Annotated in this window: 16 protein-coding genes (2 of these 16 cut by a window edge); 6 read left to right on the top strand and 10 right to left on the bottom strand. The window is 73.0% G+C overall.

Annotated features, from left to right (window positions below; all coding sequences use genetic code 11):
- The 4 genes from QFZ64_RS31905 to QFZ64_RS31890 form a co-directional block, all read left to right on the top strand.
- A protein-coding gene (locus tag QFZ64_RS31905; RefSeq protein WP_307070943.1) for an AAWKG family protein crosses the window boundary here: on the top strand, positions 1–2,815 show its 3' portion. It extends 1,025 nt beyond the left edge of the window; the window shows 2,815 of its 3,840 coding nt (coding positions 1,026–3,840); the start codon falls outside the window, past its left edge; the stop codon is at positions 2,813–2,815.
- 146 nt (positions 2,816–2,961) lie between these two features.
- Positions 2,962–3,411: a YbaB/EbfC family nucleoid-associated protein gene (locus QFZ64_RS31900; protein WP_307070942.1), complete on the top strand. Its 450-nt coding sequence runs from the start codon at positions 2,962–2,964 to the stop codon at positions 3,409–3,411.
- Between the two features lie 7 nt (positions 3,412–3,418).
- A complete protein-coding gene (locus tag QFZ64_RS31895; protein WP_307070941.1) occupies positions 3,419–3,787 on the top strand; it encodes a hypothetical protein in 369 nt (122 codons plus the stop codon).
- An 18-nt stretch (positions 3,788–3,805) separates the two neighbouring features.
- Positions 3,806–41,263 carry a lonely Cys domain-containing protein gene (locus QFZ64_RS31890; RefSeq protein ID WP_307070940.1) on the top strand — a complete coding sequence of 12,486 codons (37,458 nt, stop codon included), beginning with the start codon at positions 3,806–3,808 and terminating at the stop codon, positions 41,261–41,263.
- A 72-nt stretch (positions 41,264–41,335) separates the two neighbouring features.
- On the opposite strand, the gene QFZ64_RS31885 is transcribed toward QFZ64_RS31890, so the two are convergent.
- On the bottom strand, positions 41,336–42,277 hold the full coding sequence (locus tag QFZ64_RS31885) for a glycoside hydrolase family 16 protein (protein WP_307070939.1): 942 nt from the start codon (positions 42,275–42,277) through the stop codon (positions 41,336–41,338).
- A gap of 97 nt (positions 42,278–42,374) precedes the next feature.
- Here QFZ64_RS31885 and QFZ64_RS31880 point away from each other — a divergent pair, with 97 nt between their 5' ends.
- Complete coding sequence (locus tag QFZ64_RS31880) at positions 42,375–42,737, top strand: DUF1304 domain-containing protein (protein ID WP_307070938.1); 363 nt, start codon at positions 42,375–42,377, stop codon at positions 42,735–42,737.
- Positions 42,738–42,796: 59 nt separating this feature from the next.
- On the opposite strand, the gene QFZ64_RS31875 is transcribed toward QFZ64_RS31880, so the two are convergent.
- The 3 genes from QFZ64_RS31875 to QFZ64_RS31865 form a co-directional block, all read right to left on the bottom strand.
- Positions 42,797–43,765 (bottom strand): threo-3-hydroxy-L-aspartate ammonia-lyase, encoded by a 969-nt coding sequence (locus QFZ64_RS31875; RefSeq protein WP_307070937.1) that lies wholly within the window; start codon positions 43,763–43,765, stop codon positions 42,797–42,799.
- 77 nt (positions 43,766–43,842) lie between these two features.
- On the bottom strand, positions 43,843–45,075 hold the full coding sequence (locus QFZ64_RS31870; protein WP_307070936.1) for an alanine racemase: 1,233 nt from the start codon (positions 45,073–45,075) through the stop codon (positions 43,843–43,845).
- Entirely contained in the window at positions 45,072–45,656 is a 585-nt protein-coding gene (locus QFZ64_RS31865) for a transcriptional regulator (RefSeq protein WP_307071936.1), read from the bottom strand. The genes QFZ64_RS31870 and QFZ64_RS31865 overlap by 4 nt, the downstream gene beginning before the upstream one ends.
- Positions 45,657–46,098: 442 nt before the next feature.
- Between QFZ64_RS31865 and QFZ64_RS31860 the strand changes: the two genes are divergently transcribed.
- The gene (locus tag QFZ64_RS31860) at positions 46,099–49,377 is read left to right on the top strand and encodes a LamG-like jellyroll fold domain-containing protein (protein ID WP_307070935.1); all 3,279 of its coding nucleotides are present in this window, start codon (positions 46,099–46,101) and stop codon (positions 49,375–49,377) included.
- 706 nt (positions 49,378–50,083) lie between these two features.
- Here QFZ64_RS31860 and QFZ64_RS31855 read toward each other — a convergent pair.
- From QFZ64_RS31855 to QFZ64_RS31830, 6 genes are all read right to left on the bottom strand, one after another.
- A complete protein-coding gene (locus QFZ64_RS31855) occupies positions 50,084–51,121 on the bottom strand; it encodes an ABC transporter permease (protein WP_307070934.1) in 1,038 nt (345 codons plus the stop codon).
- Positions 51,118–52,083, bottom strand: coding sequence for an ABC transporter permease (locus QFZ64_RS31850; protein WP_307070933.1), 966 nt, complete (start codon positions 52,081–52,083; stop codon positions 51,118–51,120). Before QFZ64_RS31850 ends, QFZ64_RS31855 begins: the two co-directional genes overlap by 4 nt.
- Positions 52,076–53,707, bottom strand: a complete 1,632-nt coding sequence (locus tag QFZ64_RS31845; RefSeq protein ID WP_307070932.1) for a sugar ABC transporter ATP-binding protein — start codon at positions 53,705–53,707, stop codon at positions 52,076–52,078. The genes QFZ64_RS31850 and QFZ64_RS31845 overlap by 8 nt, the downstream gene beginning before the upstream one ends.
- Positions 53,708–53,977: 270 nt before the next feature.
- A complete protein-coding gene (locus tag QFZ64_RS31840; protein WP_307070931.1) occupies positions 53,978–55,072 on the bottom strand; it encodes an ABC transporter substrate-binding protein in 1,095 nt (364 codons plus the stop codon).
- A gap of 881 nt (positions 55,073–55,953) precedes the next feature.
- Complete coding sequence (locus QFZ64_RS31835) at positions 55,954–56,985, bottom strand: LacI family DNA-binding transcriptional regulator (protein WP_307071935.1); 1,032 nt, start codon at positions 56,983–56,985, stop codon at positions 55,954–55,956.
- A gap of 368 nt (positions 56,986–57,353) precedes the next feature.
- Positions 57,354–57,671, bottom strand: the 3' end of a protein-coding gene (locus tag QFZ64_RS31830; protein WP_307070930.1) for a serine/threonine dehydratase. It continues 672 nt past the right edge of the window; 318 of the gene's 990 nt are visible here — the last part of the coding sequence; the start codon falls outside the window, past its right edge; it ends in the stop codon at positions 57,354–57,356.

The following is a 57,671-nucleotide window of genomic DNA, read 5'->3' as shown; positions in this document are numbered from 1 at the left end:
GACCACGTCGTACTCGACGGAGGCGGGGTTCAAGCAGGTCTCCGAGTACGGCGACCTCACTCAGAAGACCACCTGGCAGAAGATCGCCGACGCGGCCGTGGACGCCTGGGCGGATCACGCGGACAAGACGGTGGTGGCGACGTCCAAGACAGCACTCAGCCATTTGAAGAATGCCTGGTCCGAAGCGCTGGACACCATCAAGACGGAGATCAAGAACAAGAACACGGAGACGCTTCAGCAGGTTTACACCAAGGAACAGAACCAGATCACCCAGGACCAGAACAAGCAGAACAACGACAAGCTCAACAACTACCTGGACGACCTCGGCAACAACGTCAACAAGCTGGGGGACAACTTCAATGACCTCAACAAAGACCTGAACAAGAACCTCAACGGGCTCGGCGACAACTTCAAGGACCTCAACAAGGACCTCAACAAGAACCTCAACGGCCTGGGCGACAACTTCAAGGACATCAATAACGACCTGAACAAGAACCTCAACGGGCTCGGCGACAACTTCAAGGGCCTCGGAGACAATTTCAACAACCTCAACAAGGACCTGAACAACAATCTCAACGATCTCGGCAACGGGCTCGGCAACAACATCAAGACGTTCAGCGACGACCTCAACAACGGGTTGAACGACGCGTTCGGCAACAACGACCCCAACAATCCGTTGAACGATCCGAACAGCGTCACCGATTCGAACAATCCGTTGAACAGGATGGCGTTGACGTCGGTCAACCCCAATTCGCTCCTGGGTGACGGCAACGACAAGACCGGCACCAAGAAGCTGAACTCGCCCACCGGGGCCACCACTCAGCTCAATGACGACGGCACCCTGAAGTCCGACTTCCCGGACGGCTCCTCGTCGTCGTTCGATCCCGACACCGGTGACCTCACCACCACCGACGCCAACGGGAACACCAGCACGACCCACCTCAACCCGGGTGACACCTTCACCAACCCGGACGGCTCCACCACCAAGCTGAACGACGACGGCACCCTCACCACCACTTTCCCCGACGGCTCCCAGCAGACGCTGGACCCGTCGACCGGTCAGGTCACCACCCTCAACCCCGACGGAAGCATCGCGTCCCAGGGCACCCTGGACCCGACCGACGGCTCCTTCACGATGCCCGACGGGGGCAGCGCACATCTCAACGGGGACGGGTCACTCAGCTCCGACTTCGCGGACGGGTCGCACTCGACGTTCAACCCGGACACCGGCGACCTCACCGTCACCGACCCCTCCGGGCACACCACCACGAACCACCTCAACCCGGGCGACACCTTCACCAACCCCGACGGCTCCACCACCACCCTCAACAACGACGGCACCCTCACCACCAAGTTCCCCGACGGCTCCACGCAGCAGCTCAACCCCGACACCGGGCAACTCACCACCACGGACCCCTCCGGGCACAGCACCACGACCACCCTCAACCCGGACACGAGTTCGTTCACCACACCGGACGGCAGCACCGCGCATCTCAACGGGGACGGAAGCCTCAGCACCGACTTCACGGACGGGTCGCACTCGACGTTCAACCCGGACACCGGCGACCTCACCGTCACCGACCCCTCCGGGCACACCACCACGAACCACCTCAACCCGGGCGACACCTTCACCAACCCCGACGGCTCCACCACCAAGCTGAACGACGACGGCACCCTCACCACCAAGTTCCCCGACGGCTCCACGCAGCAGCTCAACCCCGACACCGGGCAACTCACCACCACGGACCCCTCCGGGCACAGCACCACGACCCATCTCGTGCCGGACTCCGGGTCGTTCACGACGCCGGACGGGAACAGCGCGCACCTGAACTCCGACGGCACGCTCCACACCGACTTCGCGGACGGGTCGCAGCAGGACATCAACCCGGACACCGGTGACGTCAAGGTCACCGACCCGTCCGGGCACACCACCACGACCCACCTCAACCCGGGCGACACCTTCACCAACCCGGACGGCTCCACCACCACCCTCAACAACGACGGCACCCTCACCACCAAGTTCCCCGACGGCTCCACGCAGCAGCTCAACCCCGACACCGGGCAACTCACCACCACGGACCCGTCCGGGCACAGCACGACCACCGACATCAACGGTGACGGCCCGTCGTCGCCCTCGTTGCGCACCAACGGCCTGAATACCGGCTCCTCCCTGGACACCAGCGGCCTGAACGGCAACGGTGATCTCCCCTCGCTGAACGGTGGTCCCACCTCACTCAACGGGGGCGGGGTGAGTGGCGGTTCACTCAATTCCTCGCATGGCCTGGACTCCGGTCTCGACGGTGAGTACGACGACTACGACAGCACCCCGTACAGTGGCGGCTCGCTGCGCACCGGCGGCGCGTCCGACGGTGTGGCCCTCAACGCCGGCTTCGGCACCGACGCACAGGACGCGCAGACCGGGCCGGGCGGCACACCCATGAACCCGATGGGCATGGGGGGGATGGGGGGCGGCACCCCCATGGGCGGCGGCGGCATGCCCATGGGCGGGATGGGAGGTGGCGGCGGCGGACAGGGCGGCAACAGCGAACGCACCCGCGCCGTGCTCACCGACCCCACCGGCGGCCGCCGCGGCCGGGTGACGGGCAGGCAGGCGGGCGTCGACGAGGACGAGGACGTCGTGTACACCCGTCCCACCACGTCCAGTTCCCCGTACCCGGTGGGCGGCCCCGGTGCGGCCGGTCAGAACGGCCGCTCCACGGAGAGCGGCGACCGGGCCCGGGAGGCCTGGCTCGCCGAGGACGAGGACGTCTGGGGCACGGACGAGGGCGGTGCGCCCGCGGTCCTCGGCCGCTGACGGACCTCTTCGCGCGGTGACGGGCGACACCTGGCCGTCCGTCACCGCGCCGTGGTGCACGGCCGGGCGGTGCGTGGCGGTCCGTCACCATGTAGGTGAGCGACGTGAGACAGGCAACAACGAAGGACGAGCGGGGAGGGTGCGCGATGGACAGTGAGTCGATCGAGCAGCGGCTGGCCAAGGCGATGGCCGAACTGGAGGCCACGGAGGCCGCGGTGGCGCAGGCCGAGGGTCAACTCGCGCACGCGGAGGCCACGGTGCGCTCCGCCGATCGCGCGGTCGAGGTGACGGTCACCGCCCAGGGTGATCTGACGTCGGTGACCTTTCTGGACGGCAAGTACCGTACTATGCCCGCAGGTCAGCTGGCGGCCAGTGTGCTCGAGGCGGTTCAGGAGGCGCGTGCCCGAATGGCGCGGAAGGTCATGGCGACGTTCGAACCGTTCACCCAACCGAACCCCGAGGCATCGGAGCTCAGCGGCTTCGACGTGGACTGGAACAAGATCTTCGGGCCCGGTGTACTGGAGGGCCCGAAGGGTGACAGGCGTCGCGGTTCCGGTCGGCTCCGCGACGAGATCAGCGAGGACCCGGAGGACTGAGGCAACGATGTCGGAAAACGCGTACTTCGCCAATCCCAGCGTTCTGGTGGCCGGAACCCGGCAGATCGAGCTGATCAGCCAGATGGCCAATGAGATGCTCAACGAGTTCATCGCCGATGTGTCGGCCACCTCCGACTGGCCCGGCAAGGACGACAGCTACGCCAAGCAGACGATTCCCAAGGAGCGGGAAGGACGCGAGGGTGCCATCGCGACCTGCACGGAGCTGGTGAACGCGCTGGTGGCCGTCGGCGACGGCACGCTCGCGAACACCAAGAACGTCCTGGGCACCCAGCGGGGTGTGCTCGACTCCATCCACGACTCCGGCATCAACAAGGGCAACGGCAACAACGACGGCGCGCACAGCGGCAAGCACTGACGGCGCGGTCCTCGTCCGATGAGCATCAAGGTCTCCCCGCAGCTGAACAATCTGCTGTTCGTGCTGATCGGCGAGCGCCTGCTGCAGGGGGACGAGGACAAGGCCTTCGCCAACGGCAAACCGTACGGACGGCTGAGCCGGCGTATGCGGGACCTGTCGGACGTGATCGGGGCGACCGCCGGGGGTGTGGGCCGGGCCCTGCCCCCGAGGGTCGGGAACAACTATGTGCGCGCGATGCACATGTTCCTCGACGACGGCGGCGTCAACTACCTCCAGGATTTCGCCAAGCAGCTCGACGACCTGGAGAAGTCCCGCACGAAGTCCTCCATGGACATCATGGAGTCCAAGTGGCAGATCATCGCCGAGCTGGTCCGGCTGCTCATCGAGCTCATGATCATCATGGCGCTGTCGATCTTCACCGGCGGCACCGCCTCCAGCCAGGCCGCCGTGGCCAAGGCGCGCAGCCGGGTCGCCATCCTCACCGTGATGGACGCGCTGTTCAAGCGCACCCACGTCCTGCCGAGCATCTCCGAGATGTTCGAGGAGGCCTTCCAGACCTTCGCCGTGCGCCTGGCGATGATGAAGAGCGCACCGCCCGGACGCAGGCCGGACGGCTTCGACTGGAACCAGATCGTCCAGGACGGCGTCTTCGGCGCGTTCACCGGTCTGTTCCACGGATTCCTCAACGACATCCTCAAGGGCCTGAAGAAGAACTTCAAGAACCTCACCAACAGCGGCCTGTTCAAGGACATCAGCGGCAACGGCAACAAGTTCAACAACAAGTTCGACAACAAGTTCAACAACCCGACGCCGAACCCCAAGCCGAACCCCCGCCCCAACCCCAACCCCGGCCCGCACGCCGGACCGAATCCGGTACCGAACCCGGTGCCGGAACCGAAGCCGCGTCCGAACCCCACTCCCCTGCCCAGGCCCAATCCCACGCCCACACCCACGCCGAAGCCGACGCCGATCGTGAAGATGAGTCCGATCGACCGGTTCAAGCACGAACTGGGCGAGGACGCCCATCACTTCCTCGCCGAGGGCGGCGCCGAGGCGCTGGGCGAACTGGCCACGGCGGCCATCTTCCATTTCCCGACCGACGGACTGAACACCTTCCTCGGCGGCGGCCTCAGCTCGGTCAGCGAGCGCCACCTGGGCCAGGGCGCGTCCGCGCTCGGCGGCAAGTTCAACATCCACACGCCGCCGAACGTCAACACCGTCGGAGCCGACGAGGTTCCCGGCTCCCAGGACGATGACACCTCCTCGTCCTCCCACGACTCCTCCGACAGCCCCGGTGCCGGCGGGAACGCCCCGTCCCCGGGCCCCGGCCCGTCCCTCACGGTGCCGAACACCACCTCCTCCTCGCCGGGCGGAGGCGGTCAGGGCCGTCCGGGCCCCGGTTCCGCGGGGTCCGACCGCCCGGATCTCGACGAAACCGGGATCGACGGCAAGGGCCCGGCCGACGCCGGCCTCGACGACATGGATCTGGGCGGGATCGAGCCGGGCGGAGGGCACCTGGACGGCGCTCACCTCGGCACGGTCGCCCCACCGACGCCGCACCACGCCAACGGGAAGGGACAGCAGCACGCCGGGAACGGACAGCAGCACGCCGGTGGCGAAGCTCCGTCGGCGGGGAACGGCGTACCCAAGGGCGGAGCGGGGACCCCGAACGGGGTCCGGCCGGGCTCGTCGACGTCGCAGGGGCCGGGCGAGGCCGAGGACCACAGCGGCCTGTTCGACGACAACGACAGCGACAGCCTGTTCGACGACAGCGACGCCGAGACCGACCTCGACAGCATCTTCGACGGTCACCCCGGCGGCGACAGCGATACCGACACCGAGAGTCTGTTCGGCGACGACGACACCGTCACGCACGCCGGAGCGCCGGACACCGACCACGCGAAGGGTGCCGCGGGCCCGGGGGACACCACGGGCACCCCCCTGCCCACGACCGGCACACCGCTGCCGCACGTGCCCTCGCCCACCGGCTCCCCCGCACCGGCTCCCGGCAACGCCTCGAACACCAACGGCACGGGGACGGGGACGGGGACAGGAACGGGGACAGGGACGGGCGGCCAGACGTCCGGTGCGCCGTCCACATCGCCGTCGTCCTCGCCCTCGTCCGCTCCCGGCGGCAGCGCGCGCCCGCCCGCCCCGGTGCGCACCGACGGCACAGCGCCGGGCACGGACGGCACGTCCGACTCCACCGGCACGGACGGCACCCCCGACCTCGACGACACGTCCGACACGTCGGACACATCAGATGTGTCCGACGTGCCCGACGTGCCCGACGTGAACACCACCTCCGGTGCCCACGGCCCCGGCACCGACGTCACGAGTGACCCGAGCGGCAGCACCCAGGGGGACCCGACCCGTACCGCGGGCGGCGACACCGGCTCCCCCGGCGACGCCACGCCCGCGCCCGCACCCGCACCCGTCGCGACGACCGGTCGCGGCGCTCCGACAGCCGCCACCGGCGGTGCCCCGCAGGACCCGCAGGGCAAGGGCAAGGGACCGGAGACGGCACCGGGCACCGACGCGGACGACCGCCCCGCCAACGGCACGGACACGACGGACACCACGAACACCACGAGCGGCGACATCAACACCGATGTCACCGACCTCGACGTCACCCACGCGTGGGACCGGCGCACCGACGCCGTACAAGAGCTCACGCACGCGACCGGCGACGTCGAGCGCATCCGGGCGCGGATCGACAGCGGCGAGGGCGGCAGCCGGGACCTCGACGCCCTCGACGCGGCGAACCAGCGGGTGGACCGGGCCGAGCAGCACCTGAGCGACAGCGAGGACCGGCTGCGGGACCTCGGCATCGACCCCCACGACCCGGTCGCCTCCCCGCACCCCGCCCCCGTCGTCCGGCGCGACGACGACCAGCGCCAGTGGATCTCGTCCCAGGTCACCGTCGACGACCTCCCGGACGGGCTGCCGACCGGACTGGACCCGCACACGCCGGTCACCCTGCGGGACCTGACCGCGGCGGGCGTGACCGTCGACCCCACCCTGCGCACACAGTTCACGCTGGGCGACGGGGAGGTGTCACTGGCCGACACCGGACTGAACCCCGTCGATCAGGTGAAGGTGCTGATGAACCGGCCGGGGCCGTGGCCGAATGCCCTGGACGACGTGGCCGCCGACACCTCCCGGCGCCTCTGGCAGGACTCCTACGACGACTTCACCGGCCTCGTGCCGCCCGGCACGGATCCCCGGGCCGCCCGGCAGGCGTGGGACACGGCCACCGGCCTCGTCCTGCCGCTGGAACTGCACCCCGTACGCGCCGACTCGCGCTACACCACGGGCCCGTTCCGGGACGCGGTACGCGAGGTCGCCGACCTCCTCGTGAACGGCGCCGGACGGCCCGCCGCGGTCGCCCGCGCCGATCAGCTCCGGCACGGGATGGGCCTGCCCGTCCGGGTCCGCGGCGGCGGCCCCGGGGTGACGACCACCACCGAGGGTCCGCAGCCGGTTCCGACCACGTCGGGCGATCCGAATCCGGTACCGGCGTCCACCACGCAGGTGCCCGGCACGGGCAGGCCCCTCACGCTCGGGGGCGACCCCATGGCCCCCGGTGACGTCGACGGAACGGACGAGGACGCGAGGTACGACGGCGTCTCCGAGGAGACGGCGACGTACGCCCACGGGCTGTTGAGGACGCTGGCCGGCCAGGAGCCCGATCTGCGCACTCTGGCGCAGCAGTTGCTGCATGACAGCACACAGTTCGGTTCGGCCCCGGTGCCCGTCGACAGGCTGTACGGACTGGTCGCGGCGGCGGACCAGGCGGGCCGGGCGGACAGTCTGGCCGCGATCGGCGCGTTCCACCTGGACCAGCGTGGAGCGCTGGACGACCGGTGGCTGGTGCGCGACAGCGGAGGGCGGCGGGCGGGCCGCGACTGGACGGGCACCGCGGGCCGGCCGCGGCTCGACCGGTACGAGGTGGTACGCCCCGACGGCACCACGAACAGTGCGGCCGCGCCCTGGCCGCAGCAGCGGCCGTGGATCGTCTCGGCGGACGGCGGCCCCGAGGGGCCGTACGTGGCCGACCGGGACGGGAACATACTCGTCGCCAACAGCTGGGACGAGTTCGCCGAGCTCCTGCGCCACGATCCTTCCTGGCGGCACCACGGTGATCTGGTGATCGCCGTGTCCCAGGCCGGGTCGCAGACGCTGGAGGGTCCCGCACGCGTCGCCGATCTCCTGCGTGTGCGCACCTGGTCCACCAACGGCGTGATCGACTGGCAGGGGCGGGCACGGGGCGGCACGCCGCGCCTGCGCGTGCACGACACGGCCGTGGTCTGGGTCCCCAACGCTCCGGACCAGCGCGCCGGCGCGGTCCCGGGCACGGTGACCGACATCTACGGCGAACAATTCGACGACAGTGACATCGCCTCGGCGACGATGGTGCATGCCGACGGGCAGCGTACGTACGGGCGCAGCATGCTCGGGCCCGACGACGGGGTCAGGAGAGCCCACGGAAACATAGGTGCCCAGATCAGGCACTTCACCTACGGCGAGGTGGAGCCGGGGCCGAACCGCACCTACCGCATCGTGCGGGAGTCGGCGGCCGTGCGTCCGCTGCCGTTCGATCCGGCCTACGTCATGAACTTCCACGGCACCCCCGTGGCCGGTGAAGTACCGCTGGTGGACGACGACATCACCCACGCGCCACTGGCCGAGGTCGCCGGCTTCTTCGGACGCCGCGGCAGTTTCCAGGCGGTGCGCCCGCAGGACATCGTCCTCGCCGAGGCGTGCGAGGTCGCCGGATACCCGCCGGGAACCGACGATCCCCTCAACCACCCCCGCGGCATTCAGCACATGGCGAACACCCTGAACAGGATCGTCGCGGCGGTGAACCGCACCATCGTCATCCGGCCCGCCGCGGACGGCCGTCCGGCGCGGTTCGTCGTGGTGACGGAGGACGCCACTCGTCCCGTCGACGCCCAATGGGCCTACGCCTACCCCGAGCCCGACGAGTTCGAGCTGACGGAGATAGGACAGCGGATCGGCGGCATGTTCACGCAGGTGCCGCGGCCCCGGCAGCTGCTGACCTGGCTGCGGGCGGGACGGGAGGTCTACGGAGCGGACTTCGGGCCGGCCACCCCGGGTTTCGACCTGACCATGCAGGCCATCGGGTCCCTCGACACCCAGCGCATCGCCCAGGGCGGTACCGGACCGCTGACACTGCCCTATCTGCAGGAGTTCGCCAGGCCGTACAACGCGGGCTACGGCTATCCGGAGGGTTCCTGGGACGGCCTGCGGTGGGCGCTGCACAACATGGTCAACTCGTACATGGGAACGGCCACGGGCGGGGATCCGTCGGCTCCCGGGGACGTGCCGGGCACGGGCGCGGACGGCACCGGCCCGGTGGTGACGCCGCGTACGGCGGCGTCCGGTCCGGCCGGCCCGGACGGGGAGTTCGACGGGGGGCCGCCGCCGATGGGGGTGCCCGAGGGTGTCGCCGGTCCGGTCGCGACGGGCGGGCTGCGGCGCGGCGGCCAGGACTGGTGGCGGGCGCGCGCGGCCGCGGGCGATCCTGTGGTGCGCCGGCACGGCTGGTCGAGCGTCAACCGGCAGACACCGAGCCTCGACGGCGCGCTCGAGCCCACCACGGTGTCCGGGTCCTTCCGGGTGCGGCGGTTCCAGCACGACGGCGTCACCTACACCGACGTCGAGGTGCGCACCGCGTTCACCACCCGTGACCCGCTCACCTCCCAGCAGCTCGCCGACGTGTGGACGCAGTTGTCCGCCGACATCGAGAGCGTCTACAACGCGCCCGGCCACCGGCTCCCCAACGGTGACGTCCTGCACGTCACCCCGGTGCGGGTGCCCCACGGCGACCCCGACGTGGACTGGCTGGCCGACGTGTACGCACCGGCGCCCGGCGTGCGGCCCTCGCACCACCGGCTGCCGGCCGACCTCGTCGCGGGCTCATTCGTCGGCGCGCACGAGTTCGGCCACCAACTCGGCCTGCCCGACGAATACTCCGACAGGCCCTCCGCCGAGGGCACCGGTACGGACACCGGCGAGGGCATCGGCCCGGTCGAGGGCATCGACGTCCCCGGCAGCATCATGGGCCGCTACAACCTCCCGGTCGACCCGGCCGAGCGGGAGACCTACGAGCGGGAGGCAGCCGAGGGGCGCCCCACCCTGGCCGCCGGCGGCCTGGCGCAGGGCGGTGTGCGGGACCGCAACCTGCGCCGCATCGACAGGATCATCGGCGAACTCCCCGTCGTCACACCCCGTCTCACCGGTCCGCCGACCGGCCTGCCCGACGACTCCCTCACCGGCCTGGGCGACTTCCACGCCATGGTGAACCGTGCCCTGCGCACCACACCGGTCAGCACCACCAGCGGCGTGACCGACGAATCCCTGGACGCCTTCGCGGACTTCAACGCCCTGGTGGACAGCAGCCTCCGTATCGCGCGGGCCGAGGCCGGCCTCGACGCGTCCGTCGACACCGCCTCGCTGTTCAACACGCCTGCGTCCCCGGTCGCCACGACCGGCGGTGCCGATCCGTCGGACACGAACATCGACCCGTCGCCGTCGCCGTCGCCGGACTCGTACCAGGAGCATCTGGTCCGGGCGTTCGGTGCCGGTATCACCCAGGACCCGCGGTACCAGGACCTGCGCCGGGCCGTGGAACGGCTGGACACCCTGCGGACCGCCGACCGCGACCCCGCACTGCGCCAGGGCCCGCTGGACCTGGACGCCGTCACCCGCCGGGTACTGGTGCTGGACCCGGCCGCGCCGGTCGGCACCGATCAGTACGACGCGCTGTTCCGCATCGCCCTCGACCCGGCCGTGGCCCAGGCCCCCGGCCTCGCCACGCTCGCCGCCTCCGGGTTCGTCGCGCGCGGCGCGCTGTCCCGGTCGTTCGCGATCACCGCCCCCGACGACACCCCGTACGGACGCGAGTGGCTCGACGGTCCGGGGACCAGTCACGGGCTGAACCTGGACCTGGACAATGTCTGGGACCACACCGGCCGGCCGATCACGCAGCCGCAGACGACCGGTCCTCGTCCGGCACCGTGGCGTCCGGCCGCCGGCCGGCCGCGGCCGTTCGTGATCGCGGCCGGCGGCAGCCCGCATGCCGTCGCCGTCATGACGAGCGACGGGGCCCGCACCCACGTGCCGGTGGACGTGTTCACCGAACTCCTCGCCATGGACCCGGCGTTGTCCGGCCTGCCGCAGGACGTGCCGGTCGTGCTGATGGTCCCGCACGCCGGAGGCCGGCAACTGGACCTGCCCCGCGCCGTCGCCGACCGGCTCGGCCGGCAGGTATGGTCCACCAGCGGTCATCCCGCCCAGGAGGGCCAGTCGGACGGCAGCCGAAGGATCTTCCTTTTCGAGCGGCCCGGGGTCCCGCGCGGTGACTGGATCCTCAGCAGTCCCGGCGAGGTGCTGGGGGACGCCTCCCAGCAGGCGGCACAGTCCCAGACTTCGGACGTGCCCGAGTGGGAGCGCAAGCTGGTCAGTTACACCCTCGTCGCGGAGGAGGACAACGCCCAGCAGCTCGGGCGGGCCGCGTTCCACCCGGGCGAGTTCGCCGGGCTGCGGGAGCCGCGGTACCGCAATGTGCACCGGGTGACCCGCGTCGAGCACCAGCACCCCGGCGCTCCGCTGACCCTGGGGACGGTCCCGCTGACGGTGGGCGCCAAGCCCGGCGAACGGGTCTACTACCTCGCCATGCACGGCAGTCCGCGTCACGTCGTCGCGCCGCTGGAGGACGGCACCACCCACGACGTCCCCGGCCAGGAGCTCACGGGGTGGCTCAAACGACGGCCGAGCGTGCGCCGCCTGCGCGACCAGGACTGGATCTACCTCGACGCCTGCTGGACCGGCAGCACCCCCGGCAGCACCGCGTACACCAACACCGGCGCCTTCCTCTCCCCGGACGCCGACCCGCTCGCCGAGATACCCCTCGCACAGATCGTCTCCAACGGCCTCCGCAAGCGGGTACGGGCGAGCGACCGCCCCGTCGGCTACGTGGGCACCCCGCCGGACGTGCGCCTGGTCATACCCACCGACGTGCAGCGGCGTCCCGGGCAGGTCCTGGAGTTCTGGCCCGAGCCGCACGACACGGAGCTGGCCGACCTGGCCCGCACCGCCGGCCTGCACACCGGTCCCGACCCCGTGCCCGGCGAGACCCTCGACCGGACCCTGCGCCTGGTGCGCGCCCTGCGGCAGACCCTGGGCGCCGGCATCGGCCAGGACCCCGCCTACCACGACCTGCTGCGGGGCATCGGCGCCCTGGAGACGATGCGGCACAACGACACCCACCTCGGGGGCGTCACTCCGTTCACCCTGGACCTGTTCCGGCGGGCGGCCTTCGCCGACCGGCGCGACCACGGCGACGGCAACCCCGCCGTGGACGCCGACACCTACCGGGCCCTGCTCGCGCGGGCGGCCGGCGCGCCCGCGGGCACCCGGCTCTCCGACTTCGTGCGGATACCGGGGCTCGCCGTGCTCGCCCGGCAGATGGGGGCCATGCCGAACCTGTCGGACACCGCGGTGCGGATCCTGCGGCTGGACCCCGCCGCCACGGTCGGCCCGGCGGAGGTCTCCCGGCTGTACTGGGCCAACGTGAAGGCGTTCGAATGGCTCGGCACGGTGTCCGACGTGGGTGCCACCGCCGCGGCGGCGCTGCACCTGCCGGCCCCCGACCCCACCAAGCGTGAACAGCTGGGCTGGCTGGCCGCCAGCGCGATCGCCGCCGGGCGCGATCCGCGCGCCCCGCACCAGCTCGCCGCCTTCCACCTGGAGCATCTGGGCGCCTTCGACCCGCAGTCGCTCACGCGTGACGCCGCGGGACAGCCCAACGGCCGCAACTGGGGGGCCGCGCTGCCGCCGGGTGAACACGTGGATCTCTCCACCGTGTCCGCCGTGGCCCAGCGGCCCGACGGCACGTACCAGAGCACCGGCCGGCAGACCGCGCCCTGGACCACCCGGAACAAGCAGGGTTACGTCGTCCGGGCCAGGGACACGGGAACGGGCCGCACGTGGATCGCGCTGTCCGGCGGACGGCACCTCGCCGTGCCGCACGCGGAGGTCGCCGCGCTCCTCGCCCACGATCCGGAACTCGCCTCCCAGGACCTGTCCCACACGCAGATCGTCCTGGCCGTCTCCCAGTCCGGCAACGGCGCACCTCCGTCGAACCCGCCGCAGCCCCCCACTCCCCCGTCCCTGCGCTTCGCCGTGGCCCGCTCCACCGGGCGGACCGTGTGGGCGCCCAGGGGCACGACCGAGTTCGCCCGCCCCGGGACCACCGGCCCCTTCTCGCTGACCGGTGTTCCCGCCACCGGCGCCACCCCGGGCACCGACTGGGTCCGCACCCCGCCGGTCTCCGCCGCCCCGAAGCCGTCCCCGGCGTCCGCGCCGGCCGCGGCGGCCGTTCCGCCCGCCACCAACTCCGCCGGGCCGGTGCCGTTCAACGCCCCGTCCACCTCCCCCGCCGTGCCGACCGGGGCGGAGGTCGAGACGTTGACCGATCCGTATCCCGGGCGACGGGACGGCGACCTCACGGACGGCCCGCGCCCGCTCCCCGCGACGCCCGAACCGCCGACACCGTACGTCGGTGCGTCCGTGCCCGGTTCCGCCCCACTGACCAACGCACCGTCACCAGGCGCGTCACCCACGACGGACCCGGGTGCCACGGACGCCGGCTCGTCGCAGCCCCGGCCGCCGTCGCCGGACTCGTACCAGGAGCATCTGGTCCGGGCGTTCGGTGCCGGTATCACCCGGCACCCGCGGTACCAGGACCTGCGCCGGGCCGTGGAACGGCTGGACACCCTGCGGACCACCGACCGCGACCCCGCACTGCGCCAGGGCCCACTGGACCTGGACGCCGTCACCCGCCGGGTACTGGTCCTGAACCCGGCCGCGCCGGTCGGCACCGACCAGTACGACGCGCTGTTCCGCATCGCCCTCGACCCGGCCATGGCCCAGGCCCCCGGCCTCGCCACGCTCGCCGCCTCCGGGCTGGCCGCGCGCGGGGCGATGTCCAAGTGGCTGGCGCTCACCAGCCCCGACGGCACCCCGTACGGACGTGACTGGGGCAGCAGCCTGGGCAGCGACCGCCAACTCGACCTGGACGTGGACACCGTCTGGCGGGACAACGGGCAGCCGTCCTGGGAGCAGCAGACGACCGATCCGCGTCCGGCACCGTGGCGCCCCGGCCCGGGCCGGCCGCGTCCGTACGTGATCATGACGGGCGGCAGCCCGCACGCCGTCGCCGTCACCACGATCGACGGCGCCCGTACGAACGTGCCGGCGGACGTGTTCGTCGAACTGCTTGCCCTGGACCCGACGCTGACCGCCTTGCCGCCGGACGTACCGATCGTGCTGTTCGTCCCGCAGGCCGGGGGGCGGCAGCTGGACCTGCCCCGCGCCCTGGCCGACCGGACCAACCGGCAGGTGTGGTCCACCAGCGGCACGCCGAACCGGCAGACCGCGACCGACGGCACGGTGCGGGTCTTCCTCGAGGAACGGTCCGGCGTCCCCCGCGGCGACTGGATCCTCAGCCACCCCGGCGAAGTCCCGGCGGACACCACCGCGCACAACGGCACGGACGTGCCCGAGTGGGAACGCAGGATGGTCAGTTACACCCTCGTCGCGGACGGGGACAACGCCCGGCAGCTCGGACGGGGTCTGTTCAACGCGGCCGACTTCGTCCATCGGGAGCAGACGTACCGCCGTCTGCACGAGGTGAACTCGTATACGCGCTTCCACCCCGGTATCGGGCTGGCAACACAGGCGATGCCGATGCCGGTGGGCGCCAAGCCGGGCGAGCGGGTCCACCACGTCGCCCTGCACGGCCTCCCGCACGCCTTCGCGGTGCCACAGGACGACGGCACCGTCTACCGGGCTTCGGACAAGGAGATGACCGGCTGGCTCAAGCGGCGGCCGAGTGTGCGCCGGCTGCGCGACCAGGACTGGATCTACCTCGACGCCTGCTGGTCCGGCGGCTCCTACAGCCTCGACGCGAACCCGCATGCCAACCTCGGTGCGGTCCTCCCTCCGGCCCGTGATCCGCTCACCGAGACGCCCCCCGCGCAGGTGGTGGCCAACGGCACCCGCAAGCGCGTCCGAGCGACCGATCGCATCAACGCCTACATCCCCGAGCCTGGTACGGGTGCCGTCCGGTTCTCCGTGTACGACGACGCGCGAGGAGGGGCCGGGCGGGTCCTGGAGTTCTGGCCCGAGCCCAGTGACACGGAGCTGGCGGACCTGGCCCGCACCGCCGGCCTGCACACCGGTCCCGACCCCGTACCCGGCGAGGCTCTCGACCGGACCCTGCGTCTGGTGCGCGCCCTGCGCCACACCTTCGGTCCCGGCATCGGCCAGGACCCCGCCTACCACGACCTGCTGCGCGGCATCGGCGCCCTGGAGGCGATGCGGCACAACGACCCCCACCTCAGGGACCTCACCCCGTTCACCCTGGACCTGTTCGCGCGCGCGGCCCTGGCGGACCGACGCGACCACGGCGACGGCACCCTCACCCTCGACGCCGACACCTACCGCGGGCTCCTGACCCGGGCGGCCACCGCACCGCCGAACACCCCCCTCACCACCTTCGTCGACATGCCGTCCGCCGTCACGGCCGCGGAGCAGCTGCACAGGCTCCAGAACCCGTCGGCCCTCGCCGTACGGGTGCTGGGGCTGCACCCCTCGACCGCGGTGGGCCCGGCGGAGATGAGTCAGCTGTACTGGGCGTACGTCGGGGCGATCGACTGGGTCCGCTCGCTGCCCGACGTGGGTGCCACCGCTGCCGCGGCACTGCACCTGCCGGCGCCCGACCCCTCCGCACGCGACCAGCTGATCGAGCTGGCCACCGGGGCGATCGCCGCCGGACGCAACCCGTACGACCCCGTCCAACTGGGCGCCTACCACCTGGTGCGACAGGGCGCCCTCGCCCCCCAGTCACTGCTCCAGGACGCTTCGGGCCTGCCGGGCGGCCGCAACTGGGCGATGCCGACGCTGCCACCGGGCGCGCGCGTGGACCCCTCCAGCCTGTCCACCCTGACCCTGCAGCCCGACGGTACCTACCGCCTCACCGGCCCGGACACGGCGCCCTGGACCGGCCGGGGCAACCAGGCCTACGTCGTGTCCGCCCAGGACGCCGGACCGGGTCGCGTCTCGATCGCGCTCCCCGGCGGGCGACAGGTCGCCGTGCCGTACGCGGAGGTTGCCGAACTCCTCGCCCTGGACCCGGAACTCTCCTCCCGGGACCTCCGCGACACGCAGGTCGTGCTGGCCGTCTCCCGCTCCGGCGGCACCACGGCACCGTCCCCCCACACGCCGCCGTCCGGTATGCCGCGGCTCGACGCGTCCCTGCCGCTGCGGTTCGCCGTCGCCCTCGCCACCGGGCGGACCGTGTGGGCGCCCAGGGGCACCGTCGAGATGGGTCGGTTCGCGAACGCGGGGTCCTATTCACTGACCGGCGTCTTCGGCACCCCCGGCACCACGGCCGTCTCCGACTTCGTCGCCACGTCCCCCGGCTTCTGGCTCGCACCGGGGCCCCCGGCGGCGGCACCGGCCGCTCCGCCGCCGACCAACTCCGGCCTGCCCGACGCGTTCGGCACCGCGTCCCCGACGCAGGTTCCGGTCGTCGGCACGTCCGGTGGCGGCCTCACCGCGGCTCCGGATGCCTCGGACGGCGCCCCCGCCCCGTCGGACGACGGCGTCGCCCCACCGCCGCCCGAAGGCGAGACCGTCCCACCGCCCGAGGGCGAGACCGCCCCGCCGCCCGTGCCGACGCTCACGGTCACGTCCCCCGAGGGCGACACCACGCCCGTTCCGCGGCCGGACCGCGGGCCGCGCCGGTCCTACCTCGGCGAGTACGGGCGGCGTCACGACGGCCAGGTGGGTCTGGTGTACGTGGAGCCGATCTCGCCCGAGGTGGTCGACGGCGTGCACCGCCAGGTGCTCGCCGCGCTGGGCAGGCCGACCCCGGCCGACGGCGACCCCGTGCTGGCCCAGCTCCAGGACGTGCTGTCGGCGCGGGAGATGGCGCGGCATCTGCCGTACCTGCGCAGCGGCGGCGGCCACCGGATCACCCTGCGCGTCGACGGTGCCGACCGGACCGTCGACGTGCGGCTGGCGCTCGACGCCATGCGGCCCTCGGCGCGGCAGGGCACCCTGAACCCCAGTGACCCCGACAAGCATGTGGAGCGGCGCGGACAGGGCACCCGGGAGATCGTCTCGACGCAGCCGTCCGGCACGTTCTCGACCCTTCCGGTGCCGTGGTCCGGCGCGGTGCCGATCGAGCGCGCGGGTCCGGTCCGTTCGATCGACCTGTCGCTGGGCGCGACGCTGACCCACAACCAGGCGGACGGCTCCACCACCGTCACCCAGATCGTGCAGACCACCAGCGCGCAGCGCAGCAACGAGCCGTCGCGGGCCTACGACTTCACCGGTGACTGGCAGGTGCGGGTGGACGCGCCGCCGCCCGCCCCGGATGCCGTTTCTGCTCCCGGTTCGGATTCCACCCCGGACACCGCCCCGGGCACCGACCCGGTGGTGGCGCCGCCCGTGGCCCCGGCGGGCGACTGGGGCGAGGCGGAGCAACACGGTCCGCTCACCGTATGGTTCCCGCAGCACCTGGTGGACGCGCACAACGACCCCGCGGGGCAGGTGCTTCCCGAGCCCGCGCACCTGGACGACCTGCCGATCTACGGCGTCGACTCGGTGCTGCACCCCCGTCGGCTGTACGAGGGCGCGGCACGGTTCTTCGGCCCGGAGCTGGACGCCACCGCCGCTTCCCAGCTCGCCGACTTCCTGTCCGAGCCGGTCCTGCGCGGCACGCTGCCCATGCAGCGCGACGGCGGGCTGTACTCGCCGGTGCTCACCGACGAGCGCGGCCGGGCCGTGGGAATGATGCGGCTCGACGCGGTCGTCACGCCGGTCACTCCGGTCGCCAAGAGCATCAACGCGAAGATCAACCTCGAGAGCCATCTCGTCAGCATGGTGAGGAACGAGCAGAAGACCGCGTTCAACAGCGGGGTCACCTTCACCGGAAGCGTCGGCCCGGCCTTCACCGGCGACACGCGGCACGGCCACCCGGACGCCACCATCAGCATGGGCGGGTTCGTCGCCGGGAAGGGCAGTGCCCAGCTCGGGGCGCAGAACGCGTTCGGCACCAGCTCGCTCGCGGCCGGCATGCACGCCGTGCGCACCAACCGCAGCCATCTGCTGACCGAGTCGGACGTCACGTACACCCTCACGCTGATCCGGCCCGACGGCAGTACGAGCGTCTACGCCCCGGGCACCTGGGAGCACGGCCTCGATCTGCGGATGCTCAGCCGCGTCGACGCGGTGGGGCGCGTACCGGACGAGGGCAAGGGGGAGGTCCGTCATCTGCCGCACGAGCTGGCCTCGCTGGAGTCGATCGGCCAGACGGTCGCGCCGCTCGGCGTGAACCACGCGGACCCGCTGTTCGACGAGGCGGAGACCTGGCTGCGGAACGAGGGTTTCCTGCCGCCCCCGTCCGACGCCCCCCGCCGCGGGATCCTGCCCGACGAGACGCTGGTGCAGGCGCAGTTGAACAACCTGCGGCGGCTGCGGGAACTGCGCTCCCAGCTCGGGCTGCGGGCGGCGAGCGACGCCATGGTGGACGGCGGCCACCCGCTGTTCCTGGAGGTCCCCTCGGTGACGGGGCGGCGCCGGGTGCGGCTCGTACTGGGCGCCACTCGTGACCCGGGCCGGCCGGTCCGGCACACGAGGGTGCTGCCCGGCATCCAGGTGATGGGCGTGGCGCAGTCCGCGGCCGGCGGCAACGGGCAGCTCGGCACCAGCTACGGCGCGGCCGGCGGCTTCGGCGGCGGCCCGTCCTTCCCCGTCCTCGGGCGGACCTGGACGGCGGGCGGCAGCGGCGACTACCAGTACGCGGGGCATGCCTCGCTGGGCAACACCACCCTCACCACGGTCGGCCACGACCAGTTCTTCATCAGCACCGGCGACCAGGACACCGAGGTGTTCGAGGTGCCGGCCCATCTGACGCTCGACCTGTTCCAGGGTCCCGGCACCGAGCCGGTGGTCAGGTTCGGTGCCCCGGAGCCCGTGCCGCACGCCCCCGACGACCTGGAGATGGGGCCCGACCCCGAGTGGCACGGGGTGCAGGGCACCGTCCGGCTGGCCGTGCCGCACGGGCGGACCCTGGACGCCCCGGCTCCCACCCCGGCGGGCGAGCCGTTCACGGTGCGTCCGGTCACGCAGCTGGACCGGGACCGGCTGGGCATGGTGGACGAGCACGGTGTGCCGCGGCGGGACGTGGTGCGCGTTCCGGACGACGCCCTGATCGACGTGGCGCGCGGTTCGGCGGCCTTCCAGGACGCCTTCCAGCGGTTCGTCACCGGTGGCGCCCCGGCCACCGCGCCCACGCCCGCATCCACTTCCACGCCCACGTCCGCCCCCGCGTCGGCCACCGACGGCACCGCCCCGGTTCCGGCGCCTGCTCCGACTCCCGCAGCGGGGTGGGTGCCCCAGGTGGTCTCCCGGTTCTTCGGCCGGTTCAGCAACTTCGTCACCACCTCACTGACGGGCAGCGCGCCCACCGACACCACCACCGTGGCGGCCGAGTCCCGTACGACGGCCCTCTCCCCCACGTCACTGGTCGCCCGCGGGCCGCAGATGTTCGGCGGAACCTACGTCGTGGAGGGGCTGACGCTGCCGGGGCTCGGCTCCGACGGGCAGTTCTCCGTGGAGGTCCAGTCGATCGCGCACACGCCCCGGCTGACGCACAGCATCAACCAGTACCTGGAGACCGGCGTCTCGTCGAGCGACTCGGCGCAGCAGTCCAAGGGGCTGAGCAAGGGCCACCAGTTCGGTCTGAGCGGCACGTTCACCCAGAACAACCTGCCGAGTACCGCCCCCGGGCCGGACGGCGGGGAGTATTTCACCAGTCCGAGCCCGGGTGCGGACGGTGGCTCCTCGACCGCGCAGCCCACGGGCTCCGACGCGGACCGGCCGTCCCGCTTCAGCCCCTCCGGGCGCTACCAGTACGAGCGCAAGACCGACAAGTCCCAGACGCTCACCTCCACGACCGTCACCAACCGGGTGCCCACCGAGGCGGGTGGCCAGCACCGGGTCACGGCGGACGTCACCCATCTGGTCACCTTCCGCTCCGGGAACCGCAACGTCTTCGCCAACGCCTTCGGTCTCGGCCCCTCCGGGGAGGCCACGGTCGCCGTGGACGTGCCGCGCGGGCTGCAGTTCCTGATGTCCGACAGTCAGCTGCGGCGCGAGCGGCAGTGGATGGCGGGCGTGGAGGGGCTGCCCCCGCAGGAGGCGCCCGCCGCCGCCGAGCACCCGCCGCTGCCCAGCCGGTACATCAGGGACGGCCAGCTCGGCCTGGCCTCGGTCACCGCGGTCACCGAGCTCGGTCCGCAGCCGACGCCCGTGCCGCAGCGCGGGCGGCTGCACGACGAGGTGCGGACGTTGGTGGAGCGTTACGCGCCCGGCATCACCACTCCGGGCCACGCCTCCTACCTGCCCGGCGTGGCCACCCTGCTCGCCGACCACACCGGCGTGTCCGGCAGGCGGGCGCTGATCGGGCGCGGCGACGGGCAGACCCGGTTCGTCTTCCGGCACCACCGGTTCGGCGGGGCGGCCCTGGTCGAGGTGACGCTGTCGGCGCGTCCGACGTCCACCGACGCCCAGCGGCGCGCGGCGCGGGGCACCGCGGTGAAGAGCGACAAGACCGGTATGGAGCAGTGGGGTTCGCACACGGCGGCCGGCACCTCCACCTCGGACTCGGTGAGCCGGCAGCACCGGTACACGTTCAATCCGATGGCCCGTTTCTCCCGGCCCCACCAGGACGAGCGCACCGACCGGGCCGGCCCCTCGGTCCACGTGGTGTCCTCCACCAGCAAGGTCGGCAAGCGCGGTCACACCGCGGAGGACCGGTTCTGGCTGCGCACCGACAGCGCGGCCGACTTCGACGGCCTGGACTACGAGTTCGTCGCCACGGTGCGCACCTCCATGGTCACGGACTGGCCGCCCAACGTGCTGGGCGCGCTGGTCCAGCGCGGCATGCTCGCGTGGGAGGACACCGACGCGTCGACCCGGAGCTGGATCGGCCGCACCCTCACCGGTGCCCTCGGCGGCCGGGCCCGGGTGCCCGCCCATGTGAGCCTGCGCTTCACCGGCAGCGAGGCGGCGGCACCCGTCGGCGTCGACACCCGGCCGCCGGTGGCGCCCTCGGTGTCCTCGGCCGATCCCCGGCACACACAGGGGGACGTGCCCCAGTTCCGCGAGGAGGAGCTGTTCCATCCCACCGGCGGCGTCCCGGTGTACGGCTTCGACGCCTGGGACCAGCTGTACACGGCCCTCGACGAGGCGGCCCCGGCCACGGGCAGCGGCTGGCGTTCCCAGCCTGCCTCCGCCTCGGAGGAGAACGCGTCGGTACGGCTGGGCGAGATGATCCAGGCCGGTTCGGTGTCCCTGGACAACCCGCGCCTGGTCGGCGGGATGCTTCCGGCCATGCCGGGGGCGTTCCCGCTGCAGGGAGCGCCGGGCGACCGTCCCACCCTGACGGTGTCGCTGTACCGGCCCAGGGCGGTCACCGACGGCGGCGACGTGACCGTGGACCGGGTACGGATCAACGCGGACAGCCGCGGTTCGGTCTCCGGCGGAGACACCACCACCGGGGTGTCGCTGCCGTTCGTGCTGAGCGCCGACGATCCCGATCACAACCTGGTCGGCGCCACCCCGCCGGTGCTGCAACGGCCCCCCGACGCACCGGGCTTCGGCAGCAACGTGTCCGGCGTCCGCCGTGACTGGCTCAAGACCGGCAGCACCAGCCTGCCCGCCGGGGGCCGCGGCACGCGCAGCTACGAGGTGCGCACCGACGTGCACATCGAGGTCTCCGGGCCCGAGGGCGTACGGCATGTCACCGGCACCGCCACCGCCCGCATCGAGGAACGCGACGCGCTCGGCCACGGGATCACCCCGCCGCGGCCCGTCCCCCAGGTGTACGACATGCCGGCGCTGCTGGGCTCGCAGACGTCGTACCCGGCCGACCAGTGGGCGTCCGTACCGGTGCGGGAGATCCCGGCTGCGCTCGTCGCGGGTCTGGACCCCACGGAGCGGGGCCACCAGCTCTGGGTGGCGACCGGCACCGACCCGGACGGCTCCCGGCTGGCGCTCGCGCTGTACGGCGCCTCCCGGGCGGCGCGGGGCACCGGGCACCCGGTCGAGCTGGTCACGCGGGGCCCGGAGGGGCTGCGCGTCTGGTCCTTCGACCCCGACGGCCGGCTCGTTCCCCCTCCTGCCACGACGACGGGCACGGACGGCACAGCGCCGGACGGCACGGGCACGGACGGCGTCACGGCCGATCCCGCGCTGGACCGGGCGTGGGCGGACTTCGAGGACGTGGCCTCCTCGTTCGACCGGGCCGCGTCCGACCACGACCAGGCGCTCATCGACGAACGCGACCTGCGGGACCTGCGGCGGGACGCGGCCGACACGCTGACGCTGGAGACGAACGCGCTGAACGCGGCGCGGGACGCGGCCGACCTGGCGGACCGGGCGGCCACCGACGCCGAGCTGGCGGCCGACGGGGCGGAGCAGCGCCTGCGCGACCTGACGGGCCGCATCGACGCCCTGACCTCGGCCGTCGCGAAAACCCGGGACTCGATTCCTCCGCTCACCGAGGCCATCGCCGACGGCCGACGCCAGGAGGCCCGGCTGGGCGGCGAACTGGAGGCCGCACGGCAGCACCTCACGGCACTTCAGGACCGGGCGACGAACGGACCGGGCGGCACGGAGGGTTCGGACGGCACCCACGGCTCGCTCGGCACCGAGGGGCCGGACACCGGGGCGTCCACGGACCCGGGGGACACGACGACCGCGGCGGACACGGCGGACACGGCGGACACCGCCACCGTCCCCGTCCCCGCGCCCGCCGTCGACCCGCGGCTCGCCCGGCAGATCGAGGAGGCCACGGCCGAGGCGGGGCGGCTGACCGACGCGCTCGGCGACCTCCGCGGCCGGCTGACGCGGGACACCGCGTCCCTGCGGGACGCCGAGGACGCCCTGACCCGCGACGGGTCGGCGCTGGACGAGGCCGGAACGCGGCTCCCCGGTGTTCGGTCCATCGCCGAGGGCCTGCGCGCCGATGCGGGCGAAGCCCGCCGGAAGGCCGACGATGCGGCCCTGGTCCGGGACGACAGGCAGGAATCCCACGACCGGGCGCGGCAGCGGCTCACCCACATCGACTCCGATCTCGACGACGTGCTCAAGCGGCGCGACGACGCCGCCGACCGGCAGGACCGGGCGCGGAACGTCCTGCCCGGAGCGGCCGCGCCGGTCCTGGCCGCCGGCCCCTCGGCCCTGCCCACGTCGCGCGCGACGCTCGCCACGACCGCCCCGCGCTGGCCGGGCGCCGGGGTGCCCCGTGCGGCGGCGCCCTCCACCGGCAACATCCCGGCGCCGGTGGACACGGCCCCCGACGACAGCTCCGACAGCGACCGGGACTCCGTCGCGCCGGACCTCACGGAGAGCGGGGACCCGTCCGACACGGGCACCGTGATCACGGTGCCGGACCCGCCGTCCGTCGAGCAGCCGAAGACCGAGGACGACGGCGAGGACAAGGGCCCGGACAGGGGGCAGGACCAAGGCCCGGACAAGGGGCAGGACCAGGACAACGGGCAGGAGGACAAGGAGCAGGGGGACAAGGGCGCCGACCGGGACAAGGGCAAGGGTCGGGAGGCCCGCGGCGGCGACCCCGTCACCGCGCCGACGCCCCTCACGCCCGAGCCCCCCGCTCCCGCTCCCGCTCCCTTCCCCGTGCGGGACTCGCACGGCCACCCGGTGGAGACCCCTGGCAACGGCCTGTGCCTGCTCTACACCTTCCTCGGCACCGCCCCCGCCCGGGCCCGCGACCTGCTGCCGGGGCTCAGGAGCCAGGCGCCGACCACCCATGCCTGGCTGGGCCGGCCGGACGACGTGCGCGCCGCGCTCGTCGAGGAGGCGCGGGCCACGACCGGGTCCCCGGTGACCCCGAACCGGCGCCATCTGGCGATCGCCGCCGAGAGCCTGCGCGCGCTGGCCGAGGCCCGACTCCTCGAAGCGCGCCGGGGCGGGCGGCCGCTGCCGTACAGCGTGGTGGGCCAGGCCCGGCGCAGCCTGATCCCGTGGTTCGACGGGCGGACGAGCACGATGGACCGGCAGGAGCTCCTCGACCTGCTGCGGCAGTACGGCATCGACCGGGTGACGTCGCCCGACCAGCTCCACGACGTGCTCCCGCGCTACCGGGCCGCACTGCGGGAGGACGGCCTGCCCGTCCCCGCGGACCCGGGCGTCCGGGAGGCGTTCGACCACCTGCGGGACACCGGCCGGCTACCCGCGCTGGAGGACCTGTCCCACGCTGGCCTCCGCCTGGTGCTCGGCCACGGCTACGCCGACAGCGTCATGCCGTTCACCGCCGAGGAGTACGCCCAGGCGCTGGTGGCGGTACGGAACTGGTCCACGGCGTGGGACAGCGGTATGGGCGAGATGTTCCTGCCGCTGCTGGCGGACACCCTGGACCTGACGGTGGATCTGCTCGTGCCGGACGGCCCCGAGGGTCGTCCCGCCGTCGTCGTCCGCATCGGCTCACCCACGTCCGACCGCGCGGTGGAGGTCTACTACACGGGTCTGAACCACTTCAGCGCCAGCACGGCAACCCCGCTCACCAGGCGGCCGGTGGCGCCTGCCGCTCCGACGTCGAGTGCGCCGCGGCACGCGGGCGACACCCCCAGCACGCAGCCCGACGGACGCCACCGCCCCGCACCCACCACCCGCGACGAACGCCCCGCACCCCGCCACCCCAACCCCGCACCCACACACACCTGGCACCACCTACGCCCCCACGCACCCCACGCCACCCTCCACACCGAACGCTTCGACCCCCACACCGACCCCACCGCCAACCCACCCGAACCAGGCAAACTCTCCGGCGCCACCACCCTCATCCGCGCCGACATCCGCCGCATCCAGGCACCCGACGGCCAATGGATCCGCAACTACACCCTCAACCTCCCCACCACCGGACTCACCGACCAACAACGCACCACCCTGGCCGAACGCCTCACCCACCTCGCCGACACCCACCTCAACAACGGCCTCGCACTACCCACCTCAGGCGACCAGTTCCACCTCACCGTCAACCTCCACAACGACCCCACCCACCCCGAAACCATCAACCTCACCAACACCCCCCACCCCACCCGCGCCAACCAACGCCACCTCGACCTCCACCACAGCGACGCCGACCTCCTCCACGAACTCCTCCACTACCTCGGCCTGCCCGACGAACAACGCGACAACGACTTCCTCTTCCGCAACCACCCCCACTCCACCGCCGTCCACACCACCGGCCTCATGGCCACCACCGACACCACCACCCCCTTCGACATCCCCCACCGCTACCTCGACACCATCGAAAAAGTCACCCAAGCCACCCAAACCCCCCTCCACGACCACACCGCACACAACACCAACACCCCCACCACCAACCCCGACACCACCCCCCACCCCGCCACCCAACCCCCCACCTGGCCCACCTCCCACGCACCCACCACCCCACCGCCCGACCCCGAGGCGCCCGCGTCGAGTTATGTGCGCGACTACGGCGCGCTGCCCGACGGCACCGTCGGCCTCGTGCAGATCCAGCCCTTCTCCGGCGAGGTACTGGACGGACTGCACCGGCAGGTCTACGCGGAACTGGGGGTCGACGCGGACAACCCGCCCACGGACGTGCGGGAACAGGTCGAGGACCGGCTCGGTGGTGCCGACCTCGCGCGAAACCTGGCCTACGTGCGCAGCGCCGGCGGCCACCGGGTCGTCATCCGCGTCGACGGACGCGACCACACCGTGGACGTCCAGCTCACGCTCTCCGAGCCGCGCCCCTCGCTGCGGCAGGGCAGGTTCGACACCCGCGATCCCGACAAGCACGTGGAGCGGCGCGGGTTCGGCACGCGCGAGACCTTCTCCGGGCAGCCGTCCGGGACGTACCGCACCTTCCAGGTGCCCTGGACCGGGTCCTGGCCGCTCGGTGCCCCGACGCCGGTGCGGGCGGTGGACGGTTCGGCGACGGCCACGCTCACGCACAACCAGGCGAGCGACTCCGTCACGGTCACGCACGCCGTGCAGACCACGTCCGCCCAGCGCTCCAACGAGCCCTCGGACCCGGTGGAGTTCACCACGCACTGGCGGGTGCGCCGCGACGCCCCCGCCGTCGGCGCCCCCGCAGCCGGGACGACCACCGGCGGCACGGCCGCGACGACCGCGGCCTCCGACGGCTGGAGCGCCCCGCGCACCCACGGTCCCCTCACCATCTGGTTCCCGCGCCACCTCACCACCGCGGACCCCGCCGCCGGCAGCCTGCCCGCGCCCGCGGACCCGCGTGACCTGCCGCTCTACGGCGTGGACTCGGTCATCGACCCGCGGGCCCTCTTCGAGCACGCGCACCAGTCCTTCCGGGCCGATCTCGACGACACCGCCGCCGGTCAGCTCTCCGACTTCCTCTCCGAGCAGGTCCTGCGCGGCACGCTGCCCATGCAGCTCGAGGGCGGTCTCCACTCGCCCGTCCTCGTCGACGGGGACGGCACCGTGGTGGGCATGGTGCGCTTCACCAGCGTGCCCGTGGTGGGTCCGGCGCAGCGGCAGAGCATCGCGGGGGGCATCAACCTCGAGAGCCACGTCGTCAACCACTCGAAGGTGGACCTGTCCTCGAAGTACACGAGCGGCATCGGGTTCAGCGGCAACGCGGCCGCGGCCCTGACCGGCGACCACGAGCCGGGCCACCCCGACGCCTCCGAGACCGTGGGAGGCAGCCTGGGCGGACGCGGGCAGGCGCAGGCGACCGTCACCAACACCTTCGGCGCCGGCCAGTCCTCCGGCACCATGCACGCGATCCGCACCAACCGCAGTCACCTGCTCGCCCCCGCCGCCGTCGACCACCACATCACCCTCATCCGGGCCGACGGCACCGAGACGGCCGCCCCGGTGCTGCGCCGCACCCACGGCATGGACCTGCGGGTGCTCAGTGCCGCCGACGCGGCCGGCCGGGTCCCCGCCCCCGACGAGGTGCGGCGGCTGCCCGACTCGTTGGAGAACCTGGACGGCATCGGACTGGGCGCGGCCCCGCTCGACGTCACCGGCACGGACGACCTCTACCGCCGCGCGGAGGACTGGCTGCGCCAGGAGGGTTTCCTGCCGCCGGCCCCCGCCACCGGGCTCGGCGCGAAGCTGAAGGCGGCGGTGCGCAACCACGAGCCGGAGCACCAGATACGGCTGCACGCCCAGCTCAACAACCTGCGCAGGCTGCGTGAGGCCCGTACCCGCGTCGGACTGCGCGCGGCGTCCGACTCCATGGTGGACGGCGGGCACCCCGTCTTCTTCGAGGTGCCCGACGACACCGACACCGGCGTCCGCCGGGTGAAGCTGCGGCTCAGCGCGGTGCGGGACACCTCGCGCGCCAGCGTCCACCGCCGTGTCCTGCCGGGCATCCAGGTCATGGGGCTGGCGCAGGCGTCGGGCGGCGACAGCGAGCAGCTCGGCGAGTCCTACGGCGGCGCGCTCGGACCGATGGGCAGTGTGAGCGGGCCGCTGGGCGACTGGGGCGGGATCGGCTTCGGCGCCGACTACCAGTACGGTCACCAGGTCACCCACGGGGACACCGTGGGCGGCGCCACCGGGCACGACCAGTTCTACATCGGCACCGGGCAGGACAGTCACAAGTTCGAGGTCCCCGTACAGCTCGCCCTCGACCTGTTCGCGGACGACGGGGACGAGCCCACCGTGCGGTTCGGGCAGGAGGCGAACCGGGAGGCGGCCCCCGCACCGGCCGGCGCCCCGGGCACCCCGGCCGCGCCGGTGGCGCCGACCGTCGCGGGTTCGATGTGGCTCGCCGTGCCGCACGGCCGTACGAGCCCGGCCTCGTCCACGCCCGCGCCGGCGCCGGCGCCGGACCCCACGCCGAGGGACGGGGCGCCGCGCCGGCCCAACGCGACGGACCTGGCCCGGCTGGAGGGGACCGACGCCGCCGGCAATCCGCTCCCGGAGCTGGTGCGGGTGCCGGACGACGCGCTGTTCGACACCGTGCGCGGCGGTGCCGCCATCGACGCGGCGTTCCGGCGGGCCGCCGCCGAGCTGCGCGACCGGATCCGGGCGGCCGCCGACGCGGGCACGTCGGGAACGGCCACGGACACGGGGACCGGTCCGATCCTCCCGGTGACCACCACCGGAACCGCGGCCACCACCGGAACCGCGGCGGCCACCGGCACGGCTGCGACCACCGGCACGGCTGCGACCACCGGCACCGACGGCCGGGAGCGGTCGGACCGCGGGATCTCGCCCTTCGCCGGGCGGGCGCTGACGGACGGTACGACGCGCGCCGCCGAGACCCGTGAGGCCGCGCTCACCCCGGGCAGCCTGATCGCGCACGGCCACACGCTGTTCAAGAACTCCTACGTCGTCGAGGGCATGACCCTGCCGGGCACGCTCGCGGACGGCCAGTACACCCTGGAGATCCAGGCCATCGCCCACACTCCCCGCCTGCTGGACACCACCAAGCAGTACATGGAGACGGGCGTCGCGGCGACCGACAGCGCCCAGCAGCAGAAGTCCCTCGGCAAATCGCACCAGTTCGGCGCGACAGGGCTCATCTCGCAGAACCCGCCCGCGCTGCCCAAGCGCCCGGCGGATCCGTACGGGCAGGTCAACCCCGAGATCGACGGCTCGATCGGGGTCACCACGCGGGGCGGCAGCAAGGACTTCAAGGGGTTGTTCAACCCCTCCGCGCGGTTCGGTTACGTGGCGCGCACCGACACCTCGGACAGCCTGTCCTCCAGCACCGCGGTCAACCGTGTTCCCACCGAGTCCGGCGACCTCCACCGGATCGGGACCCACGTCACCTACCTGGTCACCCTCCGCGCCGGCACCCGCAACGCGCTGGGCGGTCCCGGCGACCTGGGTACGTCCGAGGCCGTCACGATCGCCACGGACGTGCGCCACGGTCTGCAGTTCCTGATGACGCGGGGGCAGCACCTGCGGGACGCGCGGTGGATGGGTTCCGTGACGGGGCTCGCCCCGGAGTCCGCGCCGTCCCCGACCGCCGCGCTGCCGTCGTCGTACACACGTCACCGCGAGCTGGGGCTCGGCGGGGTCACCTCGGTGATCGAGTACGAGACACCGTCCACCACCGCGTCCGCCGCGCCCGCGCCGACGTCCGCCGCGCCGGGACCGCACACCGCCGTCCCGCTGGGGCCGGTCGCCCCCCGGGAGCGGCGCGGCCAGGTCTACCGCGAGCTGACCGCCCTGGTGGAGTCCGAGGCCCCGGGCGTGTTCACCCCGGGTCACACCGGTTTCCAGGCCGGTGTGCGGACCCGGATCGCGCAGCTCACCTCCGCGGCCGGACTGCGCGCGCTGCCGGGACGCGGCCCGGACGGCACCCCGCGACGGGCCACCACCCGCTTCCACTTCCGGCACCACGGCCACGGCGGTGAGCGCCTGGTCGAGGTCACGATGACGGCGGTGCCCCGGCGCACGCAGAAGCTGTCCGACGTGCGGGGCTCGTCACGGCCGGGCTCGGGGCTGGAGCAGTGGCAGTCGCACACGGCCGCGGGCCGTACGACGACCAAGGCGTGGGTGCGGCAGAAGCAGGCCGCCGTCAATCTGACCACCCGTTATCCCCGGCCGAACCAGAAGCCGGAGGAGTCCAAGGTGGACCGGGCGGCGCCGGTGTTCACTCCGCAGGCGGCGACCAGCAGGTCGGTCCGGCGGGCGACCACCGTCGACAACCGGTTCTGGCTGCGCACCGACAACGGGGCGGACTTCGACGGCCTCGAGTACGACTACGTCCTCTCCGTGCGTTCCGCGCTGGTCGCCGACTGGCCGCCCAACCTCGTCGGTGGTCTCCTCGAAAATGGCGGCATCGCCTGGTCGGAGGCCGGCGGCGACCTGCGGCGGTGGCTGGACGCGATGCTGTCGCGCGGGACCCCCCGCACCCGCGGCGTCCCGGTCCGGCTGTCCCTGCGGTTCACCGGCACCGAGACCCACGCGCCCACGCGGCCGCCGTCGGTGACCGCGCCGTCCGTCCTGTCGACCGTCGACCCGCGCAACACCGTGCTGCCCGGCCCGGCGGCCACGCCCTACCTCTCCGACGAGGCGATGTTCAGCCCGACGGGGCCGACGCCGGCGTTCGGCTTCGACGGGTGGGCGCACCTGGAGACCGCGCTGAACGAGGTGGCGCCGCTCACCGACCGCCGCTGGCACTCCCAGCTCACGTCCGTGTCGCTGGAGGGCCGGGCGGCCCGTCTCGGGCAGCTCGTCCAGGCCGGGCGGATCTCCCTCGACCGGCCCCGGCTGGCCGCGGACCTCACCCGCCGCATGCCCGGCACCCGCCCCTTCGAGGGAGCGCCCGCCCAGTCCCCCTCGATCACGGTCACCCTCTACAACCCGCGCCGCGCCACGCACGGCGACGACGTGACGCTCGACCAGCTCCACAACACCACCGACACCGTGAGCACGGCGGCGGGCGCCGACCACTCCTTCGCCGTCGCGTTCACCGAACTCCTCAGCGCCGACAACGACGGACACCAGCTCACCGGTGCGACCGTCCCCCTCGCCCAGCGCTCGACGCAGCCCACCGCCTTCGGCTCCACCTCCACCGGCAGCCGCCGCGACTGGCTCAAGCACGGCAGCACCTCCGCGCCGGCCGACGGGGCGCGGGGCACCCGCAGTTACGCCGTCGACGCCGACGTCCACCTGCTGGTGGAGGGGCCCCAGGGCGTCCGGCACGTCACCGGCACGGTCACCCTCCGGGTCGAGGAGCGCGATCTGCTCGGCCACGGCCTCATCGACCCCGACGAGTCCCCGGACCACGTGCGTGACCTGCCCGCGCTCGTCCCCGACTGGGCGACCGTCGCGCCGCACGAGCTGTCCGAGCGCCTCGACGCCGCGCTCACCCCCGGCACCGACGGCGTGCAGCTGTGGGTGGCCCTCGGCGCCGATCCGGACGGCACCCGCCTCGGCCAGGCGCTCTACGGGGCCTCGCGCGCGGCCGTCCTCGGCAACCGCCCCGTGGAGCTGATGACCCGCGACCCGCAGGGCATCCGCCGCTGGGAGTTCACGCCGGCGGGCTCGCTCGTCACCGCGGACCCCGACCTGACCCGCGCCTGGGCGCCCTTCCACGCCCAGGCGGAACTCCTGCACGCCGCCAGCGACACCCTCGCCGACGTCCCCGGCCGGCTGCACCGGCTCACCGCCTCGCTCCAGCACGCCAAGCGCACCCACGGCGACGCCGGGGACAGGCTGGACCGGGCGCGGGCCGCGGTGCGGACGGCGGTCGCCGCGGAGCGGGCGGCACGGACCGAGGCCCTCGCCTCGGCCGAGGCGGCGCGCAAGGCCGGAGAGCTGGTCGACCGGCTGGAGCAGGGGCTGGCGGACGCCCGGGAGACGGCCGCGACGCTGCCGCCGATGATCGCCGCGGACGAGAAGAAGCTGGCCGACGGGCGCCGCGACCTGCGTGCGGCACTGGACCGGCTGACCGCGGTGGAAAACACGGTGCGCGCCGAGCGCGCCGCCGCGGCGGCCCAGGGCACCCGGGCCACGGTCCCGCCGCCCGCCGCGCCGGCCGCGCCCGCCGGGAGCACGCCGGAGCCGCGTGACCGCCGGCCCGCCGCCGACGTGGCCGACGACCCCCGGGTGCGCGCGATGATGCCGGTGATCACCACCGCCGCGGGTGCCGTCGAGGCGGCCACCGGGCGGCTGACCGACAACCGCGAGAAGCTGAAGCAGGCTCAGCACATCGTCGCCATCGGCCCCGACCGCGTCCGCCAGGCGAAGGAACAACACCAGGAGGCCGTGGACGAGGCACGTGACGACGCGGCCGCCGTGGTCCGCCGGGGCGAGAACTCGCGGATCGCCCGGCTGCGCGAGAACCGTGCCCAGCGCCGTACGGCGCGAGCCGGCAACAAGGTCACCCGCCGCAACGGCCAGCTCGCCACGACCGTCCTCACGCAGATGCGGGCCGCCGCCGAGCAGACCTCGGCCGTCGACGCGCTGCCGGACCTGTCCTCGGCCGTACGGGAGGACGCCCCCTCACCGGAGCAGTCGCTGCGCTCCACGTTCGCGACGACCGCGCCGCGTTGGCCCGACCCCGACGGCCGCGCGGCCCCGCTGCCAGCCGGCGGCCAGAGTCACACCCCGGCCGCGGGCCCCGTCACGAAGACGACGGCCGGGAAGACCACGGTGCCGCCGCCCCCGCCCGGGAAGGGCACCGGGGCGGACACCGGGAGCACGGCCAAGAAGGACACCGGCACCTCCAAGAGCGCGCCCGGGACCACGACGGGCAAGGGCACGGACACCGGCACGGGCAAGGGCGCGCCGAAGACCACGGCCAAGGGCAAGGCTCCGGCCGCGGCGCCGCCCGCGGCCCCGTCCCCCTATGTCGCGCCGCGGGGCACCCGCGTCGAGACGCCCGGCGACGGCTACTGCCTGCTGTACACCGTCATCGGCAGCGCACCCGGTCTGGTCGGCACCCGGCTGGGGGAGGCCGGTCTGTCCCTCGACCCGGGCACCGCCGCCTGGCTGAGCCGCCCCGCCCAGGTGCGGCAGACCCTGGCCGCGCTGGCGCACCACCCGGGCGACGCCTCGCAGGGCACCGGTCATCTGCGTGCGGCCAGGCGGCAGTTGCAGGCCCTGGTGCTCGCCCGGGTCGCGGCGGCGGCCGACGGCAGCCGTCCGCTGCCGCCCCAGGTGCTCGGCCAGCTGCGGGACGCCCTCCTCGGCCCGTTCGCCGCGCAGGCGCGGACCCGTCCCGCCGCCTGGGTCGACGCCCGGCTGGCGCAGTTCGGGGTGACCGGGGTGACGCACGCCGAGGACCTGGACCCGGACGACCTGGAGACCCTCTACACGGTGGCCGTGTCCGCGCCGGGCGCCGCGCCCGCCCCGGCCGGCAGCCCGCCGAGCAACCGCCAGATGTTCGCCTACCTGCGCGCGGAGAACGCGCTGCCGACGCTCGCCGACCTGACGACGGACCAGCGTCGGGACCTGCTCATCTCGGCCTACCACCAGAGCAACGCGCCCCTGACCGCGCCCGAGGTACGTGCGCTCACCGACGCGGTGCGGGACTGGGACACCGCGTGGGGCGGCCCGGTGGGCGACGCGTTCCTGCCGCTGCTCGCCGACACCCTCGGCGCGCCCATCGACGTCTTCCAGCCGGTGCCCGGCACCACCCCGGCCGGCGGACCGCGGGGCATCGTCCTGCGGTACGGGCCGACCACCGGCGCGCCCGCCATGGAGGTGCACTACACCGGCCTGAACCACTACAGCGCGAGCACGGCCGGCACGACGGCCACGGGCACGACGGCGACGAGCACCGGTCCCACGAACACGACGGGCACGACGACGACGGGCACCGGCCCGACGTCGAGTGCGCCGCGGCACGCGGGCGACGCCCCCAGCACCCAGCCCGACGGACGCCACCGCCCCGCACCCACCACCCGCGACGAACGCCCCGCACCCCGCCACCCCAACCCCGCACCCAAAAACACCTGGCACCACCTACGCCCCCACGCACCCCACGCCACCCTCCACACCGAACGCTTCGACCCCCACACCGACCCCACAACAAACATCCCCGAACCCGGCAAACTCTCCGGCGCCACCACCCTCATCCGCGCCGACATCCGCCGCATCCAGGCACCCGACGGCCAATGGATCCGCAACTACACCCTCAACCTCCCCACCACCGGACTCACCGACCAACAACGCACCACCCTGGCCGAACGCCTCACCCACCTCGCCGACACCCACCTCAACAACGGCCTCGCACTACCCACCTCAGGCGACCAGTTCCACCTCACCGTCAACCTCCACAACGACCCCACCCACCCCGAAACCATCGACCTCACCAACACCCCCCACCCCACCCGCGCCAACCAACGCCACCTCGACCTCCACCACAGCGACGCCGACCTCCTCCACGAACTCCTCCACTACCTCGGCCTGCCCGACGAACAACGCGACAACGACTACCTCTTCCGCAACCACCCCCACTCCACCGCCGTCCACACCACCGGCCTCATGGCCACCACCGACAACAACACCCCCTTCGACATCCCCCACCGCTACCTCGACACCATCGAAAAAGTCACCCAAGCCACCAACACCCCCCTCCACGACCACACCGGACAAAACACCAACACCCCCACCACCAACCCCGACACCACCCCCCACCCCGCCACCCAACCCCCCACCTGGCCCACCTCCCACGCACCCACCACCCCACCGTCGTCCACGTACGTCGTCGCGTACGGCTCGCAGCTCGACGGCAACGTGGGCCTCGTGTACCTCGAACCGCTGCCGCCGGCCGTGGTGGACGGGCTGCACGAGCAGGTCCTGGGGGCGCTCGGGCTCACGGGCGTGGCCCACGACCACCCGGTACGGGAGCAGCTGCGCACGGTGGCGGGCGGCGAACAGTTGGTGCTGGCCCTGCCGTATCTGCGCGGCAGCCTCGGCCACCGGATCACCGTCGAGGTGAACGGCGTGGACCGGACCGTCGATGTACGGCTGCGGCTGGCGAACCCGGTGGCGGCGGCCCGCTACGGGCAGGCCGAGGGCGGTGAGCAGGACGTACGCGTGGAGCGGCGCGGCATCGGCACCCAGGAGTCGGTGTCCTCGGAGGCGTCGGGCACGTTCCGCACCCTGCTGCTGCCGTGGACCGCGCTGTTCCCGGTGACCAGGGCGATTCCGGTGCGCGGGGTGGATGCCGCGCTGTCGCTGGCGATGACGCTGAACCAGCTCTCGTCGACGGCGTCGGTGACGACGGTCGTGCAGGCGACGTCGGCGCAGCGCAGCAACGAGCCCTCGGAGGCGTACGACTTCGACGCCCTGTGGGAGGTGCGGGTCGACGCGCCGCGGCTGGCGCCGCCGGTGACATGGGGTCCGGCGCGGCAGCACGGCCCGGCCACGTTCTGGTTCCCGCAGCACCTGGCGTTCGACGAGGAGGGGGATCTCCCGGAGGCGGCCGGTCTGGACGAGACGCCGGTGTGGGGTGTGGACACGGTCGCGGAGCCGCACCGGCTGCTCGCGGAGTCGCTGAGCCACTTCGGGGCGGAGCTGGGGTCGCTCGACGAGGACTCGGCGGCGCAGTTCGAGACGTTCCTGTCGGAGCCCCTGCTGGGGGGCACCCTGTCGATGCAGCGGGACCGCGGGGTCTTCTCGCCGGTGCTGCTGGACTCGTCGGGGCGCGCGGTCGGCATGTTCCAGCTGAAGACCGAGGCGGTCGTGGGCGAGCCGCTGCGGCGGAGCGTGGACGGGAAGATCAACCTGGAGAGCCATCTGACGCAGGTGGTGAAGCTCGACTCGCAGTCGGCGTTCACCAGCGGGGTGACGCTGTCCGGGAGTGTCGGTCCGGCGCTCACCTCCGACCACTCGCAGGGGCATCCGGACGCGGGGCGCCAGGTCGGCGGCAATGTGCTGGGCAGGGCGGCGCTCCAGGCGAGCGCGCACCAGACGCTCGGGCAGAGCGCGAGCGCGGCGCTGATGCACGCGGTGCGCAGCAACAAGAGCCATCTGCTGGCTCCGGCGGAGATCCGGCACACACTGGTGCTGCATCTGCCGGGCGGCGGGCGGAAGGAGTTCGCGCCCGGTCACTGGCCCCGGGGCATGCATCTGCGGCTGCTGGCCGCCGCGGACGCCCGGGGGCACAAGCCCACGGAGGCGGAGAAGCGGCGGCTTCCGGCCGAGTTGGAGCATCTGAGGTCGATCGGTACGACCGCCACCCCGCTGCGGGTGGAGGGCGCCGAACCGCTCTTCGCCCATGCCGAGTCGTGGCTGCGCCGGGAGGGCTTCCTGCCGCCCGAGGCCCACTCGCGCACTCGGGTGCTGCCCGACGAGGCCGTGGTGCAGGCGCAGTTGAACAATCTGCGCCGGTTCGAGCAGGCGCGCTCCGGGGTGGGGCTGCGGGCCTCCGTGGACGCGATGGTGGACGGCGGGCATCCGCTGTTCCTGGAGTTGCCGACGGCGACGGGGACGCGTCGGGTGCGGCTGGTGCTGAGCGCGGTGCGGGGCGCGGGCCGCAGCAAGCACAAGCGGGTGCTGCCCGGCGTGCAGGGCATGGGTGTGGCGTCGTTGTCGCTCGGGGCCAACGATCACAAGGGTCACACGATGGGCGGGTCGTACGGCATGGGCGGCACCCTGGGGGTGCCGGTGCGCGACGGCGCGTGGACGCTGGGTGGCAGCGGTGACGCGGTGGGCGGCCACCAGGTGCGGCAGGACAACAGCGTCCAGCTGACCGTCGGACACGACCAGTTGTTCATCGGGAGCGGGGCGGGCCAGCGCAGCGAGGTGTTCCGGGTGCCGGCCGAGCTGGCGCTGGACCTGTACGAGGGGCCGGGGCAGGATCCGGCGGTGCGGTTCGCGCACCACACGGTGCCCGCGCCGTACACCCCGCCCGGCGCCGCGCCGGCCGCTCCGGCCGGGCCGCCGCCGGACCGGGTGTCGGGCGATGTGTGGCTGTCGGTGCCGACGCACCGTACGCGACCGGGCACCGCGCCCGTCGCGGTCCCGCCCGCCGCGCACACCGTGCGCGCGGCCACGGCGGCCGACGAGGCGCGGCGCGAGCTGACCGACGCCGCGGGCACCCCGCTGCCGGGCACGGTGCTGCTGCCCGACGACGCGATGGTCGAGGTGTTCGGGGCGTCGGCCGCGCTGGACGACGCCTTCCGCCAGATCCTCGGCAACACCTATCCGGGTCACCCGGCGCGCGGTCTGCTGGACGACCTGCGGGACGCCGCGTCGGAGTACACGCCGGACCTGGTGGCGCGGGCGGGACGGGCCGTGGGCGAGTCGCTGGCGGGTGCCCGGGCCACCGATCCGACGACCGTGGCGGCGGAGATGCTGTCCGCGGCACGCAGCCCCGTCGTCCTGCCGGCCCGCGCCCACCAGGTTTTCAAGGGCGCCTACGTGGTGGAGGGGATCTCGCTGCCGGGGCTCGCCGCGGACGAGGTGATCACCATGGAGATCCGGGGTGTGCTGCGCCGCCCGCGCGCCGACGGCGACCCGTTCCCGCAGTACTACGAGACCGGGCTCAGTGCCGCCGACGGCGCCGCGCAGCAGCGGGGCGTGGTGGACAGCGCGCAGTTCGCGGGCGGCTTCCAGGCGGTCCACAACACCTCGTCCTCGCGCACCCCGGCGGCCGACCAGGCGGCGGGCAACGACTTCGACGGCGTGCTCGCCGCCCGCTCCGACAGCCAGGAGCAGGAACCGGGCGACGGTACGCCGCAGCCCGCGCCGCAGCAGCGGGTTCTCAACCCGGGGGCGCGGTACACGCGCACCGCGCGGCGCGAGAGGTCCCGGGCGCTCGCCTCGTCGACGGCGGTGTACCGCACCGCCACCGAGTCCGGCGACCAGCACCGGATCACGGCCGACGCGACCCTGCTCGTGACGTTCCGGCGGGGCCGTCGCAACGCGGTGGGCAACGCGCTCGGGCAGGGCGAGGGCCGTGCGGTGACGGTGGCGGTGGACCTGCCGGACGGGGTGCGGTTCCTCGCGACCCCGGCGCAGATCCGGCGCGACGCCCCGTTCTTCGCGTCGGTGGAGGGGCTGACCGTGCCCCCGCCGGTGGTGGGTTCGGTGCCGCTGCCGCGCCGCTTCGTCGCCGCCCGGGAGGTGGGGTTCGGCAGCGTGCAGGAGATGGCCGAGTTCACCGACGCCACGCGCACGGTGCGGCGTCCCGACGTGATGCGGCGCAGGCTGCTCGACCTGGTGGACAGGGTGGCTCCGGGCAGCACCCGTCCCGGGCACGCCTCGTACCTGCCGGGTGTGGCGGCCCGGATCGCCGACCTCACCTCCACGGCGGGGCTGCGCACGCTCGCCGGGCGGGGGCCGGGGCGCGGCCAGCTCTTCCGGTTCCGGCACGCCGGCTACGGCGGGGCCCAGCTCGTCGAGGTGGTCCTGCGGGCCGAGCCGGACGCCGACGACCACGCGCTGCGGGCGCTGCGCGGGCACCCCTCGGCGACCGGCGCGGGCATCGAGCAGTTCCAGGCCCACGCCCCGTCGTCCGTGACCGACGCCACCGCCCGCAGTGTGCGCCACGCGGGATTCGTGCAGCTCCAGTCGCGGTTCCCCCGGCCCTCCGGCGGCGAGCGCACCGACCGGGCCGGTGCCCTGCTCACCGCGGAGACGGTGCGCGGCAACGCCGCGCGGGTCACCCGGTCCGCCGAGAACCGCTTCTGGCAGCGGACCGACAGCGCGGCGGACTTCGAGGGCGTGCCGTACCGGATCGTCGCCGAGGTCAGGGTCAGCCCCATGACGGGGATCCTGGACCTGCCCGGCAGCATGTTCCAGCACGGCATCCTGAGCCTGACCGAGGCGGACACCACGCTCGCCGACCGCATCGCGCACGTCTTCCGCGGCCGGGAGGCCCAGCAGACCACCGTCCACACCGCCGCCGCGCTGCGCTTCACCGGCAGTGAGACGGGTGAACCGGCGCCGCCGGAGACCCCGTTGGCGGCGGGTCTGCACCGGACGCGGCCGGCGGTGGGCGGGCAGCGGATCGTTCCCGCCGGTCCCGCGCCGGTGTTCGCCTTCGACGGCGGCACCCAGCTCGCGACCGCGCTCACCCAGGTCGCCCCGGAGCTGCGGCATTCATGGCAGTCGCTGGCCGCCTCCGACTCGGCGGACGCGACGGCGGTGCGGGTCGGCGAACTGCTCCAGGCGGGCACGCTCTCCCTCGACCGTCCGCGTGTGACGGCCGGCCTGACCACGCGCATGCCCGGCACGTATCCGCTCCAGGGCGCGCCGGGCACCCCGCCCCGCCTCACCGTGGAGCTGTTCCGGCCGCGTCCGGTCACCGACGCGGGCGACGTGACGCTGGACCGGCTGCGGCTGCCCACGGTGAGCACGGGCTCCTCCTCGTACGCGGGCACCACCGGCGGTCTGGCGGTGCAGGGCGGTTTCGCCGCCTCCGACGACAACCGCCAGGTGCTCGGCTTCACGCTGCCGGTACTGGCCCGCCAGGCGCAGGCCCCCGGCTCGGGCGCCGCCGTCGGCGGGACCCGGCGCGACTGGCTCAAGCAGGGCAACACCGCCGCCGCCGAGGGCACGCGCGGCAGCCGCAGCCACGAGATCCTCGTCGACGCGCTGATCACCGTGCACGGCCGGGACGGCGACCGGTACGTGACCGGCACGGTGCGGACGCGGACGCGGGAGCGCGACGTGCTCGGTTTCGGCGTCACCGCCGCGCGCACCGATCCCGGCGTGTACGACGGCGCCTCGCTGCTGCGCGACGCCGCCGACGCGCAGGTCCGCGCGGCCGGCGGCCCGGACGACGCGCGCGCCGACGGGGTGCTCCGGGACTGGCGGACGGTGCCGCTGCGCGACCTGCCGGGGCTGCTCGCCGACGGTGTCCGGGCGGGCGCGGGCCGGGAGGACCCCACCGTCCAGCTCTGGCTGGCCGTCGACGGCACCCCGCAGCAGACGGCACGCGCCCTGTACGCCGCCTCGGGCCTGGCCGCGCGCCTCGGCCGCACGGTCGAACTGGCGCTGCGCGACGGGGACGGGCTGCGTTTCCGGCGGTTCGGGGCGGACGGGGAACCGGTGCCGGCACCCGCACCGGCAGCGACACCGTCGGCGGCCGGCCCGGCTCCGGTTCCGGCTCCCGCGGGGGACACCGACGCCTGGGCGGGCGTACGGGCACAGATACGCGCGCTGGAGGCGGCCGGGCAGGCGGAGGAGGCCGCGCGGGTACGGGAGGCCGGCCTGCAGGCCCGTATGCCCGGCCTCACCCGCACCCGGGACGACGCCCTTCCGCCGGTGGCGCACGCGGCGACGGAGCTGGCCGCCGCCCGGCATGCCGCCGACGCCGCCCGCGACGCGCGTACCGCAGCCGACGCGGCGGTCACTGCCGCCGCCCACACCGACGGCCAACGGCAGCGCCGTGTCACGGAGTTGACGGCCGATCTGAGCGACAGCAGCGCGCGGGCGAGTACGGCGGCCGACACCGCGCGGGCGGCGCACGAGGCGGTGGCGGCGGCGGAGACCGCGCTGGAGTCGGCGGACCGCGCCCTGCGGGAGGCCACCACCGCCGGTTCCTCCTCGTCGCGGGGCGGCGCCACCCGGCGCAGTACGAGCAGTTCCTCGTCGGGCGGCTCGGTCGCCCGGCGCACCACGCGCCGCGACAACGCCCGCACCGCGCTGACCGCGGCCCGGGCGGCGGCCGAGAACGCCGACCGTGCCCTCGACACCGCACGGCACGCCGTCGACGAGATCACCGGCCGGCTCGGACTGGCCCGTGGCGCGGCCCGCGACGCGGCCGAGGCGTTGGAGCGCGCCCGGCGCGACGCCGCGGCCGCGCTCGCGGACGACCGGGCGGCCCGGACGGCGCTCACCGGGGCGACCGGGCGTCACGACGCGGCCGTCGCCGCGCGGGACGCGGCACAGCGGGCGGTGGACGCGCTCGGGCACGAGATCGAGCAGAGCCTCACCGAGCAGACCCTCCAGGCGAACGCGCAGCGGACCGCGCAGCGCACCCTGACGGACCGGGTCGCGCTGCTGGAGACGGCCCGGGCGGCGGCCGGCGACGGCACCGTCCCGCTCCCGACCGCCTCCCTCGCCTCCGCCCCGGCCGCACAGCCCCGCCGTGCCCCCCGCCCGGCACCCGCGCGGATCACCGAGGCGGTGGACGGCACGATGGAGGTGTCACCGGCCACAGAGGACGGCGAGGACGGCGACGGCACCGGTGCCGCTGCGGGCACGAGTGCCGCGGGTGCCGCCGTCGGCACAGGCGGCCCCTGGGGCGCCGACTCCGAGGACTCGGACTCGGAGTCGGAGTCGGAAGACGCCGCCGACGAGGGCGACGAGGGCGACCACTCGGACGCCGAGGAGGAACCGGACGCCGACGAGGATTCCGACGACTCGGACGAGGACGACGAGGACGACGAGGACGACGACGAGGCGGGCCCCGTCGTCCCCCGCGGTGAGCGCCCCGACTCGTTCGTCCGGTCCCTGGCCCAGGCGCTCACCGCGTCCGGCCCCGCCCCGGCGTGGACCCGCGCCCGCGACCCGCACGGCGCGCTGCTCGACCGGGTCCGCTCCGACGTGGACGCCCGCGGCGTCCCCGGGGACGCGGCCCTCCCGGGCCCCGGCGCGACGGTGACCACCGAGCAGTTGCGGAGCATCGGCGCCCTCACCGAAGCGCTGAACGCCCAGTCGGTCCTCCAGGGTTCGCTGACCGTCGCGGACGCCGGTCTGGACGAGGCCGCGCGCCTTGCCCTGGTGCTGGCCCGCCCCGACTCCCCCGCCTACGTCTTCACCCTGGCCGCCCTGGTGGCCCGGGAGACCGGACGGCGGATCCGCGTGGTCCTCCCCAACGGCGACGTCCGGGAGTCCGGTCCCTCCGGCGGCGTTCCCCTCACGCTGTACTTCGACGGCGACCTGTTCTCGACCACCCCGCCCGCCCCGGACGACGAGTGACCGTGCACGGCCCGTGCGTCCGGGATCGGGCCGCCGTCCGGGCCAGGGTGCGCGTCGGCGTCCTGGTCAGGGTCAGGACCGCTCGTGGACGCGGACCCAGTCGACCGTCATCCGGGCCGGGAGGTGCGTGCTCGACGTCACCGGGCCCGGCCACACTCCGCCGACCGCGAGGTTGAGCAGCAGGTAGAAGGGGTGGTCGAAGATCCAGGGGTGCTTGCGGTCGTGCCGTGCGCGCCGGTCGCTGTGGTAGGCCGTGCCGTCGACGGTCCAGGTCACCCGGTTCTTCGTCCACTCGACGCCGTAGGTGTGGAAGCCGTCGGCGTACCGTTCGCCGTCGGGCAGTTCGTGGCTGCCGCCGAGGCCCTCGTCGGCATAGCCGGGGCCGTGCACGGTGCCGTAGACCGTGCCGGGTTCACCGCCGACGACCTCCATGGCGTCGATCTCCCCGTTGCCGGGCCAGGGCTTCTCCTCGTCGTTGTCGCCCATCATCCAGAACGCCGGGAGCGTCGCCCTGCCCTCGGGCACCCGGATACGGGCCTCGAACCTGCCGTACGCCTGGGCGAATTTTCCCTTCGTGGTGAGCCGACCGGAGGTGATGTCACAGGTGCCGTAGCGGCAGTTCGACATCCCCGGGAGCCGTTCGCGGCGGGCGGTGAGGACGAGGCGGCCCTTGCCGTCGAGGGCCGCGTTGCCGGTCCGGTCGGTGTAGTACTGCCACTCCTGGTTGCCCCACTGGGGCTCGCCGCCGGTGTCGTGGACCCACTTGCGGGGGTCGGGCGGCGTGCCCCGTGCGCCCTTGAACTCGTCCGACCAGGTCAGGTGCCAGCCGTCGCCCCGGCCGTCCCCACCCTTGGCGTCCGCCTTCGAACCGCCGTCGCCACCACCGCTGTTGCCGCAGGCCGCGCAGGCGGCGAGCAGTGCGAGCGTGACGGCAAAGGCCGCGGGGCGGAGGGCAGGGCGCGGGTGACGGCCGGTGCGGCGGGCGCGGGGCAGGAGGCGACGCGTACGGTGCATGGCTGAACTCTATGGGGCTCGCATGCCGGTTCGAGCGACCGCGTGCCCTCCGCATACCCTCTGCGGAGGCCGGAGTTCGGAAGAGAGACGGGAATCAGTGGACCTCGTAGCAAGTGTGCTGGTCGGTTTGGTCGCCGCCTTCCATGTGTACGCCCTGGTGCTGGAGATGTTCCTGTGGCAGAAGGCCCCGGGCCGGCGGCTGTCCGGCATGGACGCCGAACTCGCCCGGACCACCGCGCCCCTGGCCGCGAACCAGGGCCTCTACAACGGCTTCCTGGCCGCGGGGCTCGTCTGGGGGCTGATCGCCGACGATCCGACGGGTTTCCGGGTGCGGGTGTTCTTCCTGGTGTGCGTCGTCGTGGCCGGTGTCTTCGGCGGCGTGACGGCGAACAGGCGGATCCTCGGTGCGCAGGCGCTGCCCGGCGCCCTGGCCCTGATCGCCGTCGCCGTCGCGGGCTGAGGAGCCGCGGAGCGGGAACGGGGGCCGGGGGTGTGCGGCTCCCGCCCCGCCCGGATCCGTCAGCCGCCGATCAGTTCGGTGAAGCGCCGTACGTCGATGTTGCCCCCGGAGGCGATGAGGCCGATGCGGCGCGGTGCCCCTTCCAGCCGTCCGGCCATGAGGGCGGCCAGCGGCGTCGCGCCGCTCGGCTCCAGGACGACCTTCAGCCGTTCGAAGGCGAAGCGCATGGCGTGGACGATCTCCTCGTCGCTGACGAGCGCGATCGCGTCGACGAGGCGCTGGTTGAGGGGGAAGGTGAGCGCGCCGGGGGTGTCCAGCGCCTGGCCGTCGGCGATGGTGCGGGGCACCGGGACGGTGACGCGTTCACCGCGGTCCAGAGACCGCTTGGTGTCGTCGCCCGCCTCGGGTTCGACGCCGACGATCGCGGTGCCCGGATACAGCGCCTTGGCGGTGAGGCCGCTGCCCGCGATGAGTCCGCCGCCGCCCACGGGCACCACGAGCGCGTCCAACTCGCCCGTCTCCTCCAGCAGTTCGAGGGCTGCGGTGCCCTGTCCCGCGATGACGTGCGGGTGGTCGTAGGGCGGGATGAGGGCCAGGCCCCGGTCGGCGGCGAGGGCCTCGCCGAGGGCGGTGCGGTCCTGGGTGTAGCGGTCGTAGGTCACGACCTCGGCGCCGTACGCGGCGGTGGCCTCCCGCTTGGAGCTCGGGGCGTCCTCGGGCATGAGGATGACGGCGGTGGTGCCCAGCTCGCGGGCGGCCAGGGCGGTGGCCTGGGCGTGGTTGCCGGAGGAGTAGGCGGCGACGCCCTTGGCGAGCTGTTCGGCGGGCAGCCGGGCGATCGCGTTGTAGGCGCCGCGGAACTTGAAGGCGCCGATCCGCTGGAAGTTCTCGCACTTGACGAACACCTCGGCGCCGACCAGGGCGTCGAGGGTGCGGGAGGTGAGGACGGGGGTGCGGTGGGCGACGCCGGCGAGGCGCCCGGCCGCGGCACGGACGTCGTCGAACGAAACGGGTGATGCGTCGGGCATGGCGGACACCTCGCGGGAGTGGACGATCGGGGGCGGTATGCGGCTGTCGGAGTGGCGTACGGGGCGGTCGGGGACGGTCACCAGCCGGTGACGCGCGGCCAGTACGCGACGGCCTCGGGCGCGCCGGTGCCCGTACGGCTGCTGTCGACGACGTGGTAGCCGGAGTGCTGGGCGGCCGTGGCGCAGGCGTGGTTGGGCAGGATGCGCAGCCGGGTGCCGAGCGGCAGGTCGGGCAGGGTGGCGCCGTCGCGTGCGGTGAGGGTGCCGTGCTCCTGACTGGCGTCGGTCATGACGAGGCCGGGGAGGAGGTCGCCGTCCAGGGTGGTGACGAGGCCGTAGCCCTGGTCCTGGGCCTGGCGTGCGGTTCCCCGGTCGCGGGACATGGCCGTCCAGCCGCCGTCGGTGAGGATCCGGCCGAGCCCGGGACGGTGGCCGATGACGGTGACGACGACGGAGAGGGCGAGGTCCTCGACGCGGCAGACGCCGAGTCCGGCCATGACCAGGTCGAAGAACACGTAGTTGCCGGCGCGGAGTTCGGTGACGCCGGTGAGGTCCTCGGCGGCGTGCGCGGTGGGGGTGGAGCCGACGCTGACGACGGGTACCGGCAGTCCGGCGGCGCGCAGCCGTTCGGCGGCGGCGACGGCGGCGTCACGCTCCTGCTCGGCCGCCCGGCGCCGCGCCTTCGCAGTGGTGGCGAAGTAGGACTCACCCGCGTGGGTCAGTACGCCGTCCAGGCATCCGGCGTCGTGCAGGACACGGCCGATCGCGGTCAGGGCGGGGTCGTCGGGGCGCAGGCCGCCGCGGTGGCCGTCGCAGTCGATCTCGATCTGCGCGGGGACGGCGAGGCCGGCGCGGCGGGCGGCGTCGGCGACGGCTTCGGCCTGCGCACGGCTGTCGAGCAGGACGCGCAGCCGTACGCCGCGCCGCAGGAGGGCGAGGACGCGCGGGAGTTTGTGCGGGGCGATGCCGACGGCGTAGGTGAGGTCGGTGTAGCCGCCGTCGGCGAACGCCTCGGCCTCGGCGAGCGTGGAGACGGTGACCGGGCAGGGGGCGCCGTCCGCGTCCCGGAGCAGGGCGGCGACGTCGAGGCTCTTGGCCGTCTTGACGTGCGGGCGCAGGGTGACGCCGAGCCGCTCCACGCGCCGGGCGAGGCGTTCGGCATTGCGAAGCACCTTGTGCACGTCGACGACCGCGAAGGGGGTGTCCGGTTCGGCAAGGGTGTGGGCGGGCGCGGGAAGGTGGGCAGCGACGTCGGCGGGCGCGGGAAGGTGGGCGGGAGTGTGCACAGGGCGGGTGTCCGGTTTCTTCATTTCGTGTAGTTGTAGACGGTGGCGCGGGAGACCCCGAGCAGGTCGGCGATGGCCTGCGCGGCGTCGCGGGAGTCGAAGAAGCCGTCCCGGTGCAGTTGCCTGACCAGTTCCCTCTTGTCCTGACGGCTCAACGAGCGCGGGGTGCCGGCCCGTTCGGCGGCGAGCGCCTCGACGGTCTCGCGCAGTTCGCGCGCGTTGCGGTCGCGCAGACTTTCCAGCGGCCGCTCGCGGTGTTCGGCGTCGGTGGCGACGAGGTTCGACAGGGCGAGGGTGACCGGGGAGAGCACGGACACGTCGAGGTTGAGGCAGAGCGCGGCGACGTAGTCCCCCGCGGCGTTCTTGACGCCGATGGACGTGCTCTTGACCGGGCGGCCGTCGGGGAAGCGGTTGGGGTAGTTCTGGATGACGCTCGGGTACTGCGGGTCGGCGATGCGGGCGAGTCCCAGTTCGGTCACGGAGTCACCGACCCGACGACCGGAGAGGTTGTTCTCGATCACCCGGATCGCATGACGCGGATCCCGCAGATCGTGCAGCACCACCTCGCACAGCCCCGGGAACATCCGGCCCAGCGCGACGGCGATCTTCTCGACCTCGCCGAGGAGATGCTCGTCGGCGGCATCGGCGACATCGGCGACGCCGTGGGCGTCGCCCCTGCCCCGGTGCCGTCGCGGGCCGGCGTCGTCGCCACCGTCGTCGTTCACGCGTCCTCGTCTCCTCTCCTGCGGACCCCGGCCCCGAATCCCGGTCTCGAACGCCGCGGGGACCGTCGCCGCCTCGACCGTACCTCGGAGTTGCGTTTCTCGTCCAGCTCTGGATTTTGAGTACAGACACAACGGGCGCGTGCACAGACTCTGGACAGTTGCCGATCGGCGTGCTGTCATTCCGCTGACATCAATTTCCAACGTTGGAAGAGCCATTCGGCCGGCTCGGCCGCCCGCCCTCTCGCTTTGCCGGGACCTTCTCCCCGCAGCGCTTCGAGCTGCCCTGGTCCCGGTCGCGTGAACATCGTCGAGGAAAGGTTCCATGACAAGACCACACGTCCGTCCACACGCCAGAGCGTGGGCGCTGCTGGCAGCGACCGCGCTGGTCCTGCCGATGTCCGGCCTGGTGTCCACCGCGTCGGCTGCCGAGGCACCGGCCGGTACCACCGCCAACCCGTCCGGACAGGAGGCCGTCGCGGTGCACGGCCTGAAGGGCGAGTACTTCAGCATGTCGGCGCCGGGTGCGCGGGACTTCGCGCACCTCGGTGGCACCCAGCTCGACCCGAATGTCAACTTCTCCGGACTCACCGACACGTTCAAGGACCTGACGGGGCAGACGGAGAACACGACCGCCCGCTGGACGGGGCAGATCGCGGCCCCGGAGACCGGCGACTACACGTTCTACGCCATCGGTGACAACGGCTTCCGCCTCTTCATCGACGGCAAGGCGGTGATCGACCACTGGGAGCCCGACTGGGACAAGGAGCAGACCAGCGCGAGCGTCCACCTGACGGCCGGTGAGAAGCACGACTTCCGCCTGGAGATGTTCCAGGACACCGGCGGCGCCAACATGTTCCTGCGCTGGTCGACCCCGAGCATGGCCAAGCAGGTGGTGCCGATGTCGGCGTTCACCCCGCCGGCCGACTTCGAGGTCTACCCGGTCGAGCTGACGGTCGGCGCGGACGGCAAGAAGGTGCGCGCCCGGTTCGAGGGCAAGGTCGGTGACCTCTCCGCGCTCAAGGACCACCTCCAGGTCCAGGCGGACACCACACCCATGCCGATCGGCTCGGTCAGGACCGTGGGCCGCGACGCGCTGGAGATCGCCCTCACCGAGCCGATCCAGAAGAACCAGCAGGTCAGGTTCTCCTACGACGGCAAGGCGGCCCTCAGCGTCGACGGCAAGGCCGTACCGCAGATCATCCGCTACGCGCAGAACGACTCCACGCACCGCCTCACCACCACGTGGGGCGACAAGGTCGACACCAAGCACCCGCTGCCGGAGTACCCGCGCCCGCAGCAGGTCCGCTCCAAGTGGAAGAACCTCAACGGGCCCTGGCAGTTCGCCGGCGCGAAGAAGGACGAGCAGCCGGTCTTCGGCAAGGACCTCGGCGAGAAGATCATCGTGCCGTACCCGGTGGAGTCGCAGCTCTCCGGTCTCGAGCGGCACGAGGACCACATGTTCTACCGCAAGCTCGTCGACGTCCCCAAGAGCTGGAAGGTCGGCAAGTCGGGCAAGTCCGCGACCGGCGACCGGCTCAAGCTCAACTTCGGGGCCGTGGACTACCGGGCCACGGTCTGGGTCAACGGCAAGAAGGTCGCCGAACACACCGGCGGGTACACGGCGTTCACCGCCGACATCACCGACGCGCTCAAGGCCGAGGGGCCGCAGGAGATCGTGGTCGGGGTCACCGACACCGGCGGCGCCGACCAGCCGATGGGCAAGCAGTCCACCAACCCGGGCGGCATCTTCTACACCCAGTCGTCCGGCATCTGGCAGACGGTGTGGATGGAGCCGGTCGCCAAGGCATCCCTGGACGACATCGTCACCACGCCCGACATCGACACCGGCACCCTCGCGGTGACGGCGAAGTCCGACGACGCCTCCAGCAGGGCGCGCGTGGAGGCCGTGGCCCGCGACAAGCACGGCAAGGTCGTCGGAAAAGTCAGCGGTCCGGCCAACACGAAGCTGACCCTGCCCGTGGCGAAGCAGCACCTGTGGAGCCCGGACGACCCCTACCTGTACGACCTCGACGTCAAGCTCGTCGACGGCAGGTCCACGGACAAGGTCTCCGGGTACTTCGGGATGCGCGAGATAGCCGTCAAGAAGGTGGGCGGCTACCAGAAGCTGGTGCTCAACAACAAGCCCATCTTCTCCCTCGCCACCCTCGACCAGGGCTTCTGGCCCGACGGTCTGTACACGGCGCCGAGCGACAAGGCCCTCGCCTTCGACCTCGAGGCGCACAAGAAGCTGGGCTTCAACGCCGTCCGCAAGCACATCAAGGTGGAGCCGGCCCGCTGGTTCTACCACGCGGACAAGCTGGGCCTGCTGGTGTGGCAGGACTTCGTCTCCGGGAACATCACCAACCAGACCGGACAGAAGGCCTTCGTCGACCAGGGCATGGAGGCGATGCGCCAGCACCACGACTCGCCGGCCGTCATCGGCAACATCGTCTTCAACGAAGGCTGGGGCGAGTGGAACCGCGAGGAGACCGGGCGGATCGCCGAGGCCGTCAAGGCCGCCGACCCCTCCCGCGTCGTCAACACCCACAGCGGCGTCAACTGCTGCAACTCCAAGGGTGACTCGGGTACCGGCGACATCATCGACCACCACGACTACAACAACACCGACCCGGCCTTCCCCGACGAGAAGCGGGCGGCCATGGACGGTGAGCACGGCGGCTTCACCCTCCGCTCCCCCGGCCACATGTGGCCGGGCGCCCCGACCGTGATCTACAGCGGCGTGACGGACAAGGAGGCGCTGACCGACAAGTACGTCGAGAACACCGAGAAGTACTACCTCGAGCAGGCGGGCGCGGAGCTGTCGGGATCGGTGTACACGCAGATCACCGACCTGGAGAACGAGCTCAACGGCCTGTACACGTACGACCGTCGCGAGATCAAGGTCGACGCGGACCGCGTCCGTGAGATCAACCAGAAGGTCATCGCCGCGGGTGCCGCCGCCGGCAGCCGCAAGGAGCTGAAGGGCGGCGGGAACTGGTCGCTCGACGAGGGCACCGGCACCACCGCCGCGGACAGCGGCCCGAACAAGCGGCCCCTGACGCTCTCCGAGGGCACCTCCTGGACGGACGGCGTCCACGGCAGCGCGCTGAAGTTCGACGGCAAGAGCCAGTACGCCGGGACGAAGGAGCCGGTGCTCGACACCACCGGCAGCTACTCCGTCTCCGCCTGGGTCAAGCTGGACGCGCTTCCCGGCAACTACGCCACCGCGCTCAGCCAGGACGGCACGCGACAGGCCAGCCCGTTCTACCTCCAGTACGGTCAGGGCGCCTTCGCCTTCAGCACCCCCGGCGAGCACCGGGCCCGGCTGGTGACCACCCCGCAGACGGGCCACTGGTACCACCTCGTCGGCGTGCGTGACGCCGCGACGAACCAGATCACCCTCTACGTCGACGGCAAGCGGGCGGAGACCGTGACCTCCGGCCCGAACTACGTCGGCTCCGGTCCCCTCGTGGTGGGCCGCGCCAAGTGGAACGGTGACAACGTCGACTTCTGGAACGGCGCGGTGGACGAGGTCCACGCCTACGACCACGCGCTCACCGCGGACGAGGTGAGCACCCTCTACACGGACGAGAAGCCGTAGTCCCGACAACATCCCCGTAGTACGTACCGCGGTCCCGGTGAGCCCCGCTCACCGGGACCGCTCGCGTGTGGGCGGGGGGGGTGGCTGGGGCGGGGTGAGGACCAGGGGTGCTCCTCCACTGCCTCCGGCAGCGCGACGGCGGCCGTGGAGAACACGAGGGCCGTGTGGCGGGCGCGTGCGGCCGGCGGGGGGACGCCGGCCGGCTCATCGGGCCGGCAGTCCGTGTGCGGGGCGATCGCCACGGTGGCGGGGACGGCGGGTCGCGCCGTAGCGGAACGGTGCCGCAGCGGGGCGGGTGCCGTGGCGGGACGATGCCGAAGGCCCCGCGTTCCGGGGCGGGTACGCGTCCGCTGGGCCGGGGACGGGGCTGCACCGCCACAGCCGTACGGGCACGAGGCGGTACGGGCACGAGGCGGTACGGGCACGAAGCGGTACGGGCACGAAGCGGTACGGGCACGGCCTTCCGAAGTACCCGGTGGTTCCGGGTGACCGGGTGGCCCTCGCGATCCCCCCGGTGCCCCGTCCCCGGTCCCCTCCGGCGGCCCCCTGCCCCGCAGCCTGCGCAGCCCCGTAGCCGCGCGGACGCAGCCCCGCAGGACGGCCCCGGGGAAACACAAGGACACGGCAGCCGGGTCGAGGACGACCGGCTGCCGTGTCGGGGGTGAAGAGGGAAGGTGAAGAGGGAAAGGGAAGGGGCGGGAAGGGCTCAGACCAGTTGTCGCCTGCGGCCCAGGTAGGTCTGGGCGATGACGACGACGGCCAGGAAGGCGCCGCTGACGACCTGTTGGTAGGAGGAGTCCAGCGAGCCGATCTGGTTGATGACGTTCTGGATCACCTTCAGCAGCAGGACGCCGACCAGCGACCCGCTGACGTAGCCGAGACCGCCGGTGAGCAGCGTGCCGCCGATGACGACGGCGGAGATGGCGTCCAGTTCCATGCCGTTGCCGAGGATGGTCACGCCGGAGGCGAGCCACGCCGCGTTGAGCGCGCCGGCCAGGCCGGCCAGCAGCCCGGACAGGGTGTAGACGAGGATCTTGGTGCGGGCCACCGGGGCGCCCATGAGGGCGGCGGCGTCCTCGTTGCCGCCGACCGCGTACACGTGCTGGCCGAAGCGGGTGCGGCGCAGGACGACGGCGCCCGCCACGAACAGCGCCAGCATGAGCCACACCGGGTTGCCGATGCCGAGGGTGCTGTCCTGGCCGAGAGTGGCGAGGAAGGACCCCTTGCCGATCAGGTAGGTGTCGGCACCCTCGTCGGTGAGGGACAGCATGAGACCGCGGGCGCCCAGCATGGCGGCCAGGGTGACGATGAAGGGCGCGAGCCGGGAGCGGGCGACGAGCAGCCCGTTGACGACGCCGATCAGTCCGCAGACCGCGAGGGGCAGCAGCAGCGCCACGAGGGTGCCGTGCCGTGATCCCCAGGCCGCCAGCACGCCGCCGAGCGCGAACAGGGAGCCGACGGACAGGTCGATGCCGCCGGTGATGATGACGAAGGTCATGCCGAGGGCGACGATCGCGAGGAACGCCGAACTGGTCGCCATGTTGGAGACGTTGTCGCCGGTGGCGAACGAGTCGAAGCTGAACGAGGCGATGAGCGAGACGATCACGAGCACCGCGAGGGCGCCGTGCTGCTGGACCAGGGCGCTCATGCGCTCCGCGCGCGAGGAGCCCACCGGTTCCGTCTCGTCCGCGGAGGTGTTGCTCGCGGTGGTCACGGGTGTGGTGTCCGTATTGGTGACGGTCATCGCTTCCCCCGTCCCCGTGCCGCGTAGACCGCGCACACGATGACTATGGCCTGGGCGATCTGCGTCCACGAGGGCGGCAGATCGTGCTTGATGAGGGTGGCGGTGAGGAGCTGGATGAGGACGGCGCCGGCCACCGTGCCGCCGATGCTGACGCGGCCGCCGGTGAGCGGGGTGCCGCCGACGACGACGGCGGTGATCGCCGAGAGCTCCATGAGGTTGCCCAGCGAGGTCGGGTCGCTGGCCTGGAGCCGGGCCGTCGCGAGCACGCCCGCCACGGCGGCGAGCAGCGCGGAGACGACGTAGACCACCATGAGCACGCGGCGCACCGGCAGACCGGCGAGCTGCGCGGCGGGGCGGCTGTCGCCGATGGCCAGCAGCTGCCGTCCGAAGGTGGTGCGCCGGATCACGAACGCGACCAGCACGGCGAGGGCGGCGGCGATCAGGATGAGGTAGGGCACGCCCACGATGTCGCCGGAGCCGAGGGAGGCGAGCGACGGATTGTGGAGGTCCTCGAGCTGGGGCAGCATCACCAGGGCGATGCCGCGGCCGCCGACCATCAGCGCCAGGGTGGCGACGATGGGCTGCACCCCGAGCAAGGCGACCAGCGCCCCGTTGGCCAGTCCCGCGAGGGCGGCGAACAGTGCCACCGCGAGGAGGGCGGGCACCAGCCCGTAGCCGAGGTAGAGGGCCGTGACGGAGGCCGCCAGGGCCATCACGGCGCCGACGGAGAGGTCGACGCCCTCGGTGCCGATGACCAGTGCCATGCCGAGGGCGACGATGATGACCGGCGCGACCTGGACGGCCTGGGTGCGGAAGTTCTCGGTGGACAGGAAGTGCGGGGTGATGACGATGTTGACGATCAGGAGCAGCGCGACGCCGGCGTAGACCCCGTAGACCTGCAGCCATTGCAGGACGCGGGCCTTGTCGAACGGGACGGCGGTGCGCACGGTGGCTTCAGCCATCGGAGGCGGCCTCCTTCACCACGGTGTGCGCGGGGGTGTCCCCGGCGGTGCCCGCGGGGGCTTCCCCGGCGGTGTGCGCGGCTGTGTCCCCGGCGGCGCGCGTGGGCGCGTCCCCGGCGATGGTCCGCATGAGCTTGTCCTCGGTGACGTCCTCGCCGGTCAGTTCGCCGACGACCGCACCGTCCTTCAGTACGACCACGCGGTCGGACCCTTCGATCAGTTCCTCCAGATCGGAGGAGATGAGCAGGACGCCCAGGCCGTCCTCGGCCAGTTCGTCCACGAGCTTCTGCACCTCGGCCTTGGCGCCGACGTCGATGCCGCGGGTGGGTTCGTCCAGGAGCAGCACCTTGGGGTTCATCGCCAGCCAGCGGGCCAGCAGCACCTTCTGCTGGTTGCCGCCGGACAGTTCGCCGACCTTCTGGTGCGGCGAGGACGCCTTGATCCGGAGGCGTTCGATGAAGGTGTTCACGATCTTGTCGACGCGGGCCTCGGAGACCATGCCGAAACGGGAGAGGCGGGGCAGGGCGGCGAGCGCGATGTTCTCGCGCACCGACAGGCCCGGCACGATCCCCTCGCTCTTGCGGTCCTCGGGCAGCAGGCTGATGCCCGCCCGGATGGCGCCGGGGGTGGAGCCGCCGCGCAGCGACGTTCCGGCGACCACGACCTTCCCCGAACGGGTGGGGAGCGCGCCGGAGATGGCCTTGGCGGTCTCGGTGCGCCCCGAGCCGAGGAGCCCGCCGAGTCCGACGACCTCTCCGGGCCGGATGCTGACCGAGACACCGTGCAGTTTGTGGGGCACGGTGAGGCCGGTCGCCTCCAGGACGGGCTCGGCATCGGCGGCGTGGTGGTCGCCGCTGAACTTCGTCAGGCCCTCCGCGCGCACCTCGCCCAGTTCACGGCCGAGCATGGTGGAGACCAGGTCGAGCCGGCTGAGTTCGGACAGCCGGCCGTGGTGCACCCGGCGTCCGTCGCGGAGCACGGTGACGGTCTCGCACACGGCGTACAGCTCGTCGAGACGGTGGCTGACGTAGACGACCGCGATGCCGGAGTCGCGCAGGCGGCGGATGACCGAGAAGAGGGTCTCGACCTCGCGGGGTTCGAGGGAGGAGGTCGGTTCGTCCATGATGACGACCCGTGCGTCGGTGGCCACCGCGCGGGCGAGGGCCACCATCTGCTGGGCGCCGACGCCGAGGGTGCGCAGCGACTGGCGCACGTCCACGCGGACACCGTAGGTCCGCAGGGTCTCCTCGGCCTCCCGGTTCATGCGGGCGAAGTCCAGCAGCCCCAGCCGGGTGCGGGGTTCGCGCCCGAGGAAGAGGTTGCGGGCCACGCTCAGCAGCGGGATGAGGTTGACCTCTTGGTAGATGGTGGAGATGCCGGCCTTCTGGGCCTCCAGCGGAGTGCCGAAGGAGACCTGCCGGCCCTGGAACTCGACCGTGCCGGCGTCCGGCCGGTACACGCCGGTGAGCACCTTGATGAGCGTGGACTTGCCGGCGCCGTTCTCTCCGATGAGGGCGTGTACCTCACCGGGGTGCAGGACGAGATCCACTCCGTCCAGGGCCCGGACTCCGGGGAATGTCTTGCTGAGTCCGCGGATGGCGAGGACCTCGGCGGGTGGTGCCACCTGTGCCTCCAGGTAGTGCGGAAAAATACGGGAAGTGCGGAAGTGCGGGGAGTGCGGAAGTACGTGCATTCGCGCGGGGGGTTCGGGATCGCCGTGGAGATGCGAGGGCTTTCCGGCCTTCCGGCGTTCAGACCGTGCGGCCTTCCCGGGTAGCGGGAAGGCCGGGAAGTCCGGGAATCCGCGGGCGTCCCCGGGTGGTTCGTGCGACCGGGAACCCTGAACGCGCGGGGGCCCCGCCCGGGCCTGTGCGGTCCGGGCGGGGAGGGAGGATCAGTAGGCCTTGCCGACGTCCTGTTTGGCGTTGTCGGAGTTGTAGGCGCTGTCCTGGATGATGATGTCCTGGGCGACTTCCTTGCCCTGGGTGAAGGTGTCCAGCGTCTGGAAGGCCAGCGGGCCGAACCGCGGGTTGGACTCGATGACGCCGCTGATCCAGCCGTCCACGATGGAGTTGACGGCGTTGCGGGTGCCGTCCACCGTGACGATCTTGACGGCGCCGGCCTTCTTGCCCGCTCCCTTGAGCGCGGCCACCGCGCCGAGGCCCATCTCGTCGTTCTCGGCGTAGATGCCCTTGATGCCGGGCTTGGACTGGACGAGCTGCTCGGTGACCTGCTGGCCCTTCTCGCGGGCGAAGTCACCGGTCTGCTCGAAGACGACCTTCAGGTCGGGGGCCTTCTCGGCGATGCGCTCCTTGAAGCCCTTGGTGCGCTCGGTGGTGACGTTGTTACCGGCCGATCCGAGCAGGATCGCGACCTCGCCCTTGCCGCCCGTGGCCTTGATCATCTGGTCGGCCGCGCGCTTGCCCTGCTCCACGAAGTCCGAGGCGATGAAGGAGACGTAGTCCTTGCAGGGGGTCGCGTTGATCTTGCGGTCGATCGTGACGATCGGGACCTTCTTGGCGGCGGCGGCCTTCAGCACCGGCTCCCAGCCGTCGGAGTTGAGCGGGGCTATGACGAGGAGGTCGGCACCCTTGGCGAGGAGGTCCTGGACGTCGCTGATCTGCTTGGAGAACTGCGACTGGGCGTTGGCCGTGAGCAGCTTGACGCCGCGCTTCTTGGCCTCGTCCTTGATCGACTGGGTCTCGGCGATGCGGAAGGGGTTGGCTTCCTTCTCCGACTGGGAGAACCCGACGGTGGCGTTCTTCAGGTCGATCTTCTTCGCGCCGTAGGCGTCGATGGTGCAGGTCTTGCTGCCCGCCTTCGGCGTGGCGACCTTCTGCTGCGCGTCGGCGGCGGAAGAGGAGCTCTGCTTGTCCGACGAGTCGTCCTCCGACTTGGCACAGGCACTCGCTGTCAGGGCCACCGCTGCGGCCAGGGCCACGACCACGGGACGGGCGAAGAGGTGAGGACGGTGAATGGTGCGCTGCATGGGTGACCCCGATCCGGGCGACGCTGAAAAAGGGAACTGGGGAGTCGAACGACAAGCGCCAACAGTGCGTCTCCCCCACGTCGGACACTGTCAGGTCCGCCGCAATGAGGTTTTTACATCGTTGGAAGGGGGTTGTAAACCCCCCGCGCACGGTGCGCATACCGGACGTGATGATCACTTCCGACCAGGACGAAGGGGTCGTTCCGGTTTCCCCGCCCCCGGGAACGACCGCGGGGCGGGCCGGCCGGCCGCCGCGCGACGAAGGCGGAGACCGTCCGCGTCCGCATCGGCGGGTTCGCGGCCTCGCGACACGGGAAGGGCGCTGTGCGGCCGCCTGCCGGCCGCGCGTGGCCGCGTGTGCGTGCGGCCGCGTGAAGGGTCCTGCACTCCCCCGCGCCACCCCCGTGACGCCCCCGGCCCCCGGGCCCCGGTCCCCGGGCCATGGGCGCGCCTGGAGGGCCCCGTGGCCGCACGAAGGGGCATACACGCACACACACGAGCACGTGAGCCGCCCGCACCGCCCCGTGGCCCCGGTGGTGCACTGCACTCACCGGGCCGCCTGGACGGGCACTGTGCGTCCGCGGACCGCGGGTCCCCCGAAGGCCGCGGGACCCGCCGAAGACCCGCAGAACCGGTCGTGAATCACCTACGCGAACGCGGCGGTGGCGCACACCGGGCCCGGAACCTGCCTCCACCGCCCGGATACCCCTCACCACCGGCCCAGCACCTTTCACCACCGGCCCAGCACCTTTCACCACCGACCCGGCACCGGTTGCCGCCGGCTCCGCACCGCACCGCGCCCACCGCACCCCACCCGCCGCGCCCGCCGGGCCGTCGGCCCCCGTCGGCCCGGCCGCGCCGGTTCGGCGCCGCCGCCGCGGTCAGTCGCTCGCGGCCCGTCGGGCGGCCTCCTGGCGTCCCAGGGTGCTCTCCCGTTCGACCACGCGATAGTCCGCCGACACCCTCAGGGGCGGGCGGGTGTCTCCGTTGAGCCGGGCGAGGACCGATTCGACCGCGAGCCGGCCGATGGCCTCCTTGTCCGGGGAGACCGAGGTGAGGGTGACCGCGCCGAAGCGCCCCTCGATCACGTCGTCGAACCCGACGACCGCGACGTCCTCGGGCACCCGGATCCCCCGCTCGTGCAGCACCCGCATGGCCCCGATGGCCATCGGGTCGTTGTACGCGAACACGGCGTCCGGCTGCCGTCCGGAGTCCAGGATGCGGGCCATGGCGGTGGCGCCGTCCGCGTGCCCCCAGCCGTCGGTGGCGGCGACGAGCCCCTCGTCGGAGGGCAGTCCGGCCGTGCGCAGTTCCTCGCGCCAGCCGCGCACGCGCAGTTGGGCCGGCTCGCTCCGACCGTTCCGGGCCCCGATGAACGCCACGGTCCGGCGTCCGAGGGAGACCAGGTGACGGACGGCGTCGCGGGCGGCGGCGACGTTGTCGATGGCGATGTGGTCGTAGGGCAGGTCATAGTCCCGCTCACCGAGCAGCACGAGCGGCACGTTCTCCCGGTCGCGCAGGTCCTCCGCCTCCAGTTCGATGGGGCTGAGGATGAGTCCGTCGATGACGCGCGCCCGGAACCCCTGGCTGACCAGGATCTCCTGCTCACGTCGGCCGCCGGTGTGGTCGAGCAGGACGATGTAGTCGTGCTCCACGGCGGTGTCGATGACCGCGGCGGCGAGTTCCGCGAAGTAGGGGTTGCCCAGCTCGGGCAGGGCGAGTGCGATGACGCCCGTGCGCCCCTTGCGCAGGTGCCGGGCGGCCAGGTTCGGCCGGTAGCCGAGTGTGTCGATGGACCTCTGAACGCGCTCACGCATGGCCGGGGTCACGTGCTGATAGTTGTTCACCACGTTGGACACGGTTTTGATGGAGACCCCCGCGTGCGCGGCGACGTCCTTGAGGCTGACCCGCACGTCCATCCCTTCCTGAGCCACCCGACCGAGGTGGCGGCGGCACGGACACGAGGTCGTCACCGCGCACCGCGTTTCGCCCGGCCGCTGAATTTTACAACGTTATACATTCGTTTTCGTTCCGCTACAAGATGAGGAACGAGCCCTCCCCGTTTCCGCCCCGGACGGCGTCGCTCCAGGAGGTCGGGAGGGGTCGCACATGCCCGGAAAAAGCGGGCGGCCACCCCGCGAAAGGTGCCCGCCTCGACGGCGCCCGCCCTGGCCGTACCCGCCCGGCCGGTGCTCGCCCGGGCCGTACTCGCCGCAGGCGGCCGCCCGTTCGTCCGTCGACGGCCGTCGGCCGACGGCCGGGCCCGGCCGGTCGTCGGCCTTCAGCCGTGGCCGGGCTGCCCGGTCAGGTCGCTCGGGTCGGTGTTGGCCCCGCACAGCACCACCGCGATCCGCTCGCCGTCCACGAGGCGGTGACCCGCGTCCGGCGACGCGACGACCGCGGCGAACGCCGTGGCGGCGGCGTGCTCGACCGCCAGTCTGTGGTGGTCCCACAGTTCCTGCCGGGCCCGGACGATCTCGCCGTCCGGCACGGTCACGGGCCCCACCCCGCCCTGCTGGACGGCGTGCAGTGCCATGGCGGAGGCCCGGCGGGCGCCGAGGGAGTCGGCGGCGACGGAGTCCACGGCGACGTCCACGGG

It is taken from the genome of Streptomyces sp. B3I8 (assembly GCF_030816915.1).
Taxonomy (GTDB): Bacteria; Actinomycetota; Actinomycetes; order Streptomycetales; family Streptomycetaceae; genus Streptomyces.
The sequence above is the reverse complement of the archived record's forward strand: the minus strand, read 5'-3'. Positions and strand labels throughout refer to the sequence as shown.

What these genes read in the sequence shown, in the direction of transcription:
- QFZ64_RS31900 (WP_307070942.1), top strand. Translation starts at nt 2,962, where the DNA reads ATGGACAGTGAGTCGATCGAGCAGCGGCTGGCCAAGGCGATGGCCGAA.
- QFZ64_RS31850 (WP_307070933.1), bottom strand. Translation starts at nt 52,083, where the DNA reads ATGGCTGAAGCCACCGTGCGCACCGCCGTCCCGTTCGACAAGGCCCGC.
- QFZ64_RS31890 (WP_307070940.1), top strand. Translation starts at nt 3,806, where the DNA reads ATGAGCATCAAGGTCTCCCCGCAGCTGAACAATCTGCTGTTCGTGCTG.
- QFZ64_RS31885 (WP_307070939.1), bottom strand. Translation starts at nt 42,277, where the DNA reads ATGCACCGTACGCGTCGCCTCCTGCCCCGCGCCCGCCGCACCGGCCGT.
- QFZ64_RS31840 (WP_307070931.1), bottom strand. Translation starts at nt 55,072, where the DNA reads ATGCAGCGCACCATTCACCGTCCTCACCTCTTCGCCCGTCCCGTGGTC.
- QFZ64_RS31895 (WP_307070941.1), top strand. Translation starts at nt 3,419, where the DNA reads ATGTCGGAAAACGCGTACTTCGCCAATCCCAGCGTTCTGGTGGCCGGA.
- QFZ64_RS31860 (WP_307070935.1), top strand. Translation starts at nt 46,099, where the DNA reads ATGACAAGACCACACGTCCGTCCACACGCCAGAGCGTGGGCGCTGCTG.
- QFZ64_RS31870 (WP_307070936.1), bottom strand. Translation starts at nt 45,075, where the DNA reads ATGAAGAAACCGGACACCCGCCCTGTGCACACTCCCGCCCACCTTCCC.
- QFZ64_RS31875 (WP_307070937.1), bottom strand. Translation starts at nt 43,765, where the DNA reads ATGCCCGACGCATCACCCGTTTCGTTCGACGACGTCCGTGCCGCGGCC.
- QFZ64_RS31855 (WP_307070934.1), bottom strand. Translation starts at nt 51,121, where the DNA reads ATGACCGTCACCAATACGGACACCACACCCGTGACCACCGCGAGCAAC.